This window comes from Streptomyces sp. NPDC102441 (assembly GCF_044765585.1).
Lineage (GTDB): Bacteria > Actinomycetota > Actinomycetes > Streptomycetales > Streptomycetaceae > Streptomyces.
Map to the genome: position 1 here is coordinate 47,379 of NZ_JBIWKH010000005.1, position 55,050 is coordinate 102,428.

Consider the following 55,050-nt stretch of genomic DNA (forward strand, 5'->3'; position numbering starts at 1 on the left):
CGCGTTCGCGTTCGCGTTCGCGTTCGCGTTCGCGTTCGCGTTCGCGTTCGCGTTCGCGTTCGCGTTCGCGTTCGCGTTCGCGTTCGCGTTCGCGTTCGCGTTGGCGTTGGCGTTGGCGTTGGCGTAGTAACGCATGGCCGTGGCAATGGAGTTGTTCACCCAGCAGATCGTGGTGTGCGTGAGCAGATCATCCCTGGTGAAGACCGACTCGACATCGCCACCGTTGTCGCTCCAACGCTCCAGCAGCCATGCGAGCAGTCCGGCAGGTGCATCGCTCAGCCCGCGGGCCAGAATGGCACCGCCGAGCATGTGCACGGTGAGGCGGGGGACACCGAGCGGTGGTCCAGCTCGATGACACGGGCACGGACACCGCCGGGCCCGTCGTCGCCGAGGGGCCGGTCCCCGGGCGAAGTCCCAGGCACGGGGACCGGCGAAGAAATCGGGCGACAGCCCGGAGCCGATGTGAATGCCACAGCTCATCAGCGCACTTGTGACCGAGCCGGGCCAGGCGTTGGTGGCAGCCTCGGCCTCACACCAGTCGTAGCCGTTGTGCCGGTGGGAGACCAGCTCACGGAGATAGCTGGTCGGAACGCCGTAGAACCAGTCCCCGTTCCCCTCGCCCAGCGGCGGACGGGTCGCTGCGAGACGGGCACGCAGATCATCGAGGCCCTTGGACACATGGATCGGGGGCGGACATGGCGCGGTTCCTCCCGGGCAGAGGGAAAGCTGTCTGCCGTCGGGCTGTCGGCCGGACAGGCCGCTTCTCTACGCGCTCGGCCGGTAAGCCCGCGCCTCCTGCACGACGTGTGGCAGCAGCCGTTCCCCGACGCCAACACCCTGTTCGTGAACGGGTGGCTGACAGGTGCCGACAGTCGTGCGGACCCGCCGTTGACCCGGTGAGTGGAGTCGGACCATGTCGGACAAGGGGTACATTGCACCTGTGTCAGGGCACTGGCAACTGTGGAGACCAGGGCCCTGCCACAGACGGCGGAGCCATCCGTAGCCCAGCAGACCTAGCCGTCGGGACGAAAGAGCAGAACGGCGGCACCCACCTCGTCGGCGCATACGGCACGGACCAAGTCGATTCGTACCGGAAGCCGGAGATCAGCCGGGACGGTACCGGCCAGATCGAGCAGGACGGCGTACCCTGAGCCGAACAGAGTCGACAGCCGGGTGAGGCCGGCCCGGGCGACCAGGCCGACGTCCCGCATACGCCGCCCGGTGAGTGGATGGTCGCCGGACAGTTCCCAGCACAGCGACAGGCCGGACACAAGGCCTGCGACATAGCGGTTGGCGTCGGGCAGTCTCAGCAGGTCGATGAAGATGCCACACAGGGCAGCCAGGTCCTCACTCGGGTGCGGATCGGCCAGGAAACCCTGCGCAGAGGTGTGGTGGAGCACCTGGGCCCCGACCGGATGCCGTTCAACGTGATAACCCTCCAGGACGCCCCCCGGCGCCCGGCCCTGGACAGCCACGGCCAGCTTCCAGCCGAAATTGAACGCGTCCCGGACACCGAGGCCCAGTCCCCGGCCGCCCACCGGCGCATGGATGTGCGCGGCATCCCCGGCGAACAGGACACGACCCACACGGCAACGCTCCAACTACCGCATGGCACCCCCGAACCACGAAACGTTGCCCACCACACCGAGGACAACCACCTCCCCACACAGAACCCACACCACATCAACGATCCCCTCACACCCGACCAGAACACCAGAAGTACTACCACCCTGACGCTCACACCGGGCCAGCAGGACGACACCCCGCAGATAATCGACGCCCTGGACCCGATCAGAGCGCCCCGCCCGGCAGACAAACAACCTCAGCCCGACCACGTCAGCAGCGACAAGGCATACAGCTCCCGCCGAAACCGCCGCTACCTACGAAGACGCCAGATCAAGTACACGATTCCCGAGCCCAAGGACCAGCGCGCCAACCGTCGACGCCGCGGCAGCAAGGGCGGCAGGCCCACCGGCTTCGACCGCGAGCGCTACCGGCGCCGCAACGAGGTCGAACGGACGATTGACCGGCTGAAGAACTCCCGGGCCGTCACGACCCGATACGACAAGCGGGCCTACGTCTTCCACGGCACAGTCACCCTCGCCGCAGTTCGACTCTGGCTCTGCAGGTGATCCCCCCTGACAACCCTAGAGCCAGCGTTGTGCCGTCTCGACGCTGTCCCCACCACTGGTGTTGAACGCAATAGCAGCCTGCGGAGCATGACGGCCAATCAGGTTCACGATCTCCTCGAACAACGGAAGCAGCTGCTCCGTCTTACGGATTCCGGCACCGACAACCACCACGTCCCAGGCACGCTCGGCCAGCGACGCGACGAGCGTGGGCTTGGCCGACGTGCCGAACACGATCAGCGTCATGGCCGCTTCGATGCCATGCTCTGCGAACCGGCCCAGCTCCTTGTCCAGAGCCGCGCGAAGGCCCTCCGCGTCGACGCCGGGTATTGCCTGCGGGTCATAACCAACAACAAGTACGGAAGACATGCAGCCAACCTACTCGCGCCTCCCCGAGCATGATCCGCCGGACAGGGCCTAGTCCCCCTCAATGCTGACGCCGTCTACCACCGGTACGGGTCGGCTCGCCGTGCCAGGAGCGCCACAGGGCGGCGTAGGCGCCGTCGGCAGCGACGAGGTCTTCGTGGGTGCCCAGTTCGGTGAGACGGCCGTCCTCCATCACAGCAACCCGGTCGGCGTCGTACGCCGTCTGCAAGCGGTGTGCGATCGCGATGACGGTCCTGCCTTCGAGGACAGCGGCCAGCGCCCGCTCCGCGTGCCGGGCGGTTCTCGGGTCCAGGAGCGCGGTCGCCTCGTCGAGGATCAGCGTGTGCGGGTCGGCCAGCACCACGCGCGCCAGAGCGAGTTGCTGAGCCTGGGCACCGTCCGGCCGGTGCCCCTCGTGGCCCAGGTCTGTGTCCAGCCCGTCCGGCAGTTCGCTGGTCCACTCGGCGCCGACAGCAGTGAGTGCCGCATGCAGCTCGGCGTCGGTGGCGCCGGCTGAGGCGATCTGCAGGTTGTCACGGACCGTGCCGAGGAACACGTGATGTTCCTGGGTGACGAGGACGACGTGTCGGCGCAGCTGGTCGGGGTCCAGGCGGGCGACCGGGACCTGCCCCACTGTCACCGAGCCGGTGTGCGGAGTACCCGTGCCGGCCAGGAGTCTGCCCAGGGTGGTCTTGCCCGCACCGGAGGGGCCGACGATCACGAGCCGCTCGCCGGGCCGGACGGTCAGGTCGACGCCGTGCAGGACGTCGCCTCCTTCGTCGTAGGCGTAGTGCACATCGGCCACTTCGATCCGGTCGTCGACCGGTGTGGCGGCCGGTACTGACGGTGCGTGCGTGGCCAGGCCGAGGCCTTCGACCCTGGCGAAGGAGGCGCGGCTACTCTGCAGTTGCTCCATCTGCTGGAGGATGGTGTCCAGGGGCTGGGAGAGCTGCATCAGGTAGAGGGCCGAGGAGACGACCGCGCCGAGGCTCATCGTGCCGTGGGAGTACAGTACGCCGCCGATCAGCAGGACGCCGGCCACGGGAATGACGTACGAGATGTCCACGGCCGGGAAGAGCACACTGCGCAGGAACAGCGTGCGGTTCCTGGTGGTCCGGCACTCTTCGATCTGCTTCTGGCATGCCGTCATGCGGTGCTGCTGCAGCCCGAGGGCTTCGACGGTGCGAGCGCCGGCGGCAGTGGCCGCGAGCTGCTCCGCGAGAGCGGAGTTGGCCGCCCCCTCGGCGAGGTATGCGGTGAGCGCCCGGCGAAGGTACCAGCGGGCGGCGAACCAGATGCCGAGCAGGCCCACCACTGCACACACGCCGAGCAGCGGGTGGAGCGCGAAGACCGCCCCGAGGATGAACACCGCCTGGACTCCGGCGATGAGGACCTGGGGACCGGCGTCCCGGAGGGTGGCGCCGACCGCAGCGACATCGGCGGTTCCGCGGGTCATCAGGTCGCCCGTTCCCGCACGTTCGACCGCTGCGGCGGGCAGGGCGAGTGCCCGGTCGGCGAACTGTTCGCGGATACGTGCCAGGGTCCGCTCGCCGAAGCGGTGTCCGACGTAGCCGGCGTATCGGGCCAGAACGAGCTGCGTCACCGCGAAGACGAGGATGACGAGAGCGAGACGGTCCACCGAGGCTACCGGGGCCCCGGCCCTGACCTCGTCGATAATGCGACCGAGCAGCCACGGGCCGACGAGTCCGGCGCCGGCGGCCAGCGCGTTGAGGCCGGTCATGGCAGCGAAGGCTCGGCCGTCCTGACGGACCAGCCGGAGCGCTGCCCGGCGTATCCGGGGCAGTTCGGCGACGGGCAGAGCCCGGGCCGTGGGTGCCGTGGGCGGGGATGTGGCAGTCATCGCACGCCCTCCCTGTCTGTCGGAGCGATTCCTTCGTCCGAGCGGTCGGGGCCTTCGCCGTCCTCGTCGTGGGGGCCGTCCTCGTCGGGCGCGCCGCGGGAGACCAGGCGACGGTAGCCGGGCTGCCGGGCCAGGAGTTCTCGATGGCTGCCCGAGTCCGCGACGGAGCCGTCGACCAGGAAGTACACGGTGTCCGCCTGGTCCAGCAGGAGCGGTGATGTGCTGGTGACCACCGTGGTGCGGTCTGCCCGTGCGGCGTACAGCCGGGTCGCGATGGCCGCCTCGGTGTGCGCGTCGACCGCCGAGGTGGGCTCGACCGCCAGGAGTATCTCGGGATCCGCCAGGAGGGCCCGGGCCAGGCGGATGCGCTGCCGCTGACCGCCGGAGAGGTTGCGGCCCTGCGCGTCGACGGGCGAGTCGAGGCCGTCCGGCAGGGCGCGGACGATGTCCTGTGCCATGGCCGCGCGGAGGCCCCGGCCGATGGTCTCCTCGTCGCGGTCCCACGGGGCACTGATCACCTCGCGCAGCGGGCCGGCGAACAGGTCGGCCTCGTTGTCCGCGACGACGATCCGTCGGCGGACCTGTGTCAGATCGATCTCGGCGAGCTGTATCTCACCCCAGGTCACGGCCGATTCGGCGAAGCGGCCGAGACGGTCGACCACCGTCGCCGATTCCGCGGGCCGGGCGCTGACCACTGCGGTCAGCCTGCCGGGCGTCACCTCGACGCCGGATGCGGGATCACGCAGCGCGGCCGGATGCCCGGGCTCGTCCGAAACCGCGTCCCCGGTGGGGGAACAGGGCTCCATTGCAAGGAAGCGTACGACCCTGCGGGCGGCGACCAGTCCGCGGCTGAGGTCGTAGCCGCCTTCGATGAGGGCCGAGACGGGCACCACCAGCACCGCCGCGTAGCCGTAGACCGCGACCAGCTCACCGACGGTGATGACACCCTGCGCCGCCATACGGGCCGCCAGCCAGGTCACCGCCCCGAGAAACAGGGTGGGGAGGCCTATGCCCAGGGCCTGGATCCAGCTGGTGACCGCGCCGACGCGGTACCCCTGTGCCTGCAGCGTCCGTGAGCCGCGCCGGTAGCGTTCGGCGTACACCTCCTTGCCGCCGATGCCGTTGAGGACGCGCAGCCCTCCGACGATGTCCGTGAAGCGGGCGGCGAGCCCGCCCTGGTGTTCCCGGTACGTCGCCTCGACACCTTGCAGCCGCCCCAGCAGCGGGCCGACCAGCAAAGCGAGCAGCGGCACACCGAGCAGTACCACCACGGCGAGCAACGGCGAGACGGTCAACAGCAGTGCGGCCACGACGACATAGGCCAGGACCGCGCCGACACCGGGGCCGGTGATGGTCAGCGTGCTCGCGATCACCGCGACGTCGCCGAACCCGATCGTGACGACTTCCCCGGCCGTGAGCCGGCGCGGCAGCGCCCCGCCCAGCCTGGTCGCCTGGCGGACCACCACCTGGGCGGAACGGAAGGCGGCGTCCATCCGCACCTTGGTCATGGTGCGGTGTCGCATGATGGCCAGCCACGCGTTCAGCACCCCCACGCCCAGCAACGCCGCGACCCAGCCGACGAGCACGGACCACTGTCCCTGCTCCAGCCCGTCATCGATGGCACGTGACAGCAGGTACGGCGGCAGAGCCAGGCAGGCCATCCAGGCGCTGCCCAGCAGTGCGCCGGCGGCGACGCGGCGGCGTTGACTGGTGATCAGCCACCACAGGTATCGCGCTGCGCTACGACAGTCCGGGGTCCCCGGATCCATTATCGAGTCTTTCACCTTCCGTACATTAGTGATCGCTGGTCGATTCGTTCGGGAGACCTGAGTGCCCCGGGGAAGTCACCTGGTTCACCGCTTGTCGACGTGGTTCCTCCGCGGGGGGAGCTGCCAGATCTCGTCGATCGCGTCTACGGTCAGCACCTCCTGGGGCGCCCCCTCTCCCCACAGCCGCCCGTCCTGGAGCAGCAGGAGATGCCCCGCCGAACCGGCGACCTCGAAGTCATGGGTCGCCTGGACGACCGTCACCCCCTCCCCCACCACCTCGGCCAGCACATCGGCGACGATTCGCTGAGCGGCGGCGTCGACCCCGCTGGTGGGCTCATCGAGCAGGAGCAGTTCCGCCTCCTGTGCCAACCCCTGCGCGACGAGCGCGCGCTGGCGCTGGCCGCCCGAGAGTTCCCCCAGCTGCCGATGGGCGAGGGCACCGATGCCCAGCCGGCTCATGGTCGCCTCCACGACGTCCCAGTCCTGCCGGGACAGCCGCCGCCACAGCCCGCTGCGCCCCCACCTCCCCATCGCCACTGCGTCCCGCACCGTCAGCGGCAGCACATCGGCCGCCCTGCTGCGCTGCGTCACGAACGCCACGCGGCTGTCCGTCCGGTGCTCCACCTTCCCCGCTGTTACCTGGATCACTCCGGCGATCACTCCGAGCAGGGTGGACTTGCCCGAGCCGTTCGGCCCGACGACGGCAGTGCTGGTCAACGCCGGTATCCGGAGGGTCAGTCGATCCAGGACCGCACGGTTCGGATATCCGGCCGACACGCCGTCGAGCCTCACCTGATGCATCTGTCTCAGCCTCTTCCCGTCACGCTTCTTTGTAGTGATAATCATTTTCATTGTAGTGTCCGGTCGCATGGAATGGTTGATGGGCCCCTTCGAGGTGGCCTTTGTCCAACGGGCCCTGTGGGGCGGCATACTCGTGTCGCTGATCTGCGCCCTGGCCGGTACGTGGGTCGTTCTGCGCGGTATGGCGTTCTTCGGGGACGCGATGTCGCACGGCATGCTTCCCGGGATAGCGCTCGCCTCACTACTGGGAGGCAGTCCGCTCATCGGGGCCGCCATGAGCGCGGCCGTCATGGCGCTCGGGGTCAGCGCCGTCAGCCGGTCCCCCCGGCTGTCGCAGGACACCAGCATCGGCCTGCTGTTCGTGGGGATGCTGTCGCTGGGCGTGATCATCGTCTCGCGCTCGCAGTCGTTCGCGGTGGACCTGACCGGGTTCCTCTTCGGCGATGTGCTCGCCGTGCGTGCGACCGACCTGACCGTTCTCGGGGGTGCGCTGGTCATCGCAGTGGTGATCTCCGCACTCGGCTACCGGCCGTTCGTCGCGCTGGCGTTCGATGAGCGCAAGGCGCAGACGCTGGGGCTCCGGCCACGCCTCGCGCAGGCGGCTCTGCTGGCCCTGCTCACGCTGGCCATCGTCGCTTCGTTCCACGTGGTGGGGACTCTGCTGGTTTTCGGTCTGCTGATCGCGCCGCCCGCGGCCATGCTGCCGTGGGCGCGGCGGATCCCGATGATCATGATCGGCGCTGCCGGTCTTGGCGCGGGCGCGACGTTCGTCGGCCTGCTGCTCTCGTGGCACCTCCACACGGCTGCGGGGGCGAGCATCGCGGCAACAGCGGTCGTCCAGTTCCTGCTCTCCACCACTGCCTCCGGCCTCCGCACCCGGTGGGCGCGGTCCATTCCGCCCGCCGTACCGACCGACCGCCCACACATGGAATACGGACATCCGTCATGACACCGAGGAAGACCCGCACCGCCGCGGCCCTCTCCTGCGCAGCCCTTGTCGGCTCCGGGCTGCTGGCCGGCTGCCAGAGCGGCCACGACGACGCGAAGGCACCCTCGTCGGCGAAACCCCACGGCTACGTCGAGGGGGCCGAAGAAGCCTCCGAGCAGCAGTCCCGGCTCATTCTCGCCGACGCGGACACCGGGGCCGTGAGGGTCCTGGACCTGATCACCGAGGACATCACGTCGCTCAAGGGCAGGGACGACGTACAAGGTCTTCGCACCGACGGACGGTTCGCCTACCTGAGCGCCGCAGGCGGCACAGGCGTCGTCGACTCCGGTGCCTGGACGGTTGATCACGGCGACCACGTCCACTACTACCGCACCGCGATTCGCGACGTGGGACTCATCGCCGGGACCGGCATCGCCCACATCCACAGCGATCAGGCCGTCACCGCGGTCTCCTCCGCGTCAGGCGGCACCCAGCTGCTCGACCGGAAGCGGCTGGAGGGCGGCACCGTGCCCCGTGGCACCGAGCTGACCGGCGCGGGCGGCGGGTCGGTCGTCCCCTACAAGGAGCATCTGCTGGTCCCAGCGGTGGGCGCCGGGAAGGACTCCGTCGAGGTGCGCGGCCGGGACGGTGCACGGGTCACCGCGCTCGACGAGCCGTGTGCCAAGGCGCGCGGCGAGGCCGTCACCCGCCGCGGGGTGGTGTTCGGATGCGCCGACGGCGCCCTGCTGGTCAGCGAGGACGACGGCACGTTCGACGCCGAGAAGATCCCGTACAGCACAGAGGTGAAGGCCTCGGAGCGGGCGGTCGAGTTCCGCCACCGGGCGGGCAGCACCACGCTGGCGGCCAGGTCGGGCGACAACGCCGTCTGGGTCCTCGATGTCACCGACCGCTCCTGGACACGCGTCCGAACCGGTCCGGTCGTGACCGTCAACACCGCAGGAGAGGGAGCTCCGTTGCTCGCGCTCGGCAAGGACGGTTCGCTCAGCGCGTACGACATCACCACGGGGAAGAGCGTCGCGCGTAAGGAGCTCCTCCCGGAGGGGGCCGGGTCCGCGGCCATCGAGGTCGACACCGCCCGCGCGTACGTGAACGACGCCACGGCGCAGAAGGTCTACGAGATCGACTACAGCGACCGGCTCCGGCTCGCCCGGACCTTCCCGCTCGACATCGCCCCGACGTACATGGTGGAGACCGGCCGATGAGTACCCGTCCCGCCTCCGTGAACAGGCGTCGGGTGCCCGCGCTTCTCCTCCTCGTCCTCCTGGCCGGCGCACCGCTCCTGGGCTTGAGCGGTTGCGGAAGCAAGCAGGGCCGCCCCTCGGTGGTCGTCACCACGAACATCCTCGGTGACATCACCCGCAACATCGTGGGCGGCGAAGCCGAGGTGACCGTGCTGATGCGGACCGACGCGGATCCCCACTCCTTCGGTGTCTCGGCTCCGCAGGCGGCGTCCCTCGAGCAGGCCGATCTGGTCGTCTACAACGGCCTCGGACTGGAGGAGAACGTCCTGCGTCATGTGGAGGCCGCCGAGGAGGCCGGTGTCCCCACCCTGGCGGTCGGGGACACCGTCGATCCGGTCACCTACGCGGCTGGCGAATCGGCCGGCGAGTCCGACCCCCACTTCTGGACCGACCCCGAGCGGATCCGCAAGGCCGTCGGGCTCATCGCGGACCAGGTCACCGAGCACGTGAGGGGCGCCGACGGGGCCGTGGTCGCGGAGAACGCCACCGCCTACGGGGCGCAGGTCACCGAGCTCACCGCGTGGATGCGGAAGCAGTTCGGCTCCATCCCTTCCGAGCGGCGCCAGTTGGTGACCAACCACCACGTCTTCGGTTATCTGGCGCAGCGTTTCGGGTTCCGGATCGTGGGCGCGGTGATCCCTGGCGGTACCACCCTCGCGTCTCCGAGCGCCTCCGACCTCAAGTCCCTGGCGACGGCGATCGAGACGGCAGGCGTGAGGACGGTCTTCGCGGACTCCTCGCAACCCGACCGGCTGGCCCAGGTGCTGAAACGCGAGAGCGACATCGAGGTCGACGTCGTGCCGCTGTTCTCCGAATCCCTCACGGCGAAGGGAAAGGGGGCGGCCACCTACCTGGAAATGATGCGCGCCAACACCAGGGCCATATCCAAGGGCCTGGGCACCGAATAGCACGTTGTCGCCGGTCAAGGGCGACAGCCATGGAGAGGAATGCACGCAATGAATCATGTAGCACGCCCGAGGACGGCGGCAGCCGTCAGCACGCTTCTCGCGGCTTCCGTCGCGCTCACCGCCTGCGGGAGCACCGGCGAGGAGTCCACCGCGAAGACGTCGGACAAGGCGTCGGAGAAGGCGTCGGGCACGCCGGCCGCCCAGGTCGCGAACCCGATTGTCACCACGTACGACGGGGGCCTGTACGTACTGGACGGGACGACCCTGGAGCTTGCCGAGGACATACCGCTGGAGGGGTTCAACCGGGTCAACCCCGCGGGCAGCAACCGCCATGTGATGGTCTCGACCGCGTCCGGTTTCCAGGTGCTCGACGCAGCGGGCCGGAAGCTCACCGACATCGAGTTCGAAGGCAGCAAGCCGGGCCACGTCGTACGTCACGCGGGCAGGACCATTCTCTTCGCCGACGGCACCGGCGTGGTCACGGTCTTCGATCCGAAGGATCTCGGCGACACGAAGCCGAAGTCTGAGACGTACACCTCCGCCGCCCCGCACCACGGGGTCGCCATCCAGCTCGCCGACGGCAAGCTGGTGACCACTCTGGGCACGGAGGAGAAGCGCGTCGGTATCGCCGTGCTGGACAAGGACCGCAAGGAGATCACCCGCAGTGAGGAGTGCCCCGGCGTCCACGGGGAGGCGGCCGCGCGGGGCGAGGCGGTCGTCATCGGCTGCGAGGACGGCGTCCTGATCTACAAGGACGGCGCCATCAAGAAGGTGGGGAGCCCAGCGGAGTACGGGCGGATCGGCAACCAGGCCGGTTCCGACGAGTCGCGCGTGGTTCTCGGCGACTACAAGAAGGACAAGGACGCGGAGCTGGAACGGCCGGAGGAGGTGTCTCTCATCAACACCGGGACAGGGAAGATGCGGCTCGTCGATATCGGTACGAGCTACACCTTCCGTTCGCTGGCGCGCGGTCCGCACGGTGAAGGACTCGTCCTCGGTACCGACGGCAAGATCCATGTCATCGACCCGGAAACGGGCAAGGTGACCAGAAGGATCTCCGCCCTCGGTCCGTGGCAGGAGCCGCTGGACTGGCAGCAGCCCCGTCCGGCGCTGTTCGTGCGCGACCACACGGCCTATGTCTCGGACCCGTCGAGCAAGAAGCTCATGGCCATCGACATCGAGTCGGGCAAGCAACTGGTCGCGACGGAACTGCCGAAGGCCCCGAACGAGCTGAGCGGCGTCAAGGAGCACTGAACTCTCTCCTGAGGCAGGGGGAGCGCGTTCCCACAGAACGGGAGCGCGCTACTCGTCGCCGCTCGAAGCCGAGCAGGCGGCACCTGGCGGAAGCCGCCGCAGCCCGGTGGCCCCCTCCGTGCCGGGCTGCCGCCCGGGCCTGGTGGCAGTAGTCCACGCTCGACTCGGAGGGTCCGCGCCGGGGTCAGGCGAGCCCTGCCCCGATTGCGCGGCGGACGGCGTCGGCCCGGTCCCGGATTCCCGCTTTGGCGAACAGGTTGTTGATGTGGGACTTGACCGTGGCCTCGCTGATGAAGAGCTTCTCTGCGATGCCGCGGTTGGGCATGCCCTGGCCGATCAGGGTGAGTACCTCGCGTTCGCGGGGTGTGAGGTTTCCGGGCAGGGGCTGTCCTGGCGCCGGTGCCCTGGTCCTGGCTGTGGCGAGCAGCCGGTCCTGGACCTCGCGGTCGAGCACGGACTGACCGGCGGCAGCGGCTCGGATCGCCCGGGTGATGTCCTGGCGTCCCGCGTTCTTGGTCAGGTAGCCGCGGGCCCCCGCGCCCAGCGCGCCCAGGATCGAGTCGTCGTCGGCGAAGGTGGTCAGCACGACCACCGCCACCTCCGGATGCTCCTCGCCCAGCCGACGGGTTGCCTCGATCCCGTCCATCACGGGCATCCTCAGGTCCATCAGCACCACGTCCACCGGCCCGGCGGCGACCGCCGTCAGCACCTCGCTGCCATCGGCGGCGGCAGCGACGACGTCGATGTCCTCGGTCAGCCCGAGCACCGCGGCGAGCGGCTCCCGGACTGCGGCCTGATCGTCGGCGACGACCACCCTCAACCGCCGGTGCTTCTCGGTAGGTTCACTCATCCCGGGATCACTGCCTCCACCTGCCAGCCGCCGTCGTACGGTCCCTCGGTGACCGGGCACGCGGTGACACTTCCGCCCAGCAGAGCGACACGTTCACGCATTCCGATCAACCCCATTCCACTGCCGATGCCCGCGTTCGCCTCACGGGTGCCGGGGCGGTTGCGGATCCTCAGTGTGGTCGATGAGGCCGTGAACGTCAGCTCCACGCCGACATCTCCCCCGGGAGCGTGCCGGGCTGCGTTGGTCAGCGCCTCCTGTGCGATCCGCAGGAGATTCTGGGTCACTTGGACAGGCAGTTCCCGGGTGGTCCCGGTGACGGTGAGAACGTCACCGTGGGCGGAGGATTCGAGCATCGCGGTGAGGCTCTCCAGCAGCGGCAGCGAGTCCTCGCGCAGGGCGTGCACGGTCCACTGCGCCTGTTCGAGGCTCGCTCTGACCAGGCCGCGGGCCTTGTCGTTGGCCTCCCGGACCCTCTCCAGGTCACCGATGTCGAGCAAGGCGTCGACCAGTTCCAACTGCATGTTGATCCCGGCCAGCGAGTGCGCCAGGACGTCGTGCACATCGCGGGCGATCCGGCTGCGTTCGGTCAGGACGGCGGTCCGTGCCTCGGCCCGGGCGGCACGTTCGGACGATTCGGCCGCCGCGAACGCTGCCAGCACGGCCCGGCGCCGGCTGCGGTTGGCGATGCCGACCAGGACCGGGACGCCGGTGGCGAGACCGACTGCCCAGGGCACCGTGTGGTGCCCCGGCCCGAGTCGGAAGTACAGGACAGCGCCGCAGAGCAGACTGCAGCTCCCCGCGAGAACGAGGGCCGGCTTGACCTCGAGCCGGTATCCGATGTGACCGGCGAGGAAGAAGGCGAACAGGTAGCCCGTTCCGCTGCGGCTGACGCCGATCAGGGCGGCCGCCGCGACGACGCCGAGCGTCAGCCAGAGGAGAGTGAGGTGCCTGGGAATCCTTTTCTCCGGCAGGCTCCGAGCCAGCAGAGCCGCAGAGTTGACCAGGAAGAGCGCGGCAACGGCCAGGCCCCGCCCGTCGGCGCCCATGGGCCTGATCGTCAGGGCCCCGACCACAATGACCGCCAGGGTCAGCACCCACCACACCCGTGGGTCCCGCCCGGGAACCTGCCACGGGCCCGCCCCCTGGGCCGCGCCCTTCTCGGGGGCCGGAGCGCTCTCGGTTGCGGACACGGGCAGAACATATCGCACGGTCAGGCCGTACGTTCGACGACGGGCACGGGGCGGGCTACCGTGCGGGCCCGGCTCCGTATGAAGATCGTGGCCAGCCGCAGGACCACTTCGGTGAGTGCCATCAGGACGAAGGCCGCTACCCAGGCCTGGTCACTGGTGATGTGGTGGGTGATGCTGAAACGGGTGACGTCATCGGCGCCGCCGCCGTGCTCGACCCACATCTGGAAGACCATGCGTGCCCCCATGCCCAGGATCCACAGGATCGCCGACACCGCACCGGCCTTGATCAGGATGTGCTCGCCGTCCGTACGGAGCCGGGTGCAGGCGCCGCCGGCGATGCCGAGGGCCGCACCCACGCTCGTCAGGATGCCGATCAGCACCAGGTCGTTGCCGTCGGCAGGAATGGTGTCCAGGTACGAGTAGGCCACGAAGGCCACGATCCCCAACGGGATCAGGAAGGACTTGAGGTCGAGCCGACCTTCCCGCAGTTGCCGGAAGACGATGAGGATGAGGACGATGTCGGTGATCCACTCGGTCGTTGTCATGCCTTCAATACTGCTGTGACCAGGGTCGACGCGCCTGGACCTACGGGTGGAACCGTGGGTGGAGTTCAGCCTCCCGGATGTCCACCCGATCGGGACCGCCGAGATCCAGGAGTCGGGGCGGGAAACCGGCGACATGTTGTCCCTGCTGCTGCACACCACTGACGAGGAGACCGGCCTTCCGCTGACCGGGCACCCGATCAGCTCGGAGATCCTCACTCCGGCCGTGACAGACACCGAGACCACCGCATCGGTACTGTCCTGGCGCTCTACGAGATCGCGCGCGACACCGAAGTCGGACGAAGGACCCTGGACGAGTTCGACGCGGGACTCGACAGCCGTCCCATCGCGTTCGAGGATCTGCCCCGTCTGCCCTACCTCGACCGCGCGGCAGGGACACGCTGCGACTGCGCCACACCGGATGCCTAGTCACCCGTCGCATCGTCACCCGGACAAGCCTGGGGCCGTGGTCGGTGCCCGCCGGCACAGAACTCGCCTACTGCCAGCACGCCCTGCGCTGGAGGACGCGCAGACCGAGGCCTTCACTTCAGGAGCGTTCCCGCCCGGACGGCCACGAACGGGACTCAACAGAATCAGGTTCTAGTATCCTGATTCAATATCTGCCTACCGGTAGGGAGTTCCATGTCCGAGGCCGGGGAAACAGAGCAACTGCGCTACGCCTGGCGTGTGCTGTCCGTCGTCAGCATGGCGAGCATTCTCATCGCACTCGGCAGCAGCTCGCTGAACGTCGCGCTCCCTGACGTGGTGAGGCACTTCGATGCCGGCGCTGCCGCCGCGAACTGGATCCTGCTGTCCTACATGCTGGCCAACACAGTGCTCCTGGTCGTGTTCGGCCGGCTGGCGGACATGTTCGGACGGCGCACGATGTATCTGCTCGGGCTGGCCACGTACACCGTGGCCAGCCTGCTGCTCGGCTTCTCCCCGGGGGCGTGGTTCCTGGTCGGCCTGCGGGTGGTACAGGCCGCGGGCGGCGCGATGCTGCTGGCCAACAGTGCGGCGCTCCTCGCCGATGCTTTCCCGCCTCGGCACATGGCGCGTGGCATGGGCGTGTACATCGCGTCGTTCTCCGTCGCGCAGTTGGTGGGCCCGACGCTGGGCGGGTATCTGACGCACCGTTTCGGCTGGGAGTGGGTGTTCTGGTACAACGTGCCGATCGGCTTGGTGTGCCTGGTCCGGGGTGCCGTGGTGCTGCGCAGGGGCGGCGGGAGAGGCGGTGACCGCGGGATCGACGTGCCGGGCAATCTGCTCGTACTGGCCTGCCTGGGAAGCCTGCTGATCGGATTGTCCGAGGTCGGTGACCGGAGCTGGGGTGATCCGGTGGTGGTCACCTGTCTGGCGGTCTTCGCGGTGCTGGTGCCGGTGTTCCTCGTGGTGGAGCGGCACAGCGCCCGTCCGGTGGTGGATGTCGCACTCTTCCGGGACCTGCCGTTCGCACTGGGCCTTCTGACCTCGTTCCTCAACGCGGTGTCCCGGATGGCCGTGGTTCTGCTGGTCGCGCTGTTCTACCAGGCGGTGCACGGGGAGGACCCGGTGTCGGCCGGTTTGAAGGTTCTGCCGCTTCCGGTCGCCGCGATGATCGCGTCGGCGTGCTCGGGGATGCTCCACGCAAGGCTGGCACCGCGCACGATTGTCCTGCTCAGCACGTCGGCGGGCACCGCCGGGCTGCTGGTTCTCCTGCTGGAGATATCGGTGGGTGTGGGCTACGCGCCGATCGCCATCGGGCTGGTGCTCGTCGGGGTGGGCTCGGGAATGTTCATGCCGGCCAACACCACGGCGATGCTGGACGGGATCGCGCCCGACCGGATCGGGATCGTCAACGCGATGCGTCTGATGATCCAGAACACGGGTGTGGTGGTGAGTACGGCACTGGCCATGTCGCTCGTCACCAGCGCGCTCCCGGCTGGGCTGCGCAGCCGGGTCTTCGACGGGACGATCGCGCGCGTCGCCCCGCACGCCCTTGGCCAACTGGTCACCGGCTACCGGCTGGCCCTGCTCGTGATGACGGTCATCTCCGCCCTGGCGGTGCTCGCCTCGCTCGGCCGGCCGCGGGCGACGAAGGATTCCGCCGGGCGGGCCGGCCGGACGAGGCCGCGGTCTCCCGCACCGGGTGGAGTCAGTCCACCGCCCCGGGGGTGACGACGGGCTCCGGAGCCGGGGCCGGCGTCACGGCCGCACGCCGCCAGGGCCCGTGGAAGAAGAGTGTCGCCGGGAGGAACAGCGTCATGCAGCAGAGCGTGACGACCATCCACAGGTGCCAGCTCGCGTGCTCGACCACACGCGGCACGGCGAACAGCGCGAGCACCGCCACGGCCTTGGACGTGAAGCCGAACAGGCCCCACGCGCTGCCCTGCAGCCGGGGGTCGATGTTCTCGGCGTCCTCGGAGAAGTTCGCCATCCAGGGTCCGTAGGCCACTCCCATCGCGCCGCCCAGCAGCGCACCGGTGATCATCAGGTGCGGATGCGAGACGTCTTGACGCCCCATCAGGTGCACCAGGTAGCCGGTGACCGCCACTGCGGCGAGCGTGCCTCCCACACAGAGCGGTTTACGCAGTTGAAGCCGGTCGGAGATGCGTCCGCTCACCACGACCGTGGCCAGATTGAGGACCCAGAAGACCGACATGATCCCGGCGGCGGTCGATGCGCTGAGGCCGAACGAGTCCCCCAGCATGAGCGGTCCGTACAGGGAGAGCGTCAGGAAGAGGACGAGCCACAGCGCGATCCCGATGACGTGCGCCACCATGTTGCGGTGGGCGAGTAGGTTGCGGGCCCTGGGCGGCGCGGTGGGACCGGCCGTGACGATCGCCTGCTCCTCAGTCTGCTGGATGCGTCCGCGCAGCTCGGGCGAGAGGTCGGCGATGTTGCACGCGATCACGATGGAGGCTGCCAGCGACACCACGGCCATGATGACGAACTGGGAGCGCCACGAGTCGTGGAAGAGCGGCAGGGTGGCGCTCGCGATCGCGGCGGCCAGGAAGTTCGCGCCGACGGGCCCCCAGGTCCAGAAGCCGAAGGCCTGGGCGCGGCCCATCCGTGGTGAGAAGTCGCGTACGAGTGGCGCGGTGCCGGCCAGTGCCATGCCGTCGATGACCGACAGGGCGATCCGGGCCATGAGCAGCTGTGTGGGTGAGTGCACCGTGGTCATCAGCACGCAGCACACGGTGGTGAGCAGCATCAGCGGGATGAGCAGGCGCACGCGGCCCAGGGTGTCGGTGAGGCGGCCGCCGGCCATGGAGGCGATGGCACCGGCGACTGTCGCCAGTGCGGAGATCGTGCCGTAGGTGGACAGCGACATGTCCAGGTCTTCGAGCAGCAGGGGGGCGACGGGGGCGATCTGGCCCTCGTACGATCCGATCAGGACGGCGAGCACGGCCATGCTGAGGATGCGTATCCGGCGCCCGCCGGTGGGGTACTCGTCGAGTTCGCGTACGTAGGAGAGCCTCATTGCCCGAGCCTTTCTGCGAGTGGATTCCGCCTCTGTCCGCCGAGCGGTGTGCCGTGCCCTCCGAGCGGTGCGTGACCGGTTGTGAGGGGCCGAAGGCCGCCGCGGTCGCAGCAGGCGACCACGGCGGCCTTCGGGTGGCGCCGCGAGGGTGGTTCAGTTCCAGGTGACCAGTGCGTCCAGTGCCTCGACCTCGCTTCCCCGGACGAGGAGCGGGTTGATCTCCAGCGATTCCAGCCGTGGGCCGAGGCCTTCGGCGAGGGCACCGATCCGGGCGACCACCCCGGCGACCTTGTCGAGGTCCGCGGGTTCGGTCCCGCGTGCTCCTTCCAGCAGCCGGGCGCCGCGGAGTTCGCCCAGGGCACGGCGGATGCCGGCGGAGTCCACCGGCAGCAGCCGCAGCACCGAGTCCCGTAGCACCTCGACCCAGATCCCTCCGAGTCCGACGGCCATGGTCAGACCCCACGCGGGATCGCGGACCACGCCGACGATCAGTTCCACACCGCCCTGGCGCTGCGGCTGCACAAGGGTGCCGATACCGGTCAGGCCGCGGTCGCGCAGGGTGGCGCATACCTCGCTGTGAGCCTCTCGTACGGCTTGCGGGCCGTTCAGCCCGAGCCGCACCCCGCCGATGTCACTCTTGTGCCCGAGGCCGTCGGCGACCGCTTTGAGTACCACGGGGTACCCGAATGCGGCGGCCGCCGCGGCCGCCTCGTCCTCGGTGGCGGCCAGGGAGGAAGGGACGACCGGGATCCCGTTGTCCTCGAGCAGGCGCGAGGCCCGGTGCTCCGGCCAGAGCCCTGTGGGTTCCCCGCCCACGACCGGTGGCACGCCCCGGTCGGTCTGCGCCGTCCCGGTGGACTCCCCCAGGTCCCGGGACCAGCGGACGGCGGCGCCGATGGCGGTCATGGCGTGCTCGATCCCGCCCACCACGTACGGGAACCCCGTCTCCCGCTGTACGTGGCGTCCCACCTCCGTGATGTCGGTCAGCACATTGCCTGCGACGATCACCGGCAGCCGGGCGTCGCGGATGCGCCGCGCGGTCGCGGCGAAGTGCTGCAGTGTCAGGTTCAGGTCCGCGGGTGGCAGCCGGGGCAGGTCGGTCAGGAGCATGACCGCGTCGACGCCCGGATCGTCGGCGACCACTTCCAGGGCCCGGCTGAGCAGCGTCCGGTCGACCACCACGTAGCCGGTGACATCCAGCGGGTTCTGTACGGTCGCGAAGTCCGGGAGGATCTCCTTCAGCCGTGCCACTGTCCCAGGAGCGAACGGGGGCAGCTCCAGTCCTTCCTGTTCGGCCCGGTCCGCTATGACCTCGCAGGCCCCGCCGGAGGGGGTCACCACGGCGATCCGTGGTCCCCGTACGGGGCCGGTCCTGGCCAGCAGTCCGGCCGTGATGATCAGGTCCTCCAGGGAGCGGACGCGTACCACTCCCAGCTTCCTGAACGCCGCGTCGACGACCGCGTCGTCGCCGACGAGGGCACCTGTGTGGGCTTGGGCGGTGTGCGAGGCGAGTGCGCTGGAACCGATCTTGAGTGCCACGATCGGTTTGCCGGCCCGGGCGGCGCGGCGGGCGGCTCGTGCGAACTCCTCGGGCCGGCGTACGGACTCCAGGAACAGGGCGATGACCCGGGTGGCGGGATCGTCCACCAGGTAGTCGATGACGTCGGTGACCGAGACCATCGTCTCGTTGCCCATCGAGGTGAGCAGGCTGAGACCCACGTTGCGGGCCTGGGCGAACGCCAGGATGGAACTGGCCAGCGCTCCGCTCTGCAGCACCACGCCCACGGGGCCGCCGATCAGCGGTGGCGGGATCGGCAGTCCGTACGGGGTCGTGCCCGCGGTGGCGTTGATGTATCCGTTGCCGTTGGGGCCCAGTACGGTCAGTTGGTTCTCCTGCGCGAAGGCGAGGATCTCCTCCTCGAGACGTCTGCCCTCCGGACCGGTCTCGCCGAAGCCCGCGGTGAGTATCACGTAGCTGCGGATTCCCAGACCCGCGCCCTCCTGCAGTACCGGCAGCACCGCGGGGGTCGGCACCATGACGTAGGCCATGTCGACCGCCTCGCCGATGGCCGTGAGACTGCGGTGGGCCCGTTGCCCGTGCACCACTTCCGTGCGGGGATTGACGAGGTGGACGGGGCCGGAGAAACCGTGGGTGCGCAGATTGCCGAAGGTGGACAGCGACCACCCCGATTTGTCCGTGGCACCCACGAGCGCGATGGATCGGGGCGCGAAGAGGGCGTGCATCGCCTCGGTGCGGATCTGTGTCGTGGCCGTGCTCATGCGCTCTCCCTCACTCGGAAGCACGGCAGCTCGGGGGACTCCTCGCCGCCCGGTCGGGTGATCTCCAGTTCGACCCGGTCGCCGATCCGGACGGCGGCGCCGCCCACGATCCTCGACATCATCCGTACGCCCTCGTCGAGGTCGATCAGCGCGACGGTGTAGGGCGGATCGCCGGCGGACGGGCTGAAGGCACGGTGCGCGACCGTGTATGAGTAGACGGTCCCTGTTCCCGGCGAGGTGACCCACCTGAGCCGGTCACCGAAGCAGTGCGGGCACAGGGCCCGCGGGTAGAACACGGCGCGATCGCAGTCGCCGCAGCGCTGGAGGCGCAGCTCGCCGGCTGCGATACCGTCCCAGAACGGCTGTGTCTCCACATCCGGCACAAGATCCACCACGGTGATCAGCTCCTTCCGAGTACGACGGTGGACGTGGACGAGAGGACGCCGCCGGTGCCGTGCACCAGGGCCAGTTGTGCCCCGTCCACCTGCCGCCGCGGGTCGGAGGTGAAGTCGTGCCGCAGCTGCCGGGTCGCCTCGATGAGCAGGAAGATGCCGTACATGCCGGGGTGGGTGTACGACAGCCCGCCGCCGTTCGTGTTCATCGGCATGTCGCCTCCGGGGGCCGTACGGCCCAGTCCGACGAACTCCCCCGCCTCGCCCGGCTTGCAGAACCCCAGGGACTCGAGGGTGAGCAGCACGGTGATGGTGAAGGAGTCGTAGATCTCCAGCAGATCGAGGTCGTCGTGGGTGACGCCGGCCATTCTCATCGCGGCCGGGCCGGATCGCGCGGCTCCGGTGACGGTCAGGTCCGGCATCTGGGCGATGGAGCTGTGTGTGGTCGTCTCACCGTGGCCTAGCACCTCGACCGGACGGGTGTCGACATCGGGCCAGCGGTCCTCCGCGGCCACGACGACCGCGCCGCCGCCGTCGGTCACCAGGCAGCAGTCCAGCAGATGGAGCGGATCGCTGATCATCGGGGAGGCGAGGACGTCGTCGACGGTGATCGGGTCGCGGTGGTAGGCGTCTGGATTGAGCGCGGCCCACTGCCGGGCGCTGACCGCGACCTCTGCCAGTTGCTCGCCCGTGGCACCGTACTGGTGGAAGTAGCGGTTGGCTGCGAGCGCGTAGGCGCCGACCGGTTGCGGGAGCCCGAAGGGGCGGTCGAACTGCTCGGTCAGCGTCGCGGGCGGTCTGGTGGCGGTGCGGGAACGGTTGCTGCGCTGGGTACTGCCGTAGGTGATCAGTGCGACGTCGATGAGTCCGGCCTCGATGGCCGCGGTGGCATGGCCGAGGTGTGCCTCGAACGACGATCCGCCGATGTTGGTGCTGTCCAGATGGTCCGGCTGGATGCCCAGGTACTCCGCCAGGGTCAGCGCCGGCGCCCATGACCAGTTCCCCGCCACGAAGAGCCCGTTCACGTCCTCGGGTCGGAGCCCGGCCTCGGTCAGGGCCGCCCTGCTCGCCCTGGCCTGCTGGGAGAGCACGGTCAGGTGCGGGGTCTTCCCGGTCTCCGACTCGGCCACCCCGACGATCGCGGCGCGCCTGCGTTTGGTCATTCTCCGATCCCGCCGAGCCGTACGTGGCCTTTCAGGAGGTTGCGGGCGATGGTGCGGCGCTGGATCTCGTCGGTGCCCTCGAAGATGCGCAGGAGCCTCAGCTCCCGGTACCAGCGTTCGATCGGCAGTTCCTTGGTGTAGCCCATGCCGCCGTGGATCTGCAGGACCCGGTCCACGACCTGGTTGGCCATCAGTGCTCCGTTGAGCTTGGCGATGGAGGAGGCGTGTCGCGCGTCCATGCCCTCCTGGACCCGCCAGGCGGCGTACAGGGTGAGCCACTTGGTGGATTCGATCTCGACCTGCGAATCCGCGATCTGCCACTGGATCGCCTGGTAGTCGCCGATCGGGTGGCCCATCGAGTGCCGGATCTTGGCGTAGTCCACTGCCATCTGCAGCATCCGCTCGGCGGAGCCGATCGCCCGTGCCGGGATCATGTAGCGTCCCTGGCCGATCCAGCGCAGGGCGAGCCCGAATCCCTGGCCGACCTCGCCGAGTACGTTCTCGGCGGGAACGCGTACGTCGTCGAAGACCAGCGCCGCGGGCCCCCACTGGCCCATCGTCTGGATCGGCTCGGACTTCCAGCCCATGTCCCGGTCTACCAGGAAGCACGTCACTCCGCCGTCGGCGGCCCTGTCCGGGTCGGTGACGGCGAACACCATCACGAAGTCGGCCTCGTTTCCGCCGGTGATGAACGTCTTCTCACCGTTGATGACCCAGTCGCCGCCGTCACGCACGGCGCGGGTGCGGATGTTGCGTGCGTCGGAGCCCGCTCCCGGCTCGGTGATGGCGAAGCAGGATCGGCGCTCGCCCTCGATGGTCGGGACGAGGTAGCGCTGCTTCTGCTCGTCGTTCGCGCCGTAGAGGATGTTGTCCGCCGAACCCCCGAAACTGAACGGGACGAACGTCCTGCCTGTCTCCATCGCGAGGATCGCGGACATGACGGCACCCAGGTTCATCCCGCCGTACTCCTCGGGCGTGTTCATCCCCCAGAAGCCTGCCTTGCGGGCTTTCGTCCGCAGCTCGGCGAGCACATCCAGGGATATCGCCGGTGCCCCCGCGCGTTCGTTGCGCAGTACGTCCTGTTCCAGTGGCATCACCTCCTTGGAGATGAAGCTGCGCACGGTGTCCCGGATCTGACGTTCCTCGACATTGAGGGCGAAATCGACCATCGAGAGATGTCCTTTCCTCTTCGGGCGCACGAGGTGTTCAGGTGCGCCTTTTTAGAACGGAACTCTAGGAACCAGTTCAGACTGTGCCCGGCCGGATGAGCGTGTCAAGACACGTGTCACGACCAAGAGGTTCCGGGTGTGCGGCGGCACGCGGTGGCCCCGGCCGGGTGCACAGGGGGGAGATCGTCACTGCGGCGATGTGTCCAATTCTAAGATTGGATTCGGTACGGTGACCGTGTCGACGACTGTCGGCCGCACGCGAGGAGGGGCATCATGGCGCGAAAAGCAGGCAACGCCGCGTCGGGAGGAAACGCCTGGCAGTGGAGCCGCACGGCGGAGACCCGGCGCGTACTGCTGAACGCCGCCCGTGAGGTGTTCTGCGAACAGGGCTTCGCCGAGGCGAGTGTCGCGGCGGTGGTGGAACGCGCCGACTCCAGCGTGGGCAGTCTTTACCACCACTTCGGAGGCAAGGGCGAACTCTTCCTGGCTCTCTGGGAGGAGCATCAGGCCTCCCATGAGCAGAACGCGGTGACCGCGGTCGCGGCGGCCCGCGCCAAGGCCGGGGGCGCGGGCGAGGACGCGCTCGAGCTCTTCATCGTCGGAGCCCGCGCGTTCCTGGAGGGTTCCTGGGAACGCCGTGATCTGGCCCGGCTGTTCATGGACGGCGATGCGCCGCCGGGCTTCGAACTGGTCAGACGCACGCGCAGCCGGGAGTGGGTCCGGCAGAACGGGGTGCTGCTCGGCGCCGGCAACGACTCCGTCGGGCGGCTCACCGTTGCCGTGCTGACCACGATCATCGGCGAGGCGGGCCGCGAGATCGCGACCAGTTCCTCGAAGCGCCAGGCCAACAAGATCACCGAAGCCGCGATCGTGCTGATCCGCAGGCTCGGCTCCACGAGCATCGACACCTGACCCCGGTCAGGGCGACAGAGGGGAAACATCCGTGGCCCGGACGGAAAATGAAGAGGCGTTCTTCACGAGCGTGGAGGGGGAGCTGATACCCGCGACGCACGCGCGCGGCTGGTGGACGCCCGGCATGATGCACGGACGGCTGCTCGGGGGCCTTGCGGCCAGGGCGCTGGAGGCGGAACACGCCGCGGACGGACTGCACTTCACCCGGCTGACCGTCGACCTCTTCCGCAACGCGCCGATGGCGCCCGTACGGGTGGAGACCCACCGGGTGCGTGACGGGCGCCGGATCCGGGTCGCCGACGCCACCGTCCACGGGGCGAACGGCCCCGTCGCGCGGGCGAGCGCGGTCCTGCTCCGGCGCGGCGAACAACCGCCCGGCCGGATTCCCGCGACACCACCCTGGGACGCTCCGGCGCCCGAGGAGCTCTTCACCCCGCGCGACGGGGCATGGACTGCTTGGATGTTCGACGAACACAACGCCTCGGCGAAGGGCGGCTGGCGCGACGACGTCAAGCGCCGGGCATGGCTGCGCGAAGCGCGCGAACTGGTGGCCGGTGAGCCGCTGTCACCGTTCGTGCGGGCGGCCCTGGCCGCGGACACCGCGAGTCCGCTCGTCCACGCCGGCGACACGGGTCTCCATTTCATCAACGCCGACTACACCCTGTGCCTGAGCCGGCTGCCGCTCAGTGACGTCATAGGCCTGGAGTCCGGCGCCCACACCAGTGAGGAAGGGGTGGCCGTCGGGCACTGCACGATGCACGACTCTGCCGGCCCGATCGGGTACTGCATGACCACCGCGGTCGCCAACCCGCAGCCTTCCTGACCCTCGCCGCGCCGCGCCGGTGTCACCCCACCCGGAGAGGACACCGGTGCCGTGCGGACGCGGAGACAGAGGTCAGCCGGGCGATCCGGGCGCGGGCCGGACGCCGGCCCTTCCGTGGTCGATCACCACGGTCCCGTCCGCCTTGGCGGTGCGGAACCGTGCGGTGTCTCCGTCCTCCCATACGGAGACGGTCAGCGGTTCACCGGGAAACACGGGCCTGGTGAAGCGTCCTGACATCGAGGCGAACCGGGAGGGATCCGATCCCGCCAGCGTGTGCAGCAGCGCGCGCCCGGTGAACCCGTAGGTGCACAGGCCGTGCAGGATCGGCCGCTCGAAGCCGGCCTTCGCCGCGAACGCGGGGTCGCTGTGCAGCGGGTTGCGGTCTCCGGACAGCCGGTAGATCAGCGCCTGTTCGGGCCTGGTCGGGTACGTGACAATATGGTCCGGCGCACGGTCCGGTTCCGGCCAGCTCGCCCGCGGGCCGCGCTCGCCGCCGAACCCGCCCTCTCCGCGGATGAACACGGCGCTGCGCGAGGTGATGAGCGGCTCACCGGTCTCCGGGTCCACAGCCACCGACTCGCTGGTCACCAGCGCTCCGGACCCCTTGTCGTGGATTCCGGTGACCTTCGATGTGATGCGTACGCTCCCGGCCGGTGCGAGTGGCCTGTGCAGGTCGAACGACTGCTCCGCGTGCACCAGCATCACCGGGTCGAACGTGCCTATGCCGGGGCCCCGGCCGCCCTGCGCGGCCAGCACGGCGAACGTCGGCAGCACCTGCTGCTCCACACCGTGAGCGTTCTCCGTGGTGAAGGGCAGTTCCCGCAGCGAATCGTCGAGCCCCGCGCCGACACCTACCGCGTACAGCAGTGTGTCCGTGGAGGTCCAGGTCCTTTCCACGGGTGCGGACTCGACCCCGATCGAGGTGTGGTCAAGAGCCATGTCAGGAACCTCCTGCCGGCGCGCGCCCGTTCTGCAGCGCGTTGGGCCGGGCCCTGCCGACCATGGCGGGGATCACCTCGTCCAGCTCGGAGAGTTCCCAGCGGGACTCCTTGTCGGTTCCGGGCCCGGCCTGCCAGCCCTCCGCGACACTTATCGTGCCGCCCCGCACGTTGAACACACGCCCGGTGATTCCGCGGGCGGCAGGGCTGCCGAGCCAGACCACCAGCGGGGCGATGTTCTCGGGGGCCGACGCGTCGAACGCCTCAGGCGCCGGAGCGGGCCGCGCGGGGCGCAGTCCCTCCGTCATACGGGTGAGCGCCGCAGGCGCCACGGCGTTCACCGCGACGCCGAAGCGTTCCAGTTCACGCGAGGCGATCACGGTCAGGCCGGCGATTCCGGCCTTGGCCGCGCCGTAGTTGGCCTGGCCGGGGTTTCCGTAGATGCCTGACGAGGACGTCGTGTTGATGACGCGAGCGTCGACCCGCGCACCCGCCTTGGCCTGAGCCCGCCAGTACGCCGCCGCGTGGCGCAGCGGGGCGAACGTGCCGCCCAGGTGCACACGTATCACGGCGTCCCACTCCGCGGCGGTCATGTTCACCAGCATCCTGTCACGCAGGATCCCGGCGTTGTTCACGAGTACGTGCAGATCGCCGAAGCGCGCCACCGTTGACTCCACGAGCCTGCGCGCACCGTCGAAGTCGGAGACGTCGTCGCCGTTGGCGACCGCCTCGCCGCCGGCCTCGCGGATCTCGCGGACCACTTCACCCGCCGGGCCGGAGGCGGCCCCGGTCCCGTCGACCTCCGAGCCCAGGTCGTTGACCACGACCTTCGCGCCCTGCCGTGCGAATTCGAGCGCGTGCCCGCGGCCGATCCCGCGGGCCGCACCGGTGACGATCACGACCCGGCCGTCCATGACGCCGCCCATAAGTCTCTCCCGTCCGCGACTCCAAGCCGGCACCACGGAATCACTCAGCCGGCCAATGTTGGAATCACTTTCTAAAAAGAGTCTCGGTGTGGTGAATCGTTGTCAACCCTTCGACAGGGCGGCGCGGTCGCCAGCTGTCACGGTCGGAGGCGGGGCGCCGGACTCACTCCCCAGACCCCCGCACAAACGGGGCTCCAGTTCCATTATTCGTGGCGCACTGGTACGGTTCCATCAACTTAACGGAACCATAAGCCCATTAGGAGCCCTCCGTGAGCACCTCCTACGTACGCCGCATCGCCGCCCCCCTGTTCGCCGGATCCCTCGCCTTCGGCATCCTGGCCACCCCGGCCGAGGCGGCGCCCGTCGCGTGGACCGCGGCCTGGGGCGCCTCCCCTCAGCTGCCCAGCACCGGCTTCACGCCCAACTGGTCCCAGGAAGGCTTCTCCCACCAGTCCGTACGCCAGGTCGTCCGCGTCACCAAGGGGGGCAACCTGGCCAGGATCCGGCTCTCCAACGCCTACGGCACTTCGCCCCTGCGGATCACGGGTGCGGCGATCGCCCGAACCACCCAGGGTGCGGCGGTCGCGCAGGGGTCGGTTCGTCACCTCACCTTCAACGGCGAGCGGTCGGGGTGGATACCGGCCCACGGGGAACTCCGTAGCGACACCGCCGAACTGAGCCTGAAGAGACTGGAGTCGGTCACGGTCACCCTCTACTTCGCGGGGACCACGGGCCCCGCCACGTTCCACAGCCAGGGCTGGGCCGACACCTACCGGGCCGAGGGCGACCACCGGGCCGATACGAACGGCACCGCCTACACCAGCACTTCACAGTCCTGGTACTACCTCTCCGGCATCGAGGTCGGCGATGCGGAACGCCGGCGGCCTGCCGGGAAGGCCAGGAATCAGACCGAAGACACAGGCGAGGGTGACGGCATCGCCGTCTTCGGCGACTCCATCACCGACGGTTTCGGCTCCACACCCAACACGGACCGACGCTACTCCGACGCCCTCGCCGAGCGGACGGGGCGGCCCGTCGTCAACCAGGGCATCGGGGGAAATCTGGTGCTGAACGACTCGGCCTGGTTCGGCGAGCGGGCCACCGCCCGCTTCAGGCGGGACGTCCTCGACCAGCCGGGCATCTCCACGGTCGTCATCCTGGAAGGGGTCAACGACATCGGCTTCAGCGAAGCCGCCGAGGGGCCGAATCCGCCTGCCACATACAAGCCCGCCCCCGTCGTGTCATCCCGCGAACTCATCGCCGGCTACCGCACACTGATCGGCGCGGCACACGACAAGGGCCTCGAAGTCGTCGGGGCAACACTGCTGCCTCTCAAGGGCTCGGACCACTGGGGCCCGCACGCGGCGCGGGTCAGCAACGAGGTCAACGACTGGATCCGGCACGCGGGCGAGTTCGACGCGTACGTCGCTTTCGACAGGGCTCTCGCCGACCCCTCGGACCCTGACCGCCTCGACAACGCCTACGCCTACGCCTACAAGGACGCACTGCACCCGAACGACGCCGGCTACCGGGTGATGGCGAACGAGGTGGCCCAGGTCCTTGGGAAGTGACACCGGCTGACGGACATGACAGCTGATTCGGGCCGTGCGACGACATCCGGCATGGCGTGGCATGCTCCCTGGCATGAATGAAGATCCGCGGCCCGGAGCAAGTCCGAAGCTGTGGGGGCGGATCGCGTGTGGTCCCGCAGCACCACGACCGCGGCGTCGAAGGCCGAGTCACGGTCCTTCGCGAACTCCTCCTCGGTGAAGACCGGTGTGTGACGGTGCGGCGGGACTCCGGCCCCGTCGAAGGTATGACCCTGTCAGGTCAGGAACGCCTCGTTCGGGAGCCATACCGCCATGCCGTTGGGGAGCCCGCGGTCCAGGGTGCCGGAGAAGACGCCCTGCGTGGGCTGCCCGATGCGGACGGTCCTGCCGGGCCGGTGGATGCGCAGGGGGCTGTCCCCCTGCGCACGCAGTGGCAGGAGACCGGCCTGCCGGGGACGTCAGGGCGTGACGAGGACCTTGAGAGCTTCGCGCCGGTCCATGGCACTGTAGCCCTCGGGGGTCTGCTCCAGGCTGACGGTCCGGTCGAATACACGGCCCGGTTCGACAGCGCCGTCCAGGACGGCGGGGAGCAGTTCATCGATGTAGGCGCGGACGGGGGCGGGCCCACCGGTGAGCGTGACGTTCGGCCCGAAGAGGCTGCCGAAGCCGACAGGAGCGTCCTCGTACTGCGGGACGCCGACACGGCTGATGACTCCGCCGGGGCGGACGGCTCCGAGAGCCATCTCGTAGGCCGGCATGTGGCCGACGGCTTCGAGGACGGCTCGGGTGCCGTGGCCGCGGGTCAGTTCACGGACCTTGGCGATGCCCTCGTCGCCGCGTTCCTCCACGACGTCGGTGGCGCCGAAGAAGCGTCCGAGGTCGGTGCGGTCCTTGTGCCGGCCCATGAGGATGACGCGCTCGGCGCCGAGTCGCTTGGCCGAGAGGACGGCGAGCAGCCCGACGGCGCCGTCTCCGATGACGGTGACCGAGTCACCGGGACGCACCCTGGCCCGATGGGCGGCGTGGTAGCCGGTGCCGTACACGTCCGCCAGCGTCAGCAGGGAGGGCAGCAGCGCGGTGTCGGCATCGGCAGGAAGCTTGACCAGAGTGCCCTGGGCCTGAGGAACGCGTATGGCCTCGGCCTGGGCGCCGCCGACTCCGGCGGCGAAGAAGCCGCCGTGGGGGCAGGAGGTGTGCAGGCCTTCGCGGCAGAACTCACAGGTGTTGTCGGCGAAGGCGAACGGCGCCACCACCAGGTCGCCGCGCTTGAGGCCGGAGACCTCGGATCCCAGTTCCTCGACGGTGCCGAGGAACTCGTGGCCCATGGGCACCGGCCCGTCAGCGGCGGTCAGCGTGTGGTAGGGGTGCAGGTCGCTGCCGCAGACGCAGGAGCGCACGACGCGCACGATCGCGTCCGTCGGCCGCTCGATGACCGGGTCAGGGGTGTCCTGGACGCGGACGTCGCCAGCTTCGTACATGTAGGTGGCCCGCATGGGGAGAGCTCTCTTTCCTGTTGCGTGGGGTCGGTGCTCGGCCGTCGTGCCGTGCAGGCAGGTACGGCCTGTACGGAAACGGCTCGGTGCCGGGTGTCACGGGACGCTGAGGACGATCTTTCCGTGGGCCCGATGGGAGCGGAGGCGCGCTGCGGCCCGGGCTGCGGTGTCGAAGGACCAGGTGCTGTCGATCAGGGGCTGTGCGCGCCCGTCGGCGACCGCGGGCAGCAGTCGCTCCCCGGCCGCGGCGATGACGGCGCCCAGCTCGGCGGCCCGGCTGAAGCCGAAGGACACTCCGTGGACACGCAGGTGACGGTACGACAGGGCGTCCAGGTCGATGGTGGACGCGGCCCGGTCCAGGCGGCCGATGTTGACCACGGCTCCGTCGCTGCGGGTGGCCGGCAGGCAGTCGGCGAAGGTTCGGCCGCCGACGTGGTCGAGTGCCACGTCGACGCCTTGGCCCCTGGTGGCTGTCAGTACCGCCTGGGTCATGTCCTGCTCGCCGGTGATGACGACGGTGTCGGCTCCGGCGTTCTCGAGCAGGTCGCTCCTGGCCGCGTCACGGGTGGTGGCGACGATCCGGCCGGCGTCCAGAGCGCGGGCGATCCGGACGCCGATCAGGCCGATGCTGGAAGTGGCCCCGGTGATCAGCACCGACTGCCCGGCCTGGAAACCGGCCACGGCGAGGGCGCCGTGCTCGGTGAGCAGTCCGGTCGGCAGGGCGCATGCTTCCTCGTTGCCCAGCTCGTCCGGGACGGGCAGGACATGCCGGTGGTCGGCCAGTACGTACTGGGCGAAGCTGCCAGGGGTCGTACCCATCACCCGGCTGCCGAGTGCGGGCATGCCGGCGCCTGCGCCTACGGCGGTGACCTCACCGGCGAACTCGAAGCCGGCCTGGTACTCCTCGCCCGTGCCTCCTGCCGTGGGGTCGGCGGCGGCCAGCATCGAGGCGTCCGCGTTGTTGAGCGCCACCGCCCGGGCGCGCACCACCACCTGGCCGGGGCCGGGTCGGGGTGCGTGGACCTGGCGCGGTGCCCAGTCGGGGCCGGCGCCGCCGTACAGGGCGGTCATGGTGGCAGGCATGAGGGGCCTCCCTCCTCGCGTGCGTGGTTCAGCGGCTGCGGGTGCGCGGGCCGTCGTACTGCTCGGCGGTAACCTTCTCCAGCCAGGTGGTCTCGGGCCGGTCGTCGCCGGGAGCGGGGGCTTCCCACAGCGCCAGGTGCTCCATGAAGCGGTCCTCGCTGGCGCCGTGCCAGTGCTCCTCGCCGGGCGGGCAGGTGACCGTCTCGCCGGGGCGGGCCTCGAAGACGGTTCCGTCCCGGGTACCGATCAGGGCGGTACCGGCGACGACGTGCAAGGTCTGGCCGACGGCGTGGTGGTGCCAGGCGGTGTGGGCTCCCGGGGAGAAGCGCACCATGTTGGCGCGCATCCGGGACGGCCCGGTGCCCGCGTAGAGGGCGTCGAACCACACGTCCCCGGTGAACCAGTCCTCCGGGCCCTTGGCGGTGGGCCGCTGATCTACGAATTCCATCTCTCGCTGTTCCTCGCGTCTCGGTGTATGGGGTGTCGCCGTACGAAGGCGCGTGTCCGCCATGGTTTCGGCCGTTTCGGCGAATTCATATTCTTCCTCGGCCCGGTATCCAGCATTACACCCGGGCGCAGCCCCGCGCAGAGGAGAGTTTCCTCCTGGGACAGAAACATCCTGGGAGAGATTCCTCCCCCTCACGCGAAGCGCACCCGCTGTCACACTGGAGGTATGAGTTCGACACCGCACCTCAATGAGCTGGGCGAGTTCCTCAAGGCACGCCGGGGCGAGCTCGGCCCCCGCACCGTGGGCCTGCCCGACAGTGCCGGTCCACGCCGCGTAGCCGGGCTGCGCAGGGAAGAGGTGGCCCAGCTCGCGGCGATCTCCACCGACTACTACACCAGGCTTGAGCAGGGCCGCATGCCTGCCTCGGGGCCCGTCCTGGATGCGATCGCCCAGGCGCTTCAACTGGACGACGACCAGCGTCGCTATCTGTTCGGCCTGGCGGGGAAGGAAACGGCCAGGCCCCGCCGCCGTGCCCGGCAGAAGGTACAGCCGCAGTTGCGCAGGGTCCTGGACGACCTCACCGCCACGCCCGCCGTCGTGATGGGCCGCCGGATGGACGTCATCGCCTGGAATCCGCTCGCGGCGGCATTGGTCACCGACTTTTCCGCTGTTCCGGAAAAGCACCGCAATTACGTGCGGATTCTGTTCACGGATCCCGTGATGCGCACGCTGTACGCAGATTGGAAGAGCGTCGCCCGCACCAGTGTCGCGCAATTGCGTATGGAAGCGGCGAAGTACCCGGACGACCCCCGGTTGACCGCATTGGTCGGTGAGCTGTCCGTCCAGGACCCGGACTTCCGCCAGTGGTGGGCCGCTCACCACGTCGCCACCCTGAGCGTCGGCACGAAGGTGCTCCATCACCCGGTCGCCGGCGAACTCTCCCTGGACTGGGACACCCTGACCGCCAGCACCGACCCCGACCAGCAACTGGTCGTCTGGACCGCCGAGGTCGGCTCCGCCACGCATGACGGGCTGCGCATCCTCGCCTCCTGGGCCGCCGGCCGGCACCTCTCCGCCACACCGTCCGAGTGAGAGCGCCCTCGGTCAGGGGCTGGTCGTCAGTTCCCGGCGACCGGGAGGCCCGGTCACCGGCGAGGCGCGCCCAGGCCCCGTGCACGTCGGCCCGGCGGAGGGACCATCCGGACGATGCCACGGACGAGGGTGTCGATCAGGTCGTCGGTGGGCGCGTCGCTTCCGTGCGTCAGCAGGCGGGCGAGGGTGCGTACGAGCGGGGGCGAGGCCATGACGCGGCGGCTGAGGAGCGGCCGGTAGCCGTAGCGGGCGAACACCAGCTCGGCGACGGTGTTACCGAGCCGGTAGTAGCGCCCCCAGCGGCGGTTCACTTCGTTGGCGTACTGATGCAGTGCCTGCTCACGGGCGGGGCCGTCCGGACGGTGCAGAGCGAGGGCCACGGTCTCGGCCGCGATCTCACCCGCCTCCATGGCCTGGACGATGCCTTCGCCGCTCCAGGGGCTGACCATGCCCCCGCTGTCGCCGACCAGGAGCAGACCGCGACGGTACTGAGGTCTGCGGTTGAAACCCATGGGCAGCGCGGCGCTGCGCAGCGGTGAATCGGCGTTCTCCTCCCGCAGGTCCCAGTGCGGGGGCAAGCGGGTCAGCCACTGGTCCATGGTGGCCCGCAGATCCACCGGTCCGTGGCCGCGATGCGGCAGGGCGCCCAGTCCGACGTTCACGCGGCCGTCGCCGAGCGGGAAGATCCATCCGTACCCCGGCAGGTCACGGCCGGTACGGGAACAGAGCAGGTCGGCCCAGAGCTCCAGATAGGGGTCATGGGTACGGGCCTCGCTGCGGTAGTAGCGGCGAGCGGCGGTGGCCATCGGCCTGCCAGGATCCCGCTCCAGCCCCATGGCCAGGGCGGTCCGGGCAGAGGCGCCGTCGGCGGCGATCACCACGGGAGCGTGGTAGTTCTTCGGCTGCTTGTCGGCTCCCGCGACCGTGCTCACGCCGATGATGCGCCCGGTGCGGTCGGTCAGGGGGGCCGTCGCCTTCGTCTCCAGGCACAACCGCGCGCCGGCGGCCACGGCTTGCCGGGCCAGGATGTCGTCGAAGTCGTGCCGGGACCGGGTGAGGCCGAAGTCAGGCTGGCTGCCTGAGCGAGGCCAGTCGATGTGTACCTGGCGTCCTCCGCAGACCCATCGCATGCCCTTGGTCCGCATCCAGCCGGGAGCGTCGATGTCGACGCCCATGCGCACCAGCTGCTGCACACCTCGCGGGGTGAGACCGTCCCCGCAGACCTTGTCCCGGGGGAACGTGCCCTTCTCGAGCAGCACTACGTCCACACCGGCCCGCGCCAGATGGAGTGCCGCGGCCGAACCCGCGGGCCCCGCACCCACCACGATCACCTGTGCCTGGTGATCGCCGTTACCCACACCGTCGTCCGACTCCACGTGCTGACTCCTCGATGAGCGGGTCCGGCAGAGGCCGCGTGCGAGATGCCAGGCCCTCGGATCATGCTCCCCGAGGGCCTGGGCGGTCTCGACCCGTGTGATCAGGCGGTCGTGATGTTCTCCGCCTGCGGGCCCTTCTGGCCCTGGGTGACGTCGAAGGTGACGGCCTGGCCTTCCTGGAGCTCACGGAAGCCGGTGGCGTTGATGGCGGAGTAGTGCGCGAAGACGTCCGGCCCGCCGCCGTCCTGCTGGATGAAGCCGAAACCCTTTTCGGCGTTGAACCACTTGACGGTTCCGCTGGCCATGCTGGTGCCTTCCCGTTGATATCCGGACCCGCACCTCGCGGTCCCGGAGGCGTCGTGGATCCGCACCGATACAGCAAGGCGCCCGCACCGAAGCGCGGGCAGGTACGGCGAACCACGACATCTGGCAGTGACGCTACATGGCGAAACCGGCCCCCACCAGAGAGCAACGACGCGATGTGTGTATCCGATGGGCTCAGCTCACCCCTCCTGAGCGATCCGAGTGTGAACTCTGGACGTGTGCCACCGGGTCGCTCGCAGTGGGAACCGCGGACGATTGGCGTCCGAGTTTTCCTGATCGCTCCCCCGCAGGCGCAACTTCGGGCCAACATTGCGGAGTCACCGCGGTGCCGAGGCTCGCGCCTCCGGGAGCCGTGTACTTGGGTTCCTCGCGATCGAACGCACGGAGGGGGCTCGTATCCGTGGTGGTTCGGTATCCCCTGAGGGGTTACCTACGTTGATGTCGGTAGCATCAGCAGCCATAGGCATTTGAGACACCCAGCGAAAGACGAGGACTGCATGTCCGAAAACACTCCTACATCCGGCATCAGCGCTGACTACGCGCAGCGGATCACGGACGACCTCGCGGCGAACCGAGGTGAGCAGGACCGGGCGCGCGCCGAACTGACCCGACTGCAGGACGAGCTCATCCAGTTGGAGGAGGGCGAGCAGATCCTGGTCAAGATGCAAGAGGTGCTCGGCGGGACAGCGAAGCCCGCTGAGCGCAAGGGCAGGGCCGGCAAGGCGGCGGCATCCGTCCCCGCGGCACGCCGCGCCAAGGGCAGGACCGCGTCGAAGAAGGACAGCAGCAAGCCGAAGCCCCGCGCCGAACAGCGGGCGGCAGCCGACGAGACCAAGACGCCCAAGAAGGCCGGGGAGCCGACGTGGCGTGAGCTGGTCACCGGATATCTCGCGGACCAGCGGGAACCCAGGTCCGCCGCAGAGGTGGCCGCCGCTCTCACCGAGGCTCACCCGCAGCGCACCACCCAGGTCACCGTGGTGCGCAACACCCTCGAGCAGGGGGTGGCGCATGGCCTGCTGGAGCGCTCCAAGCAGGGGCGTTCGGTCTACTACAGCCCTGCCGCGGGCGTGCCCGTCGGCAACGCCGGCGCTGCTGCCGAGTAACTGCGGCTCAAGGGCTGCGTTCCACCCGCGCAGCCCGGCCCGGGTCGTCGACCGCTTGCCCCCTCCGGCACGCACATCTGCGGCGTTGTCGACGAGGCGGCGGTCAGGGAGGCGCGCCTCAGCCCGCCTCCCGGCTGCCTCGTCCACGCCGTTGCCTCGCACCCGGAACCGGAGCACACGCACCTCGGGTCACCACGGACAGCCCGATCCGGAAGAAGCGTGCACTGCACAAGGATTGGAGTGTACGTTCGTACGCTCGGGCTATATGGTTCCCGTATGACTGTTGACGCGCCGAGCCGGCCCGCCCTGGCCGAACGGCAGGCACGGGTCGCCGTTGCCGTGCTGTTCTTCACCAACGGGGCTCTCTTCGCCAACCTCCTGCCGAGATATCCGCAGATCAAAGCCGATCTCGACATGAGCAACGCCTTCTACGGGCTGGCCGTCGCGGCATTCCCGGCGGGGGCCGTCGCGGCGGGTCTCGCGGCCGGAGTCGCCATCCGTCGGCTGGGTTCGGCGCGGACGGCGGTGCTGGGCACACTGCTGACCGGGGCGGGCATTCTCGCCGCGGGCGTGTCCGGCTCGGTCGCACTGTTCGCGGGAGCGCTGTTCGTGGCCGGAGCGATGGACGCCGTCACCGATGTCGCACAGAACGCCCATGGGCTGCGGGTGCAGCGTCACTACGGACGTTCCATCATCAATTCCTTCCACGCGATCTGGTCCATCGGTGCCGTCGCCGGGGGATCCATGGCCGCGGCTGCGATCGCACTCGGTCTCTCGAGGGGCCAGCACCTGACCATCTCCGCCGGAGTGTTCGCGATCGCGGCATGTGTCGCCCTGCGGTACTGCTTGTCCGGCCCCGAGAACGAGCCGGCCGCAGTACCGGCCGCCGGCGGCAGGGAGGGCGCGGCGGGCCATGGCGTGACCGCCCGTCGCACCGTGTACGTGCTGGCCGCGCTCGTCCTCATCGCGACGGCCGGCACCCTCGTCGAGGACGCGGGCAGTTCCTGGGCGACGCTGTACCTCTCCGGCTCACTGCACGCGCCGGTGACACTGGCGGCCTTCGGCTACATCGCCCTGGTGGGGGCCCAGTTCATCGGCCGCGTCATCGGTGACCGGCTCGTCGACCGGTTCGGCCAGCGCGCCGTGGCCCGGGCAGGCGGCCTGATCACCGCAGCCGGCATGGGCCTGGCCCTGGCGGTGCCCTCGGTACCCGGCACCATCCTGGGTTTCGCCGCGGCCGGCTTCGGGGTGGCGACGCTGGTGCCCGCGGCCATGCACGAGGCCGACGAACTCCCCGGCCTCAAGCCCGGCTCGGGGCTGGCGATCGTCTCGTGGCTCATGCGCCTGGGCTTCCTGGCCTCTCCCCCGGTCGTCGGGCTGGTCACCGACGCGACGAGTCTCCGGGTGGGCCTCCTTGTGGTGCCCCTTGCCGGGCTGCTCGCGCTCCTTCTCGCCGGAGTGCTGCAGAACGGAAGAAGGGACCGCCGGTCGGGCACATAGCGGGTCCGTCCCCCGTCCCTCGTCGTCAGTGACGCGGCGCCGGGTACGACGTGGGCAGAGGCATGCCACGTGCGGCCATGATGTCCCGTACACGGTCGGGATGGTCGGTGATGATTCCGTCGACGCCCATGTCCATGAGCGCCTCGACAGTGGCTGGGTCGTCGCAGGTCCACGGGATGACCTTCAGTCCGCGCCGGTGTGCGTCCCGGATCATCTTCCTGTCGGGGTAGAACCGGAAGGCGGGGTCCGCGACCGTACCGTTCTGGGGGAATCCGTAGTTCGGGGACAGCGCGGTCACGCCGGGTACGGACGCGGCAGCCCTCACGAAGTCTCCGTCGTGGTCATCGGCGTCGATACCGCCGAGCCAGGGGGAGGCTCCGGGCTTTCCCACCTCGAGGAAGTCGTAGTTGGTCAGCGCCACCAGAGGGTAGGCCGGCGCGAGTTCGTGCATCTCCTTCAACGCCCCCCAGTCGAAGGACTGGACGGTCACCTGCTTCTCGATGCCGGAACGGCGGATCTCCTCGTGGACCCGACGCACGAACAGCTCGCGCGGGGCGGTCTGCTCGGGCGCTCCGGCCTCCACCTTCACCTCGATGTTCAGCTTGATCCGCTTGGCGCCGTAACTCCTCACCAGGTTGAGGACATCCTTCAGTTCGGCTATGCGGTGGCCCTTGACCTGCTCCTGCTCCGGGAAGCCGGGCAGTTGCTGGAAACCGCAGTCCATGGTCTTGATCTGCGCGAGCGTCAGGTCCTTGATGTATTTGCCGGCGTACGGGTACATCGGGTCACCCGGCGACAGCGGACCGGTGTCCTCGCACTTCTGGGTGCTGACCTGACGGTCGTGGGTCACGACCACTCGCCGGTCCTTGGTGACCTGGGTGTCCAGTTCCAGAGTGCTGACACCCAGGCGTAGCGCCTTGGCGAAGCCCTCCAGGGACGACTCCGTGGTCAGCCCGAGGCCTCCACGGTGGGCCTGCAGGTCGAAGGCAGCCCCACCAACCGGTTCGTGCCGGTGGGGAGGCGTGGCCGCCTGCGCACCCGACGGGACGACGAGTGCGGGAAGAAGGGCCAGGCCGGCGGCTGTGTGCCTCAGGGACATGTGTGCCTCGTCTGTTGCGCCGAAGTCTGTTGCGTCGGGCCGGACGCCGCAGAGTCAACCCTGGGGATCCGGCCCGCACGAGGCCCCACAGCGAGGACATCATGAACGTACGGGGAACGGTCACTCCCGAGGAAGCCCTGAGCACCGACGGGCCGCATTCGGGTGAACTTCCCCTCCGGCCGGGAATAGCGGGGCCGGGCCGCTGTTGTTCTCATCATGACTTCTGAGGCGCGCGAGGCATTCGGTCGGGTCGGCATCTGGAGCAGTGCCCTGCGTGGGTCACGCACGGACGACGCGGGCAGAGAAGCGATCGCGGACGCGGCCGCAGAGCTCGAGGAGCTGAAGTACGGCACCCTCTGGATCGGAGGCAATCCGTCGGTCGAGGACGCCGCGGCTGTCGCAGCCGCCACCCGCACGGCCACCGTGGCCACCGGCATCCTGAGCATCTGGGACCACACCGCCGAGGAGGTGGCGGCCCGGATCGCCACGATCGACGCGGACGCGCGCGGGCGGCTGGTCCTCGGCCTGGGTGTCAGCCATGGTCCGATGGTGCCGCAGTACGCGAAGCCGTACAGCGCGATGGTCACCTACCTCGACGCTCTCGACGCCTCGGCTCCGTCGGTGGGTCCGGAACGCCGGGTCCTCGCCGCGCTGGGCCCGAAGATGCTCGCACTCGCCGCCGGCCGGGCATTGGGAGCGCACCCCTATCTCGTCACCGCGGAGCACACCGCGGAGGCACGAACGGCGCTCGGACCCGACGCACTGCTCGCCCCGGAACTCACGGTGGTCCTCGACACCGACGCCGCACGGGCCCGCACCACCGCACGGAACATGCTGACGATGTACCTCCAGCTGCCCAACTACACCGCCAACCTGCTGCGTCTGGGATTCGCGGAAAGCGATTTCGACGGCGGCGGCAGCGTGCGTCTCCTCGACGCGCTCTTCGCCCTGGGAGACGCCGAGCGGGTGAAAGCCAGGACCCAGGAGTACCTCGACGCCGGTGCCGACCATGTGGCGCTCCAGGTCCTCACCGCCGAAGAGGGCGGCGGTGGTCTGCCGCTGCCGGAATGGCGTGAGCTGGCAGGGGTGTTCGGCGGCGAGTCGTAGCACCGCCCTGGGAGAAGGGCCTCGACCGAGATCCCGACAAGACAAGGGGAACACGCGCGCGATACTTGCAAGAAGATCCCCGGCACCGTGCGCCAGGCCACTCCCCCGGCACCGCGGCCCGCCGGATCACAGGTCCCTGCACATGCAGACCCTTGGCCATCGGTCCAGGCCGTGAGCGGCCTCGTTCCGTCGGATCTCCCGCAGGCCCGGACCGAGCTCGCTCTCGTCGAGCCGGTGGAAGCCGCAGCGCGCGTAGTAGGGCGCGTTCCAGGGGACATCGGCGAACGTGGTGAGGGTGAGGGCAGGTACCTCGTGGGCCGCGGCGTGATCGGCGAGATGGTTCAGCAACGAGCGTCCGACCGCGCGACGTGCGTGGTCGGGGTGCACCGAAACCTGCTCGATGTGGAGGTTCCCGTCCACATGTTCAGCGATCAGGTAAGCCACCGGGGCGTCGGCCGGATCGACGGCGGCCCAGGCCAGCCCGTTCCTCAGGTAGCGCTCCAGTTCGCCGGTCGGGAGGGGGTCGTCCTCGGCGATCCCGGGCATGCCGATGTCACGGAAACACTGCCCGGCGGCGCGCTCGATGTCCTGGAGGAACGGAAGCTCGTCGAAGTCGACGGGTCGGATACGCATGGGCACATTGTCTTCGATGCCCGAGTCCTCGCGTGTGCTGCCCCAGGTGAGTGGCGACGCCGGGCGACGGTCACCGTCGGCCGACGCGCCGCCCGTTGCCGATGCCCGCGATATGCAGGGCCAGTACGACAAGGCCGAGCAGCATGACATTCGTCGAGGCGAAGACGTCGTTCGTCGCTATGTCGGCGGCGTTGATCAGGAAGGCGATGAAGAACAGGACTGCTGCGGCTATACCCAGCATGGCTAGCTCCTTCTGTTGTTGGAACACATGTGCCCCCGCATGCGTGGATCAGGCCGCCTCACAAGCCGTGTTCCTGCCTCGGCAGTACCTGGGGCGGGGCGGCACGTCGGAGCTGACCCCGAAAGCCGATCCCCTGGCGCCGTGCGGCGTCAGGGGATGGCCGTGGAGCCACGCCGATCACCGGCGGCGCACCTGTTCGGGGATCAGGACAGGTTCTTCTGCAGAACGTCCCATTCGGAGGAACACATCCCGCAGTCCGGTCCCACGAACTCGCTCCGGGCGGTGGCGTCGCCCTTGAGCTGCCACTTCAGCCAGTTCACACCGACCCGGCCGAACTCACCGCCGTTCGGCTCGGCGTAGGTGCCGTAGTGCCCGACGTCGAGATTGCCGGAGAACGCGGGCAGCCCGGCGGGGAGCCTGTCCCAGTCATCCGCGGCGTTCTCGTACGCGATGTCGTCCGGGCCGCCGATGAAGTAAGCCACCGGAGCGTGGAGCCGGGGCAGTTGGGTCCATTTGTCGAGTCTGCTCATCAGGCCGCTGTTCCACATCACGGTCGTGTCGATGCGCGGGTCGTCAGCCACCTCCATGGTCTCCAGCCCGCCGCACGACTGCCCCATGACCGCGATCTCGGAGGTGTCGATCCTGCCTGCGAATTCGCTGTTCGGGTCGCTGTTCTCCTCGATGGCCCAGTCCACGGCTTCGATGAGCATGTCCGACGACGTCTGACCGGAGCCCCCTGGCACGCCGTTGGCGATGACCAGGAAACCGTGCGAGGCGAACTCGGTCAGAATGTTCTCGAACCAGGTGCCGTCCGCTCGGCAGGCCCCGTTGCCCCACGCCACGATGGGCAGCTTCTCGCCGGCCGGCAGGGTGTCTGGCCGGTAGACCGTGTGATCCGGCAGCCCGGCGACGGTTTCGTAGCCGGCGGGGTGGGGCCCCGTCCCACCTGCCGCACCGGCCCGCGTATCCGCACCCACCGCCGAGGTCGGTGCGAGTAACGCGAGCGCGAGCAGGCCCGCTGACGCACCGACGACACGGCGCATTGAGTGTTTCATCCTGTGCCACCTCCTGGATCACGAATCCTGTCGGTCGAGCACGCTAGGGACGGGCGGGCCGGCGAGTCACCGGACAGGCCTGAACACTGGCGAAAGTGCCGATCTCCATACGGCGGGCCTCGCGCCGAAGTCCGGTGCGAACGGACCGGCCCTCGGGCTGTCGCTCCTCGACTCCGCCGTCCCTCCACACCGGCTCGCCGAGGCCGACGCCGCTCTGAATGTGGGCGGTTACGTCCCGGCGGGCATCCTTCGGTCTCGGCCGGCTATCTCAGTGATGCGGTGGGCCTGAACACCGGCACGACCGTCTTCGCCACCGCCCTGATGGCCGGCTCATCAGCGCACTGCGTGCGGGAGCCGGAGGGATCGCCACACCGCGATGACACGCTTCCGCGCTGGGACGCGGACAGCTCAGGGGCTGTCCGCCTCCCAGACCCAGTGCTTCGGGTCGGCTGCTGCCGGCCCGTACACAGCGCGTCCTCCCGCTCCGAACTTCCCGAGCTCGGTGCCGAGCGCGGCGCCTACGGCGAGGCGCTCCTCGGGCCAGCCGGTCACGTCCAGGAGCAATCCGTCCAGCGGGCCTCCCACCAGTTCCACGTAGACGTGCCCGGGCCGGGGGCCCGGATCGGGATCATCGTGGTCCGCGCCGTAGACGCGTCGCCTCATCAGTTCGTCCATGGCACCAGCATCACAGCCACCACCGACAATCCGTGGCCCGAGCCCGCGGGCGGCGGGCCCCTGTCACCTGTGCGGCGTGGGGCGGTCCCGGACACCGTTCACGTCGTGTGGCAACGTGGAGGCGCGTCCTCCGGTTCACTCGGTGTGGTTCACCGCCACGGGGAGGGCGCAGCACGAGACAGAGGAGAGAACATGTCGAAGCCTCCACTTCCTGACGCCGCGGTCGCCATGCTGCGTAAGCCCAACCCGGCCGTGATCGCCACCCTTCGTTCGGACGGGCAACCGGTGTCCACGGCCACCTGGTACCTCTGGGACGACGGCCGGGTGCTGGTCAACATGGATGAGGGCCGCAAGCGTCTCGACCACGTACGTCGCGATCCCCGTGTCACCCTGACCGTGCTCGACGACTCCGACTGGTACACCCATGTGACCCTGATCGGGCGCGTCGTCGAGATGAGTGACGACGAGGGGCTGGCCGGCATCGACCGGCTCTCCCAGCAGTACCTCGGGCAGCCGTACGCGGACCGTGAGCGTGCCCGCGTCAACGCCTGGATCGAGATCGACCGCTGGCACGGCTGGGGTGGCTTCCGGGACAGCACCCAGGCAGCGACCTAGAAGTACACGCCCTGCTGGCGTTTCGACGTGCGCTGCGGCGTGCTCCCGGGTGACGCTGTACCTCCTTCGGAGTTCGCCGTGGCGCGCCCGGCCGTCGCGGCTCGCCGAGAACGATCCGACCTGCCAGGCCCACTGGCTCTGCTGAGGAGGCTCCATGAACTGGACACTCGAGGTCATCCCGGTCCCCGTCACCGACATGGACCGGGCGAAGGAGTTCTACTCCGGGAAGGCGGGCTTCACACTGGACCTGGACGACGAGGTCGCCCCCGGTATGCGCATCATCCAGATGACGCCACCGGGGTCGCGGTGTTCGATCGCCATGCTTCAGGGGATGCCCGCCTATCCGGGCGAGAAGGTGATGGCTCCCGGCTCACTGCATGGTCTCCAGATCTGTGTGACGGACATCGAGGCGGCGCATGAGGAGCTGACCGGCCGGGGCGTGGACGTATCCCCGATCCGGCATGTGGGTGCGACCGGCTGGGAGGAGGGCAAGGGTGCCACCTGGAATTCGTTCATGTCCTTCTCCGATCCGGATGGCAACGGATGGATGGTCCAGGAGGCGCCCTCGGAGCTGTCGGCCCGCTGACGCGTCGCGGGGGCGGGCTCACGGTGTCACCCGCCCCGTGCGTCAGGCGTGGGGATCGAAGGGCACGCCCGCCGGGAGGGCCTTTTCCAGGTGGCTGCTGAAATTGCCGTCCTTCAGGCCGAACACCGCGCTCCCGAAGTCCGCCTGGACGAGCTTGTCCCGCAGGTCTGCCGGATAGCCGTCCCAGCCGACGAGGTCCGGGAACTGCCACGCGTTGTAGTGGTTCTCCGGCGGCTCGTCGTTGGAATTCGCAGGGCGGAAGCAGTGGGTGCTCGCACCGTCCTTGTGATAAACGATCTTGGGATGGGTTCCGTCCCACCGGATGCCGTCAGCGGCGTAGACGTCGAAGTCGCCGTGGGCGGAGGTGGATACGTAGCGGGCCTCGTTGTCCTGGACCCACACGACGACATGCTCCCAGTCGTGCCGGTGGCCTCCGAGCCCGCTGCCGGCGACCGCCTGGTCCTTCTCGAAGTAGAGCCCGTACATGACGGCGCACCACCCGTTGTTGCACGTGGACCGCGCATAGCCGTTGGTGTTGTCCAGATCCACGGCGTCACGGCAACTCCCGTTGACCGCGCCGGTGGTGTTGAGCCCGGTGGCGATCGTTCCGTCGGGGCCGATCGCCGGCGTGGGGTAGCAGCCGTCCGTGTCGTAGTCGAACGCCGGCTGGAATGTCTGCTCCATCGCGTCCGCGTTCGCGGGCAGAGCGGTCGGCGGGGCGGCGAGCGCGCTGCCCGCGGAGGCGATGACCAGGGCGATGGCACTGGTCACGACGAGTGCGGCCTTACGGATCGGTGCGCTGCGTTTCACTGCGTCCTCCAGGTAGGCGCGTGGCTGTGGGGGCACGCGCACTACGCCTGGCATGCCCACAACAAGCACCTTGAACCCTGTGGCCGCAATCAGCGTCCGCGTACCGCGGTGGCCGTCGCGCCGGACGTCCCGGCCTGGGCGGCCTTGCCCGGGCGCAGCGTCCACGGCACCGGATCGGTGTTCATCAGCCATCCGTCGGCGATCAGCCTGCGGATGACATGGATCCGCAGCTCGCGTGACATCTTCCCCCAGCCCAGCGCCTTGCAGAGCTGCTTGACGGACGGCCCGTGACCGTGAGCGGCACGGAACGCCGCGGCGAACTCGGCGGCGGCGGGCCCCTGGTCGGGGTACTTGGACTCCCAGGCGCCATAGGCCTTACGCGCCTTCTCCCCGAACTGGGCGGGAACCGCCGTGCGCATGAAGGCCTCCGAGACCCTGGCCGTGGACAGGGAGCACTCGGGGCAGCCCTCGACCGCCTCGACGTGGCGACGCAGGGCCACGCTCGCCCGGTCCTTCCAGGCGTCCCAGCTCAGCTGTTCCGCCTCCGGCTCGTGGCGCGTGCCGGGCGGGGGGTCGGACGGGGGGCGCGTTCCCGACAGGTGCCGGACGGCTTCGGAGAGCAGATACCGGTCACCGTCCAGCTCTGCCAGGAACCCCTTGTCGAGCAGTTCGGGCAGGGCGGCCCGGCAGTCCTCGGGCAGATGCGCGGGCAGTGTGCCGTGCTCGTCGGCCGGACCGTGGGCGGCGAGGAACAGTGCGGCCAGCCGAGCGGCGGTCGAGGTCTTTTTGACCGGCTTGGCGGACAGGGTCCGCATCGACCAGCCCGACACCCTGGAACGCATCACCTTGCCGAAGGGCAGCCGGGCGTCCGGCCCGTCGGCGAGGTCCGGCACGATGACGCCCACAGGAGTGACCATGTCCCCGCCGAGCAGGGCCTCCTGCCCCCGCCAGCCGAGGGCCGCGAAGGCGGCCACGGCCCCCTCCGGATCGGCCAGCCGCAGCGAGCGCAGGTCCTGGCCTGTGAGGTTGCCGACGCCGCTCCGGGCCGCCCGGATGGAGATGACGACAGCGAGCAGCTGCGCATCGGCTCCCCTCAGCGGCAGCGAGCCCACGTACTCCAGGAGAGCGCGGGCGGCTTCTCCCTGGCTGGGCGTCAGAAGGAAGGGGGTCGACTTGACCACAGGGGCGGCAGGCGCAGCGGGCGAGCTGAAGGATGAGGAAGGCACGACCTGTACAACGTGCGTGAAGGCCCGAGGTCACCGTTCGTACCGATGTGCGAGTCCAGGCGTCCCGGTAAACGATATGAACGCAATCGCGAGACCCCTGGTGGATGACCCGGGCGTGGCTAGCATCGGCCGGCATGCACCGGAGCGAGAAGCCAGGAGGCAGGACCGTGGTCGCTTTTCCCATGAGACGGCGTGCGCGCAGAAGGCTGTCCGCAGTGACGGCAGGCTGTGTCGCGGGGATTCTCTCCGTCGGCCTCATCGGCCCCGCCCAGCCCTCCGCGGCGGCGGGAACGCCGGGAGCGGTCCCCTGCCCGGCGAACCTGACGGCGAAGGCGACGTGCTACTCCGGCCAGGACTCCCACGGCGCCCACTACACCGTCGCCGTTCCTCACACATGGAACGGAACGCTGGTCATGCACGCCCACGGCGGACCCGACCTGGGCGCGGAGTCGGACCCGCAGCGCAGCGCCGACGATCTGGAACGCTGGTCGGTCATGGTCGACCAGGGCTACGCGTGGGCGGGTTCGGCGTACCGTCGCGGCGGATACGGGACGAGGATGGCGGCCTCGGACACGGAGAATCTGCGCCGGCTGTTCACGGAGAGGTTCGGGCGCCCGAGCACCACGCTGATCCACGGTCAGTCCTGGGGCGGGAACGTGGCCGCGAAGACCATCGAGATGTACGGAAGCGGCGCCGGCTCCTCCTACGACGGCGCCCTGCTCACGAACGGTGTCCTCGCGGGCGGCTCCCGTGGCTACGACTACCGGGTGGACCTCCGCGTCGTCTACCAGTACTACTGCCGGAACCATCCACGCCCGTCCGAACCGTCCTACCCCTTGTGGATGGGGCTCCGCGAGGATTCGGCCATGACCGGTGCGGGGCTGCGCGCCAGGCTCCAGGAGTGCACGGGTTACGCCTCGGAGCCGGCGGACCGGACGTCCCTCCAGCAGCGCAACCTGGACGACATCCTCGCGGTCACCAGGATCCCCGAGCGGACCCTCGAGTCGCATCTCTCCTTCGCGACCTTCACGTTCCGCGACATCGTGGGACGGCTCGGCCTGCGCAGCCCCTTCAGCAACCGGCATGTGCGCTACAGCGGCTCTCACGACGACGCCGCGCTCAACGCCGGGGTCGAACGGTTCTCCGCCGACCCCACCGCACGGCGTGACCTGTCCTACGACAGCGATGTGACCGGGGCCGTCTCCGTCCCCGTGCTGACCATGCACGCCATCGACGACCCCACCGCCTTCGTCGAGCACGAGGCGGCATACCGCGAGAGCCTGGAGGGCGCGCACCGCGACCGCCACCTCGTGCAGACCTTCACCCAGGAGGGCGAGCACAGCGGGCTCAGTACGTCGGAGTACGCCACTGCGGTCTCGGCGTTGTCCGCGTGGGTACGGACGGGACGCCCGCCCACGCCGGCCTCCGTCGCCGCCTCCTGCCCCGCCTTCGACGCCGGGTACGGGACCGGGTGCTTCTTCCGCCCGGACCACCGTCCCGCCTCCTATGCCTCGCGGGTGAATCCGCGTGCAGGGGCCACACACTGGCCCGCGATGACCGGAGCGCAGGAGCGGAGGTGGAGCCGCCTCGAGAACGTGGGAATCGCGCCCTGAGCCGCAGCACGGACATCCGGCCGCTCTCGGCGCAGGCACGCTGAGAGAACCCGGCCTTCCCGTCGAAACCCGGGCGCGTCGACGGCCGCGGCTGGATACCGTTGCCGGATGGCCGTCCTCGAACGTCTCCGCCCCGATCACGCGCCCGCTCTGCTCGCCTTCGAGCGGGAGAACCGCGCGTATTTCGCCGCTTCGATCACGGACCGGGGGGACGACTACTTCGCCGGGTTCGACGTGCGGCACGCCGAGTTGCTCGCGGAACAGGCGGCGGGGATTACCGCATCGCCGAGCGGTCGACGGGGCAGGGACTGGCCACGTCAGGGGTCCGCGAGGTATGTGCGCGGGCCCGCACGGAGTACGGTCTGACCGCCCTCCGCGCCGAGACGACAGCGGACAACGCGGGTTCGAGGGCCGTGCTGGCCCGTGCCGGGTTCATGGAGACGGGCGCGATCACGCTGGTGGGAAAGCCCGGGCTGCGCTTCACCCGTGACCTTTCGGACCCGGGCCACTGAGCCTGGGCAAGGGTGTTCCGCGGCGCCGCCCCCGACGGAAACGCACATCGGTGGCGCACCGCGATGCGGTACGCCACCGATGAGTCCGTCGGTGCTGTGATCAGTCGTCGTCGACCTGCTCGTCCGTGATCGTGCCCTTGGCGGCGTCCACGTCGAAGGTGGTCTTCTTCCAGTCCTTGGAGACCACGTCGACCTGCCAGACCAGAGCGTTGCTGTCGTTCTCGTCGAGGCCGACCGAGGTGACCTTGCCCGGCTTCTTGTCCGTGGCGACCTTGGCGGCCTGCTGGGGCGTCTGCGTCGCCTTGGAGATCTGGTCCGCCAGCTCCTGCTTGTCGGAGTCGCTCTGATCGGCGTCCGGCGCGGAATCGATGACGGCTCCGGACACCGCGTCGATGGTCACGTTGTGGGCGGTGCCGTCCTCCTCGACGACCTCCGCGACCCACTTCGGGCCGGCGGAGCTGCCGCTCGGGCTCGGGCTGCCGGTCCCGCTCGGACTCGCGCTGCCCTCGGGACTCGGGCTGGTGCCACCGGTCGGACTGCCGGTCGGGCTCGCGCTGCCGGTCGGGCTCGGGCTGCCGCTCGCGTCGTCGTCGTCGTCGAGGCCCTCGAGGTCCAGATCGGTCAGCTTGCCACCGGACACCTCCCCGACGGCCGTCGTCGCGGCCTTGTCGAAGGTGACCTTGACGGTCGACAGCAGTTCCTTGCGCTCGCTCTGGTCCTTGGTCAGCTGCGCCGTCTCGGAGGGGCTGCCGGAAACGCTCCCTGAGGGGCTGGTCGTCTGATTCGGGAGAACCTTCGCAGCCTCAGAGGTCTCCGAGGCGGTCTTGTCACCGCTGTCCTGACCACAGCCGGTCACGAGGGTGGCGGCAAGCGCAGCAGCGCACAAGGCGCCGCCGGCGACACGGAGCCGACGGGTACGCGGGGAAACGGTCTTGTTTCGGCGGGGCTCAAATCTCATGGTGTCATGCCTAGCCGTCTGCGCCGACAGTCATGTTGTCCCACCGCCGGGTGTCACCCGATCGACGGCGCCGTCCGCCCATTCGGCGCGTCGTGCGGCCCGTCGCCCGGCGATGTCCGGACAGGCGAATGGCGCCGGATCCGGCAGGACCGGCGCCATTCCTTCGGGAACTGGGCGGCGTCAGGCGGTCAGCTGCACCTGGGCAGGCCCCGGCGCCGGGCCGAGCGATCCCCTCGACGGGACGGCGCGCAGCTGAGCCGCTGCGGCCGCCAGGGCGTCGGGCACGGTCCTGGTTCCGGTCGTGACGCACAGGGTGTAGGAGACGTCTTCGAGTTGCCTGCTGCTCTCGGAAGTGCCCAGCCGCGCATGGGTGCTTCGCAGTGTCTCGTAGCGCTTGACGAGATTCCGCAGCGTTGCGGGATTGGCCATCAGCACGGCAGTTCCTCTCCACAGGGCGGCCGGGAGCCCCTGGGCCCCGCGCCGACGAAGTCCGATCGCGCCGGCGGTACCGCCTGGCGTCACGGGCGGCCGTGCGAAGCTGACAGCACGCGTCCGGTCCCTTGCAGATGATGGTCACCCCGCCTCACCCTTTCCGCATCCGCAGTCACGGACGGTCACCCGGCCGGGCTGCTGGAGCGCGGTGGGCTCAGGTGGGAAACAATGGGGAGGACGGGCGAGCGGCTGCCGCCGGGCCCGGTCGGGAGGTCGTCATGGATTACCCGGAGAGTTACGAGCTCATATTCCAGGCGGGCGGCGCCGAGGACGACGTGGTCGTCGTCCACCTCACAGCCCGCTCCGGTGCCGGTGGTCACCCGGTCTACGCGGACGAGACCGGCATTGTGCGCGCCGAGATCAGCGAGCGGGGTGAGGTGCGCATGCAGGCGAGCGGCGGCCACCAGGCCCTGGGTGCGCCCCTGCTGGCCCGTCCGCTGGGCCCGCGAACGGCCGCCCACGGAACCGGCTGAGAAGCTCCGGTCCGCTGCATCACCGCTTGCGAAGTCCGTTCATGCCCACTCTTCGCCGAGTGTGTTTACTTTCCCGAGATGCGACCGTAGTCTGCCGTCGAACCCACAGACTCGGGCATGAACGGAAACGTATCCACATGTACGCACCGGAGCGGCAGCAAGAGATTCTCCGTATCGCCGGTGAGAGCGGGCGCGTCGATGTGCTGTCTCTGGCCGAGCAGTTCCAGGTGACCGCCGAAACGGTTCGCCGTGACCTCAAGGCTCTCGACCGGGCAGGGCTCCTCCGCCGGGTGCACGGCGGTGCCATTCCGGCCGGGCGGCTCGGTTTCGAGCCGGATCTCGCCGAGCGCGACACCGTGGCGGCCGAGGAGAAGGACCGCATCGCCGCCGCCGCTCTCGGCGAGCTCCCGGCCGAGGGCAACGTCATCATCGATGCCGGGACGACGACCGTCAGGCTGGCCGGTGCTGTCCCACTCGACTCGCGTCTCACCGTGGTCACCCATGCCCTGCCGGTGGCCGCTCGTCTCTCCGATCATCCGGGTATCGCCCTGCATCTGGTCGGCGGCAGGGTTCGCCACCGTACCCGCGCGGCCGTCGACGCCTGGGCGCTCAGCGCGTACGCCGAGATCAACGCGGATGTCGTCTTCCTCGCCACGAACGGCTTCTCTCCCCAGGGCGGTCTGACCACACCGGACCTGGCCGAAGCGGCCGTGAAGCGTGCCGTGATCGCGGCGGCCCGCAGGGTGGTGCTGCTCGCGGATTCGGGCAAGTCCGGTCAGGAGCACTTCGCACGCTTCGGCGATCTCTCCCACGTAGACCTGCTGATCACCGATACGGGGCTGAGCCCCGAGGACGCCCGGGCCGTCGAAAGCCTGGGCACGGAAGTGGTACGCGCATGATCCTGACCGTCACCCCCAATCCGAGCCTGGACCGCACGTACGAACTCGCCGGGCTCACCCGTGGCGCCGTGCTGCGGGCCACCGCGGACCGTGTCGATCCCGGCGGCAAGGGCGTCAATGTCTCCCGCGCGGCCGCCGCCGCCGGGCACCGCACGGTGGCAGTCGCGCCGCTGGGCGGCCCGGAGGGCGCTTTGCTGGCCCGGCTGCTCGGGGAGCACGGCATCGAGGCCGCCGGGGTACCCATCGCCGGCAGCACCCGTATCAACATCACCCTCGTCGAACCCGACGGCACGCTCACCAAGGTCAACGCCGCGGGACCCGAGATCACCCCGGCCGAGGCCGAGCGCCTGCTGGACACCGTCCGGGCCCGGTCGGCGGGCGCGGACTGGATCGCCTGCTGCGGAAGCCTGCCGCGCGGACTGCCGCCGCAGTGGTACGCCGAGCTGGTCGCCCGCGGCCACCGGGCAGGCGTGCGGATCGCGCTCGACACCTCCGGCGCCGCGCTCGTGGCCGCGTTGGGTGAGCGGCCCGACGTGATCAAGCCCAACGCCCAGGAGCTCGCCGAGGCCGTGGGTCGTCCGCTCTCGACGGTCGGGGACGCGCTCAAGGCGGCGCAGGAGCTGTGCGAGCTGGGGGCACGCTCGGTGCTCGCCAGCCTGGGTGCCGTCGGACAGCTGCTGGTGGAACCCTCGGGAGCGCATTTCTCCGTGGCACGGGTGGATGCCGTGCGGAGCGACGTGGGTGCGGGAGACGCCTCACTCGCAGGATTCCTGTCCGCCGGCGGAACGGGCCGGGCAGCGCTCGCAGCGGCGGTGGCGCACGGCGCCGCTGCCGTGCAGCTCCCCGGCAGCGCCATGCCGGCGCCCGCCGACCTCGATCCGTCCTCGGTGGTCACCACCGCCGACATCCCCATGGACCTGGCTCTCACGGAGCAGGCCCCATGACCGCCCTTGTCCCTGTCCAGTCGCACGACGACCCCGTCCCCCGCGCCGTCCCCCGGGCGGTCCACGAGCAAGGAGCCCCGCGATGAGTGAGCTGATCACCGCGGAACTGGTCGATCTCGATCTTTCCGCCGAGACGAAGAGCGCGGCCGCCCGTTCACTGGCCGACAGGATGGTCGCGGCCGGCCGCGTCACGGACCTCGACGGCTTTCTCGCCGATGTCGCGTCCCGCGAGGCCCAGATGCCGACCGGCCTGGACGGCGGCATCGGCATTCCGCACTGCCGGAGCGAACATGTCACCGAGCCGACACTGGCCTTCGGCCGCAGCGCGAGGGGCATCGACTTCGGTGCTGCGGACGGCCCCGCGGACCTCGTGTTCCTCATAGCCGCGCCCGCGGGTGCGGACGACGACCACCTCACCATCCTGTCGAGCCTGGCACGGCGTCTCATGGACCCCGGATTCACCGGCGCGCTGCGGGCGGAGGGTGACCCCGCCGCCGCGGCGGCCCTGATCCGCGGCGAAGAGGTTCCCGCAGCCGTACCGGACCCGGTGGACGCGGCCGAGGAGGAGACGGCCGAGCCGTTCCGCGTCGTCGCCGTCACGTCCTGTCCGACCGGAATCGCCCACACCTACATGGCCGCCGAGTCGCTGGAGGCGGCCGCACGCGACCAGGGTGTCGTACTGAGCGTGGAGACGCAGGGATCGGCCGGCTTCGAGCGGCTGGACCCGGCGGTCATCGCCGCCGCGGACGCCGTCATCTGGGCGCACGACGTCGACGTACGGGAGAAAACGCGGTTCGCCGGCAAGCCGGTGGTCGACACGGGGGTGAAGGCCGGGATCAACCGGCCCGCCGAGCTCATCGCCGAGGCCCGGCGCAAGGCCGAGCGGGGAGAGATCAGCAGAATCTCCGACGGCCGGGACGAACCTGATGCCGGGACGGGTGGTTCGGCGGGAACGTCCGGGCACTTCGGTGTCCGGCTGCGGACCTATCTCATGTCCGGGGTCAGTTACATGGTGCCGTTCGTCGCGGCCGGAGGGCTGCTCATCGCCCTCTCGTTCGCCATCGGCGGCTACGAGATCGCGAGCGCGAAGTCGGTGGCCGATCACTTCGTCTGGGGCGAGGCGGCCAGCTGGGCCGCCCTGCTCAACCAGATCGGAACCGCCGCCTTCGGCTTCCTGGTCCCCGTTCTAGCCGGTTACATCGCCTACGGGATGGCGGACCGGCCGGCGCTCGTCCCCGGCTTCGTGGGCGGCGCCATCGCCCTCACCATCGACGCGGGCTTCCTCGGCGGTCTGGTCGCGGGGCTGCTGGCCGGTGCGGCCGTCATGGCGATCCAGCGGGTGAAGGTGCATCCCACGCTGCGCGGCATCATGCCCGTGCTGGTGATCCCCCTGCTCGCGTCGATCGCGGTCGGCTTCCTGATGTTCATCGTGGTCGGCAAGCCGATCGCCTCCCTCCAGAACGCCCTCACCGACTGGCTGAACGGGCTGTCCGGCTCCAACGCGGTCATCCTCGGTGTGGTCCTCGGCCTGATGATGTGCTTCGACATGGGCGGCCCGCTGAACAAGGTGGCGTACGCCTTCGCGGTCGGCGGGCTGGCCGATCCGACGCCCGGCAGCCTGAAGGTCATGGCCGCGGTGATGGCGGCCGGCATGGTGCCCCCACTGGCGATGGCCCTCGCCACGACCGTACGCCGCGGGCTGTTCACCGGCACCGAGCGGGAGAACGGCAGGGCGGCGTGGGTGCTGGGAGCCTCGTTCATCACCGAGGGCGCGATCCCCTTCGCCGCGGCGGATCCCCTGCGGGTGATCCCGTCGGTGATGGCCGGCGGGGCGGTCACGGGCGCGCTGTCCATGGCGTTCGGCTGTACGCTCCGCGCCCCGCACGGCGGTGTCTTCGTCGTGCCTCTCATCGGCGAGCCGTTCCTCTATCTGCTGGCGATCGCCGTCGGCACCGCCGTGTCCACCGCTCTGGTCGTCGCGCTCAAGGGCATGCGGCGGAGCCCGCGTACCGCCCCGGCCGATGACGGATCCGACGTCGCCGTGGCCGCCTGATCCCTGTCCCTTCCCGAACCGCAGATCTCCTCCTCCCCCTGGAGCGAACCCATGTACCAGCGCACCGTCTCCGTCGGCTCCCGCAGCGGCCTGCACGCCCGTCCCGCCTCGCTCTTCGTCCAGGCGGCCGCGCGCCAGCCGGTCACCGTGACCGTCGCACGTGAGGGCGGCGCTCCGGTCGACGCCCGGAGCATGCTCTCGGTGCTCGCCCTGGCGGCCCGGCACGGCGATGCGCTCGTCCTGTCGGCCGTGGGCGAAAACGCCCCGGATGCGGTGGAGGAGCTGGCTATCCTGCTGTCCCAGGACCTCGACAGCAGGACCCTCGACAGCAAGGGCTGAGTGTGACGGAAACCTGGGACCCGGCGGGTGAGGGCGTACTGCGGCTGCCGTCGGCGCGGCTGGTCCGCGGGCGTGGTCTGAGGCTTCCCCTCCCCGCGGGGCCCGAGCCCACCTTCACCGTGCATCTGCTGGGCGGTCCACCGCCCCAGGTGGCCTGGGAGTCACGGTGGCTTCGCTGGCCCGACTTCCGGCTGCCCGCCGACAGGGACGCGGCGCGCGCCGTGCTGAAGGAGGTGTGGCGCAGGGCTCCGGACGAGCGCGTCGAGGTCGCGTGCCGAGGGGGCCGGGGACGAACCGGCACGGCCCTCGCATGCCTGGCCGTGCTGGACGGGGTTCCGGCTGAGGAAGCCGTCGCTCACGTCCGCCGGAACTATCACCCCAAGGCCGTGGAGACGCCTTGGCAGCGGCGGTATGTGGAACGCTTCGACGTGGAGCACTCCACGGAACACTGATCACCTGCCTTGCGGTCACTCCACCGTGTGCGGAGCCGGAACCGTGGCTCCGCCGCCGGCGCGTACCGCCTCGACGACAGTTTGATGGAGGGACCTGCTCGCTTCCTCGGACGGGCACGGCACCGGACTGCCGGCCAGTGTGAACCAGTCCGAGGCACCGCTGTACTGGACAGCGACCTCGGCCTGCTCCTCGGTCCACGTCGTGTGTACGGTCAGATCACCGCTCACGACACCTACCTCTTCGGTGCGCACTCCGCCGGTTCCCGCGAAGACACCGAGGGTGGTCCACGATGCCCAGTTCATGACGCGTCGCCTTTCGGGACAATGACAAGCCTGTCAAGCGGACTTGTCTCGAGTATGGCACCGGGGAGCATCACTCGCACGGGTGTGTCCGTGAGTATCCGGCCGGTGACGCCGGGGCGCCGGTCAGGGGTGCATGGACGCACCCTTGAGGATCTTGTCGACGGCGTTCCGGGGGCCGTACACGGCCAGGCCCACCAGGTCCATCCCGTCCCTCCGCACCGCCCGGACGGCTGCCCTGTTGGCCTTGTCGTGGCCGGTCGCGAAGAGGTCGGACGTGAACACGGCCATGGTCACCCCCCTGCCGGCCGCTCTGGTGTGCGCGGTCGTCAGGAGTTCCTTGGACCCGGCGAAGACCAGAACGGGCTGCCGGAACATGGGCAGGTACGGGGTGTCGTCCGCGTCGGCGTACGGTTCGCCGATCACCTCGGGCATCTGCGTGCCGAGGCCGCTCACCAGGAAGGCGGTGACGTTGAGGCGCTGCCAGGTCTCGAGGTCGTCGCGGAGCAGTACGGCGATCTTGGTGTCGAAGCGTACGGAGGCGTTGTCATCGGTCATGCCAGGAGTCTGCCGAGCCCGGCAGGCGGCCGTCTTGTACGAAGTTTGCACGTCGCCGGGGTTCCGGCACGCTCTTGTACGCTTCACACAAGGAGCCGCTGCCCGCCACTCCCCCGCTGCTCCGGCGGATGGTGGACGCGGGCCGGCTCGGCCGCAAGACGGGCTCGGGCTTCTACGCCTACTGACCGTCCTACCGGCGGGCCCGGCGCTCACGCCGCCGGGCCGGAACGCCACGAAGCGACGGCGCGGACGCGCGGGCTCGAAGCCCTGGGCCTTCCAGCGCTGAAAGTCCCTGAAGAATCCCTGGCAACTCCGCCTCGAGCCCTACGCATTACAAGACCGTGAGCGTTCGTGGGGACATGACGGGCTGTCGTACGTCATGTCCCGGACGGAGGGGAACCAGCCCGTGCCCTCCTTCTTCGCCGACGAGCCGCAACCGCTCCGAACCGTGGCGCGGGCAGTGCCCTGGCCACCTTTGCCGTGTCGTCTTCTTCGTCCACGGAACTGGAACATCAGGAACGGTTCCCGTTGCCCTCAGGCAGGGCTGCCGATCGTCAGCTCGACCTCGTCTCCCGTCTGCACGCACTTCCGGATCAGCCATCTGCGACCGCCGATGGGCGTGCCGGCGCCGGTGGTGTAGGCCGGGACGGTGAGTACGGGGCCCGCCGGGTCCTCGATGCGCAACTCCACCTCGGTGACCACATCGTCGGCAAAGCGCAGATCCAGGTCGATCGGCCACGGGTCTGCCGCGAAGGCCCGCTCATCGGGAAGCCCCGTGACCCGGCAACGGGCGCCCGGAAACAGGTGAGTGTAGCTGCATACGGACAGGTACGTATCCGCTTCGGTCGGTCCGGTGGAGGGCTGGGGCATGAGGGGACTCCGGAATCTGCGGGGACGTCGGGCCCTGGCAGTCTGGCTCCTGAGCGGCCGGGCTCCGGCATTCCGCACCCGCGCTGCCCCGCCTGTCACCCGCCCGGAGGCCGGGAAGCCCCGGACGACTCATCCGTGATCCACAACGACGCTCGGGAGACCGGATGCCGGGGCACATGTTTGATACGAACACATCCGCTCGCATGGTCCAGACCGATAGAACTCGCCGCTCCGGTTGCGGAGTTGCTCCCTGCCGGCGTCTCTGCACGCCGGCAAGGACGGTGAGTGCACGTGTCCTTCGCGCCTCTTGGCCCCCACTCAGAGGGACATCGCGTACGAGCCCCAGAGCGTGGAAGGTCCAAGGGCCTGACCAGCTGCAGCGGCGGGAACAGCCGCTTCGCGGAGCTGGATGACGACAGCAAGGGCCTCGCCGTGTGGAACGTGGCCGACACCGACAACGCGTTCTACGCCTGCACCGACGTCAACTTCGACGCCTGACACATCGAGTGGAGTGAGGCGGGGAGAGCGGTGGGCCCACTCTGCGATGGTCAACAGCGCCGGCTTCGAGACCATCCGTGCCAGCCCCTCAGACGGTTCCGACGCGACGTGAAGCACCGTCGTCCGGCGCGCGGGGACAGCGCCGAG

Annotated in this window: 54 protein-coding genes and 6 pseudogenes; 25 read left to right on the forward strand and 35 right to left on the reverse strand. The window is 69.6% G+C overall.

Annotated features, from left to right (window positions below; all coding sequences use genetic code 11):
* Positions 1-108: 108 nt before the first annotated feature.
* The 3 genes and pseudogenes from ACIREO_RS11655 to ACIREO_RS11665 all read right to left on the reverse strand — a co-directional run.
* Positions 109-684, reverse strand: a pseudogene (locus ACIREO_RS11655) (epoxide hydrolase N-terminal domain-containing protein); the annotation flags it as partial.
* A 329-nt stretch (positions 685-1,013) separates the two neighbouring features.
* Entirely contained in the window at positions 1,014-1,400 is a 387-nt protein-coding gene (locus ACIREO_RS11660) for a hypothetical protein (RefSeq protein WP_404108717.1), read from the reverse strand.
* 51 nt (positions 1,401-1,451) lie between these two features.
* Positions 1,452-1,586 (reverse strand): annotated as a pseudogene (locus ACIREO_RS11665) (FAD-dependent monooxygenase); the annotation flags it as partial.
* Positions 1,587-1,730: 144 nt separating this feature from the next.
* Here ACIREO_RS11665 and ACIREO_RS11670 point away from each other — a divergent pair.
* Positions 1,731-2,132: pseudogene (locus tag ACIREO_RS11670) on the forward strand (transposase); the annotation flags it as partial.
* A gap of 15 nt (positions 2,133-2,147) precedes the next feature.
* Here the strand turns inward: ACIREO_RS11670 and ACIREO_RS11675 are convergent.
* From ACIREO_RS11675 to aztA, 4 genes are all read right to left on the reverse strand, one after another.
* Positions 2,148-2,498, reverse strand: a complete 351-nt coding sequence (locus ACIREO_RS11675) for a hypothetical protein (protein WP_404107610.1) — start codon at positions 2,496-2,498, stop codon at positions 2,148-2,150.
* Positions 2,499-2,556: 58 nt separating this feature from the next.
* Complete coding sequence (locus ACIREO_RS11680) at positions 2,557-4,356, reverse strand: ABC transporter ATP-binding protein (RefSeq protein ID WP_404107612.1); 1,800 nt, start codon at positions 4,354-4,356, stop codon at positions 2,557-2,559.
* On the reverse strand, positions 4,353-6,140 hold the full coding sequence (locus ACIREO_RS11685) for an ABC transporter transmembrane domain-containing protein (protein ID WP_404107614.1): 1,788 nt from the start codon (positions 6,138-6,140) through the stop codon (positions 4,353-4,355). Before ACIREO_RS11685 ends, ACIREO_RS11680 begins: the two co-directional genes overlap by 4 nt.
* Before the next feature lie 69 nt (positions 6,141-6,209).
* Positions 6,210-6,926, reverse strand: a complete 717-nt coding sequence (gene aztA / locus ACIREO_RS11690; protein WP_404107615.1) for a zinc ABC transporter ATP-binding protein AztA — start codon at positions 6,924-6,926, stop codon at positions 6,210-6,212.
* Between the two features lie 67 nt (positions 6,927-6,993).
* Between aztA and aztB the strand changes: the two genes are divergently transcribed.
* From aztB to aztD, 4 genes are read left to right on the forward strand one after another with little or no spacing between them, the layout of a single operon-like run.
* Positions 6,994-7,875 carry a zinc ABC transporter permease AztB gene (aztB, locus tag ACIREO_RS11695; RefSeq protein WP_404107616.1) on the forward strand — a complete coding sequence of 294 codons (882 nt, stop codon included), beginning with the start codon at positions 6,994-6,996 and terminating at the stop codon, positions 7,873-7,875.
* Positions 7,872-9,077, forward strand: coding sequence for a hypothetical protein (locus ACIREO_RS11700; protein WP_404107618.1), 1,206 nt, complete (start codon positions 7,872-7,874; stop codon positions 9,075-9,077). The genes aztB and ACIREO_RS11700 overlap by 4 nt, the downstream gene beginning before the upstream one ends.
* On the forward strand, positions 9,074-10,024 hold the full coding sequence (aztC, locus tag ACIREO_RS11705; protein ID WP_404107620.1) for a zinc ABC transporter substrate-binding protein AztC: 951 nt from the start codon (positions 9,074-9,076) through the stop codon (positions 10,022-10,024). Before ACIREO_RS11700 ends, aztC begins: the two co-directional genes overlap by 4 nt.
* Positions 10,025-10,072: 48 nt before the next feature.
* Positions 10,073-11,278, forward strand: a complete 1,206-nt coding sequence (gene aztD / locus ACIREO_RS11710) for a zinc metallochaperone AztD (RefSeq protein ID WP_404107621.1) — start codon at positions 10,073-10,075, stop codon at positions 11,276-11,278.
* A 184-nt stretch (positions 11,279-11,462) separates the two neighbouring features.
* Here the strand turns inward: aztD and ACIREO_RS11715 are convergent, their stop codons facing one another.
* The 3 genes from ACIREO_RS11715 to ACIREO_RS11725 are packed head-to-tail and all read right to left on the reverse strand — an operon-like array spanning position 11,463 to position 13,863.
* Positions 11,463-12,128 (reverse strand): response regulator, encoded by a 666-nt coding sequence (locus ACIREO_RS11715; RefSeq protein ID WP_404107622.1) that lies wholly within the window; start codon positions 12,126-12,128, stop codon positions 11,463-11,465.
* Positions 12,125-13,336 (reverse strand): sensor histidine kinase, encoded by a 1,212-nt coding sequence (locus ACIREO_RS11720; RefSeq protein WP_404107624.1) that lies wholly within the window; start codon positions 13,334-13,336, stop codon positions 12,125-12,127. Before ACIREO_RS11720 ends, ACIREO_RS11715 begins: the two co-directional genes overlap by 4 nt.
* A 2-nt stretch (positions 13,337-13,338) precedes the next feature.
* Entirely contained in the window at positions 13,339-13,863 is a 525-nt protein-coding gene (locus ACIREO_RS11725; protein ID WP_404107626.1) for a hypothetical protein, read from the reverse strand.
* A 639-nt stretch (positions 13,864-14,502) separates the two neighbouring features.
* On the opposite strand from ACIREO_RS11725, the gene ACIREO_RS11730 reads away from it, so the two are divergent.
* Entirely contained in the window at positions 14,503-16,017 is a 1,515-nt protein-coding gene (locus ACIREO_RS11730) for an MFS transporter (RefSeq protein ID WP_404107627.1), read from the forward strand.
* Here the strand turns inward: ACIREO_RS11730 and ACIREO_RS11735 are convergent.
* From ACIREO_RS11735 to ACIREO_RS11755, 5 genes are all read right to left on the reverse strand, one after another.
* Positions 15,995-17,323 (reverse strand): MFS transporter, encoded by a 1,329-nt coding sequence (locus ACIREO_RS11735; protein ID WP_404107629.1) that lies wholly within the window; start codon positions 17,321-17,323, stop codon positions 15,995-15,997. The genes ACIREO_RS11730 and ACIREO_RS11735 overlap by 23 nt on opposite strands.
* A 153-nt stretch (positions 17,324-17,476) precedes the next feature.
* On the reverse strand, positions 17,477-19,603 hold the full coding sequence (locus tag ACIREO_RS11740; protein WP_404107630.1) for an acetate--CoA ligase family protein: 2,127 nt from the start codon (positions 19,601-19,603) through the stop codon (positions 17,477-17,479).
* Complete coding sequence (locus ACIREO_RS11745) at positions 19,600-19,998, reverse strand: Zn-ribbon domain-containing OB-fold protein (RefSeq protein WP_404107632.1); 399 nt, start codon at positions 19,996-19,998, stop codon at positions 19,600-19,602. Before ACIREO_RS11745 ends, ACIREO_RS11740 begins: the two co-directional genes overlap by 4 nt.
* A gap of 5 nt (positions 19,999-20,003) precedes the next feature.
* A complete protein-coding gene (locus ACIREO_RS11750; protein WP_404107633.1) occupies positions 20,004-21,158 on the reverse strand; it encodes an acetyl-CoA acetyltransferase in 1,155 nt (384 codons plus the stop codon).
* Positions 21,155-22,327 carry an acyl-CoA dehydrogenase family protein gene (locus ACIREO_RS11755; protein ID WP_404107635.1) on the reverse strand — a complete coding sequence of 391 codons (1,173 nt, stop codon included), beginning with the start codon at positions 22,325-22,327 and terminating at the stop codon, positions 21,155-21,157. Before ACIREO_RS11755 ends, ACIREO_RS11750 begins: the two co-directional genes overlap by 4 nt.
* A gap of 273 nt (positions 22,328-22,600) precedes the next feature.
* Between ACIREO_RS11755 and ACIREO_RS11760 the strand changes: the two genes are divergently transcribed.
* Entirely contained in the window at positions 22,601-23,239 is a 639-nt protein-coding gene (locus ACIREO_RS11760) for a TetR/AcrR family transcriptional regulator (RefSeq protein ID WP_404107637.1), read from the forward strand.
* Between the two features lie 31 nt (positions 23,240-23,270).
* A complete protein-coding gene (locus ACIREO_RS11765; RefSeq protein WP_404107639.1) occupies positions 23,271-24,062 on the forward strand; it encodes a thioesterase family protein in 792 nt (263 codons plus the stop codon).
* Positions 24,063-24,134: 72 nt separating this feature from the next.
* On the opposite strand, the gene ACIREO_RS11770 is transcribed toward ACIREO_RS11765, so the two are convergent.
* Positions 24,135-25,001, reverse strand: coding sequence for a MaoC/PaaZ C-terminal domain-containing protein (locus ACIREO_RS11770; protein WP_404107640.1), 867 nt, complete (start codon positions 24,999-25,001; stop codon positions 24,135-24,137).
* 1 nt (position 25,002) lies between these two features.
* Positions 25,003-25,926 (reverse strand): SDR family oxidoreductase, encoded by a 924-nt coding sequence (locus ACIREO_RS11775; protein WP_404107641.1) that lies wholly within the window; start codon positions 25,924-25,926, stop codon positions 25,003-25,005.
* A gap of 269 nt (positions 25,927-26,195) precedes the next feature.
* Here ACIREO_RS11775 and ACIREO_RS11780 point away from each other — a divergent pair, with 269 nt between their 5' ends.
* Positions 26,196-27,497, forward strand: coding sequence for an SGNH/GDSL hydrolase family protein (locus ACIREO_RS11780; protein ID WP_404107642.1), 1,302 nt, complete (start codon positions 26,196-26,198; stop codon positions 27,495-27,497).
* A gap of 128 nt (positions 27,498-27,625) precedes the next feature.
* Here ACIREO_RS11780 and ACIREO_RS11785 read toward each other — a convergent pair.
* From ACIREO_RS11785 to ACIREO_RS11800, 4 genes and pseudogenes are all read right to left on the reverse strand, one after another.
* A pseudogene (locus ACIREO_RS11785) lies at positions 27,626-27,871 on the reverse strand (protease); the annotation flags it as partial.
* Between the two features lie 63 nt (positions 27,872-27,934).
* Positions 27,935-28,969, reverse strand: coding sequence for an alcohol dehydrogenase catalytic domain-containing protein (locus tag ACIREO_RS11790; RefSeq protein WP_404107644.1), 1,035 nt, complete (start codon positions 28,967-28,969; stop codon positions 27,935-27,937).
* A gap of 96 nt (positions 28,970-29,065) precedes the next feature.
* The gene (locus ACIREO_RS11795) at positions 29,066-30,052 is read right to left on the reverse strand and encodes a zinc-binding alcohol dehydrogenase family protein (protein ID WP_404107646.1); all 987 of its coding nucleotides are present in this window, start codon (positions 30,050-30,052) and stop codon (positions 29,066-29,068) included.
* 28 nt (positions 30,053-30,080) lie between these two features.
* On the reverse strand, positions 30,081-30,500 hold the full coding sequence (locus ACIREO_RS11800; RefSeq protein WP_404107647.1) for a cupin domain-containing protein: 420 nt from the start codon (positions 30,498-30,500) through the stop codon (positions 30,081-30,083).
* Positions 30,501-30,725: 225 nt separating this feature from the next.
* On the opposite strand from ACIREO_RS11800, the gene ACIREO_RS11805 reads away from it, so the two are divergent.
* Positions 30,726-31,592, forward strand: coding sequence for a helix-turn-helix domain-containing protein (locus tag ACIREO_RS11805; RefSeq protein WP_404107648.1), 867 nt, complete (start codon positions 30,726-30,728; stop codon positions 31,590-31,592).
* Between the two features lie 53 nt (positions 31,593-31,645).
* On the opposite strand, the gene ACIREO_RS11810 is transcribed toward ACIREO_RS11805, so the two are convergent.
* Both ACIREO_RS11810 and ACIREO_RS11815 read right to left on the reverse strand, forming a co-directional pair.
* Positions 31,646-32,968, reverse strand: coding sequence for a geranylgeranyl reductase family protein (locus tag ACIREO_RS11810; RefSeq protein ID WP_404107649.1), 1,323 nt, complete (start codon positions 32,966-32,968; stop codon positions 31,646-31,648).
* A gap of 101 nt (positions 32,969-33,069) precedes the next feature.
* Positions 33,070-33,273 (reverse strand): cold-shock protein, encoded by a 204-nt coding sequence (locus ACIREO_RS11815; RefSeq protein WP_014158060.1) that lies wholly within the window; start codon positions 33,271-33,273, stop codon positions 33,070-33,072.
* 516 nt (positions 33,274-33,789) lie between these two features.
* Between ACIREO_RS11815 and ACIREO_RS11820 the strand changes: the two genes are divergently transcribed.
* Both ACIREO_RS11820 and ACIREO_RS11825 read left to right on the forward strand, forming a co-directional pair.
* Complete coding sequence (locus ACIREO_RS11820) at positions 33,790-34,395, forward strand: hypothetical protein (protein ID WP_404107651.1); 606 nt, start codon at positions 33,790-33,792, stop codon at positions 34,393-34,395.
* Positions 34,396-34,671: 276 nt separating this feature from the next.
* On the forward strand, positions 34,672-35,895 hold the full coding sequence (locus ACIREO_RS11825) for an MFS transporter (RefSeq protein WP_404107653.1): 1,224 nt from the start codon (positions 34,672-34,674) through the stop codon (positions 35,893-35,895).
* A gap of 25 nt (positions 35,896-35,920) precedes the next feature.
* Here ACIREO_RS11825 and ACIREO_RS11830 read toward each other — a convergent pair whose 3' ends face one another.
* Entirely contained in the window at positions 35,921-36,994 is a 1,074-nt protein-coding gene (locus ACIREO_RS11830) for a glycerophosphodiester phosphodiesterase family protein (protein WP_404107655.1), read from the reverse strand.
* Positions 36,995-37,210: 216 nt separating this feature from the next.
* Between ACIREO_RS11830 and ACIREO_RS11835 the strand changes: the two genes are divergently transcribed.
* Positions 37,211-38,101 carry a TIGR03620 family F420-dependent LLM class oxidoreductase gene (locus ACIREO_RS11835; RefSeq protein WP_404107657.1) on the forward strand — a complete coding sequence of 297 codons (891 nt, stop codon included), beginning with the start codon at positions 37,211-37,213 and terminating at the stop codon, positions 38,099-38,101.
* Between the two features lie 126 nt (positions 38,102-38,227).
* Here ACIREO_RS11835 and ACIREO_RS11840 read toward each other — a convergent pair whose 3' ends face one another.
* The 4 genes from ACIREO_RS11840 to ACIREO_RS11855 all read right to left on the reverse strand — a co-directional run bounded on the left by ACIREO_RS11840 (position 38,228) and on the right by ACIREO_RS11855 (position 40,705).
* A complete protein-coding gene (locus ACIREO_RS11840) occupies positions 38,228-38,734 on the reverse strand; it encodes a GNAT family N-acetyltransferase (protein WP_404107659.1) in 507 nt (168 codons plus the stop codon).
* A gap of 70 nt (positions 38,735-38,804) precedes the next feature.
* Positions 38,805-38,975 (reverse strand): hypothetical protein, encoded by a 171-nt coding sequence (locus ACIREO_RS11845; protein WP_404107660.1) that lies wholly within the window; start codon positions 38,973-38,975, stop codon positions 38,805-38,807.
* Between the two features lie 203 nt (positions 38,976-39,178).
* Entirely contained in the window at positions 39,179-40,030 is an 852-nt protein-coding gene (locus ACIREO_RS11850) for a hypothetical protein (RefSeq protein ID WP_404107661.1), read from the reverse strand.
* A gap of 408 nt (positions 40,031-40,438) precedes the next feature.
* A complete protein-coding gene (locus tag ACIREO_RS11855) occupies positions 40,439-40,705 on the reverse strand; it encodes a hypothetical protein (protein WP_404107663.1) in 267 nt (88 codons plus the stop codon).
* 192 nt (positions 40,706-40,897) lie between these two features.
* Here ACIREO_RS11855 and ACIREO_RS11860 point away from each other — a divergent pair, with 192 nt between their 5' ends.
* Positions 40,898-41,320 carry a PPOX class F420-dependent oxidoreductase gene (locus ACIREO_RS11860; protein WP_404107664.1) on the forward strand — a complete coding sequence of 141 codons (423 nt, stop codon included), beginning with the start codon at positions 40,898-40,900 and terminating at the stop codon, positions 41,318-41,320.
* A 154-nt stretch (positions 41,321-41,474) separates the two neighbouring features.
* On the forward strand, positions 41,475-41,906 hold the full coding sequence (locus ACIREO_RS11865; protein WP_404107666.1) for a VOC family protein: 432 nt from the start codon (positions 41,475-41,477) through the stop codon (positions 41,904-41,906).
* A gap of 42 nt (positions 41,907-41,948) precedes the next feature.
* On the opposite strand, the gene ACIREO_RS11870 is transcribed toward ACIREO_RS11865, so the two are convergent.
* On the reverse strand, positions 41,949-42,716 hold the full coding sequence (locus tag ACIREO_RS11870; RefSeq protein WP_404107668.1) for an NPP1 family protein: 768 nt from the start codon (positions 42,714-42,716) through the stop codon (positions 41,949-41,951).
* Between the two features lie 89 nt (positions 42,717-42,805).
* The gene (locus tag ACIREO_RS11875; RefSeq protein WP_404107670.1) at positions 42,806-43,942 is read right to left on the reverse strand and encodes a hypothetical protein; all 1,137 of its coding nucleotides are present in this window, start codon (positions 43,940-43,942) and stop codon (positions 42,806-42,808) included.
* Positions 43,943-44,124: 182 nt separating this feature from the next.
* Here ACIREO_RS11875 and ACIREO_RS11880 point away from each other — a divergent pair, with 182 nt between their 5' ends.
* Together ACIREO_RS11880 and ACIREO_RS11885 are read left to right on the forward strand one after the other, a co-directional pair.
* Positions 44,125-45,555 (forward strand): hypothetical protein, encoded by a 1,431-nt coding sequence (locus tag ACIREO_RS11880; protein ID WP_404107672.1) that lies wholly within the window; start codon positions 44,125-44,127, stop codon positions 45,553-45,555.
* Positions 45,556-45,663: 108 nt separating this feature from the next.
* Positions 45,664-46,067, forward strand: a pseudogene (locus tag ACIREO_RS11885) (GNAT family N-acetyltransferase).
* A 100-nt stretch (positions 46,068-46,167) separates the two neighbouring features.
* On the opposite strand, the gene ACIREO_RS11890 reads toward ACIREO_RS11885, so the two are convergent.
* Positions 46,168-47,025: a PepSY domain-containing protein gene (locus ACIREO_RS11890; RefSeq protein WP_404107673.1), complete on the reverse strand. Its 858-nt coding sequence runs from the start codon at positions 47,023-47,025 to the stop codon at positions 46,168-46,170.
* 180 nt (positions 47,026-47,205) lie between these two features.
* Complete coding sequence (locus ACIREO_RS11895; RefSeq protein WP_404107675.1) at positions 47,206-47,460, reverse strand: DUF5133 domain-containing protein; 255 nt, start codon at positions 47,458-47,460, stop codon at positions 47,206-47,208.
* 275 nt (positions 47,461-47,735) lie between these two features.
* Between ACIREO_RS11895 and ACIREO_RS11900 the strand changes: the two genes are divergently transcribed.
* The 6 genes from ACIREO_RS11900 to ACIREO_RS11925 all read left to right on the forward strand — a co-directional run bounded on the left by ACIREO_RS11900 (position 47,736) and on the right by ACIREO_RS11925 (position 52,677).
* Entirely contained in the window at positions 47,736-47,990 is a 255-nt protein-coding gene (locus ACIREO_RS11900; RefSeq protein ID WP_404107676.1) for a DUF6296 family protein, read from the forward strand.
* Positions 47,991-48,127: 137 nt separating this feature from the next.
* Positions 48,128-48,889 carry a DeoR/GlpR family DNA-binding transcription regulator gene (locus ACIREO_RS11905; protein WP_404107677.1) on the forward strand — a complete coding sequence of 254 codons (762 nt, stop codon included), beginning with the start codon at positions 48,128-48,130 and terminating at the stop codon, positions 48,887-48,889.
* A complete protein-coding gene (gene pfkB, locus ACIREO_RS11910; protein ID WP_404107679.1) occupies positions 48,886-49,833 on the forward strand; it encodes a 1-phosphofructokinase in 948 nt (315 codons plus the stop codon). The genes ACIREO_RS11905 and pfkB overlap by 4 nt, the downstream gene beginning before the upstream one ends.
* An 82-nt stretch (positions 49,834-49,915) precedes the next feature.
* Positions 49,916-51,886: a fructose-specific PTS transporter subunit EIIC gene (locus ACIREO_RS11915; RefSeq protein ID WP_404107681.1), complete on the forward strand. Its 1,971-nt coding sequence runs from the start codon at positions 49,916-49,918 to the stop codon at positions 51,884-51,886.
* A 51-nt stretch (positions 51,887-51,937) separates the two neighbouring features.
* Positions 51,938-52,225 carry an HPr family phosphocarrier protein gene (locus tag ACIREO_RS11920; RefSeq protein ID WP_404107682.1) on the forward strand — a complete coding sequence of 96 codons (288 nt, stop codon included), beginning with the start codon at positions 51,938-51,940 and terminating at the stop codon, positions 52,223-52,225.
* 2 nt (positions 52,226-52,227) lie between these two features.
* Complete coding sequence (locus ACIREO_RS11925) at positions 52,228-52,677, forward strand: protein-tyrosine phosphatase family protein (protein ID WP_404107684.1); 450 nt, start codon at positions 52,228-52,230, stop codon at positions 52,675-52,677.
* 15 nt (positions 52,678-52,692) lie between these two features.
* On the opposite strand, the gene ACIREO_RS11930 is transcribed toward ACIREO_RS11925, so the two are convergent.
* Both ACIREO_RS11930 and ACIREO_RS11935 read right to left on the reverse strand, forming a co-directional pair.
* On the reverse strand, positions 52,693-52,980 hold the full coding sequence (locus tag ACIREO_RS11930; protein WP_404107685.1) for a hypothetical protein: 288 nt from the start codon (positions 52,978-52,980) through the stop codon (positions 52,693-52,695).
* Positions 52,981-53,103: 123 nt separating this feature from the next.
* Entirely contained in the window at positions 53,104-53,535 is a 432-nt protein-coding gene (locus ACIREO_RS11935) for a DUF2000 family protein (protein ID WP_404107687.1), read from the reverse strand.
* Between the two features lie 74 nt (positions 53,536-53,609).
* On the opposite strand from ACIREO_RS11935, the pseudogene ACIREO_RS11940 reads away from it, so the two are divergent.
* Positions 53,610-53,720, forward strand: a pseudogene (locus ACIREO_RS11940) (3-hydroxyacyl-CoA dehydrogenase family protein); the annotation flags it as partial.
* Between the two features lie 349 nt (positions 53,721-54,069).
* Here the strand turns inward: ACIREO_RS11940 and ACIREO_RS11945 are convergent.
* Positions 54,070-54,405 (reverse strand): hypothetical protein, encoded by a 336-nt coding sequence (locus ACIREO_RS11945; protein ID WP_404107688.1) that lies wholly within the window; start codon positions 54,403-54,405, stop codon positions 54,070-54,072.
* A 291-nt stretch (positions 54,406-54,696) separates the two neighbouring features.
* Here ACIREO_RS11945 and ACIREO_RS11950 point away from each other — a divergent pair, with 291 nt between their 5' ends.
* The gene (locus ACIREO_RS11950) at positions 54,697-54,903 is read left to right on the forward strand and encodes a hypothetical protein (RefSeq protein WP_404108761.1); all 207 of its coding nucleotides are present in this window, start codon (positions 54,697-54,699) and stop codon (positions 54,901-54,903) included.
* The last annotated feature ends 147 nt before the right edge of the window (positions 54,904-55,050 follow it).

Excerpts from the sequence above, each read along its gene's own strand:
- ACIREO_RS11675 (WP_404107610.1), bottom strand. The coding sequence starts at position 2,498 with ATGTCTTCCGTACTTGTTGTTGGTTATGACCCGCAGGCAATACCCGGC.
- ACIREO_RS11680 (WP_404107612.1), bottom strand. The coding sequence starts at position 4,356 with ATGACTGCCACATCCCCGCCCACGGCACCCACGGCCCGGGCTCTGCCC.
- aztA (WP_404107615.1), bottom strand. The coding sequence starts at position 6,926 with ATGCATCAGGTGAGGCTCGACGGCGTGTCGGCCGGATATCCGAACCGT.
- aztB (WP_404107616.1), top strand. The coding sequence starts at position 6,994 with ATGGAATGGTTGATGGGCCCCTTCGAGGTGGCCTTTGTCCAACGGGCC.
- ACIREO_RS11700 (WP_404107618.1), top strand. The coding sequence starts at position 7,872 with ATGACACCGAGGAAGACCCGCACCGCCGCGGCCCTCTCCTGCGCAGCC.
- aztC (WP_404107620.1), top strand. The coding sequence starts at position 9,074 with ATGAGTACCCGTCCCGCCTCCGTGAACAGGCGTCGGGTGCCCGCGCTT.
- aztD (WP_404107621.1), top strand. The coding sequence starts at position 10,073 with ATGAATCATGTAGCACGCCCGAGGACGGCGGCAGCCGTCAGCACGCTT.
- ACIREO_RS11715 (WP_404107622.1), bottom strand. The coding sequence starts at position 12,128 with ATGAGTGAACCTACCGAGAAGCACCGGCGGTTGAGGGTGGTCGTCGCC.
- ACIREO_RS11725 (WP_404107626.1), bottom strand. The coding sequence starts at position 13,863 with ATGACAACGACCGAGTGGATCACCGACATCGTCCTCATCCTCATCGTC.
- ACIREO_RS11730 (WP_404107627.1), top strand. The coding sequence starts at position 14,503 with ATGTCCGAGGCCGGGGAAACAGAGCAACTGCGCTACGCCTGGCGTGTG.
- ACIREO_RS11735 (WP_404107629.1), bottom strand. The coding sequence starts at position 17,323 with ATGAGGCTCTCCTACGTACGCGAACTCGACGAGTACCCCACCGGCGGG.
- ACIREO_RS11740 (WP_404107630.1), bottom strand. The coding sequence starts at position 19,603 with ATGAGCACGGCCACGACACAGATCCGCACCGAGGCGATGCACGCCCTC.
- ACIREO_RS11750 (WP_404107633.1), bottom strand. The coding sequence starts at position 21,158 with ATGACCAAACGCAGGCGCGCCGCGATCGTCGGGGTGGCCGAGTCGGAG.
- ACIREO_RS11755 (WP_404107635.1), bottom strand. The coding sequence starts at position 22,327 with ATGGTCGATTTCGCCCTCAATGTCGAGGAACGTCAGATCCGGGACACC.
- ACIREO_RS11760 (WP_404107637.1), top strand. The coding sequence starts at position 22,601 with ATGGCGCGAAAAGCAGGCAACGCCGCGTCGGGAGGAAACGCCTGGCAG.
- ACIREO_RS11770 (WP_404107640.1), bottom strand. The coding sequence starts at position 25,001 with ATGGCTCTTGACCACACCTCGATCGGGGTCGAGTCCGCACCCGTGGAA.
- ACIREO_RS11775 (WP_404107641.1), bottom strand. The coding sequence starts at position 25,926 with ATGGGCGGCGTCATGGACGGCCGGGTCGTGATCGTCACCGGTGCGGCC.
- ACIREO_RS11790 (WP_404107644.1), bottom strand. The coding sequence starts at position 28,969 with ATGCGGGCCACCTACATGTACGAAGCTGGCGACGTCCGCGTCCAGGAC.
- ACIREO_RS11795 (WP_404107646.1), bottom strand. The coding sequence starts at position 30,052 with ATGCCTGCCACCATGACCGCCCTGTACGGCGGCGCCGGCCCCGACTGG.
- ACIREO_RS11800 (WP_404107647.1), bottom strand. The coding sequence starts at position 30,500 with ATGGAATTCGTAGATCAGCGGCCCACCGCCAAGGGCCCGGAGGACTGG.
- ACIREO_RS11805 (WP_404107648.1), top strand. The coding sequence starts at position 30,726 with ATGAGTTCGACACCGCACCTCAATGAGCTGGGCGAGTTCCTCAAGGCA.
- ACIREO_RS11815 (WP_014158060.1), bottom strand. The coding sequence starts at position 33,273 with ATGGCCAGCGGAACCGTCAAGTGGTTCAACGCCGAAAAGGGTTTCGGC.
- ACIREO_RS11820 (WP_404107651.1), top strand. The coding sequence starts at position 33,790 with ATGTCCGAAAACACTCCTACATCCGGCATCAGCGCTGACTACGCGCAG.
- ACIREO_RS11825 (WP_404107653.1), top strand. The coding sequence starts at position 34,672 with ATGACTGTTGACGCGCCGAGCCGGCCCGCCCTGGCCGAACGGCAGGCA.
- ACIREO_RS11830 (WP_404107655.1), bottom strand. The coding sequence starts at position 36,994 with ATGTCCCTGAGGCACACAGCCGCCGGCCTGGCCCTTCTTCCCGCACTC.
- ACIREO_RS11835 (WP_404107657.1), top strand. The coding sequence starts at position 37,211 with ATGACTTCTGAGGCGCGCGAGGCATTCGGTCGGGTCGGCATCTGGAGC.
- ACIREO_RS11840 (WP_404107659.1), bottom strand. The coding sequence starts at position 38,734 with ATGCGTATCCGACCCGTCGACTTCGACGAGCTTCCGTTCCTCCAGGAC.
- ACIREO_RS11845 (WP_404107660.1), bottom strand. The coding sequence starts at position 38,975 with ATGCTGGGTATAGCCGCAGCAGTCCTGTTCTTCATCGCCTTCCTGATC.
- ACIREO_RS11850 (WP_404107661.1), bottom strand. The coding sequence starts at position 40,030 with ATGAAACACTCAATGCGCCGTGTCGTCGGTGCGTCAGCGGGCCTGCTC.
- ACIREO_RS11855 (WP_404107663.1), bottom strand. The coding sequence starts at position 40,705 with ATGGACGAACTGATGAGGCGACGCGTCTACGGCGCGGACCACGATGAT.
- ACIREO_RS11860 (WP_404107664.1), top strand. The coding sequence starts at position 40,898 with ATGTCGAAGCCTCCACTTCCTGACGCCGCGGTCGCCATGCTGCGTAAG.
- ACIREO_RS11865 (WP_404107666.1), top strand. The coding sequence starts at position 41,475 with ATGAACTGGACACTCGAGGTCATCCCGGTCCCCGTCACCGACATGGAC.
- ACIREO_RS11880 (WP_404107672.1), top strand. The coding sequence starts at position 44,125 with ATGAGACGGCGTGCGCGCAGAAGGCTGTCCGCAGTGACGGCAGGCTGT.
- ACIREO_RS11890 (WP_404107673.1), bottom strand. The coding sequence starts at position 47,025 with ATGAGATTTGAGCCCCGCCGAAACAAGACCGTTTCCCCGCGTACCCGT.
- ACIREO_RS11900 (WP_404107676.1), top strand. The coding sequence starts at position 47,736 with ATGGATTACCCGGAGAGTTACGAGCTCATATTCCAGGCGGGCGGCGCC.
- ACIREO_RS11905 (WP_404107677.1), top strand. The coding sequence starts at position 48,128 with ATGTACGCACCGGAGCGGCAGCAAGAGATTCTCCGTATCGCCGGTGAG.
- pfkB (WP_404107679.1), top strand. The coding sequence starts at position 48,886 with ATGATCCTGACCGTCACCCCCAATCCGAGCCTGGACCGCACGTACGAA.
- ACIREO_RS11915 (WP_404107681.1), top strand. The coding sequence starts at position 49,916 with ATGAGTGAGCTGATCACCGCGGAACTGGTCGATCTCGATCTTTCCGCC.
- ACIREO_RS11920 (WP_404107682.1), top strand. The coding sequence starts at position 51,938 with ATGTACCAGCGCACCGTCTCCGTCGGCTCCCGCAGCGGCCTGCACGCC.
- ACIREO_RS11930 (WP_404107685.1), bottom strand. The coding sequence starts at position 52,980 with ATGAACTGGGCATCGTGGACCACCCTCGGTGTCTTCGCGGGAACCGGC.
- ACIREO_RS11935 (WP_404107687.1), bottom strand. The coding sequence starts at position 53,535 with ATGACCGATGACAACGCCTCCGTACGCTTCGACACCAAGATCGCCGTA.
- ACIREO_RS11945 (WP_404107688.1), bottom strand. The coding sequence starts at position 54,405 with ATGCCCCAGCCCTCCACCGGACCGACCGAAGCGGATACGTACCTGTCC.